The sequence below is a fragment of the Dyadobacter diqingensis genome, from assembly GCF_024220585.1.
GTDB lineage: Bacteria > Bacteroidota > Bacteroidia > Cytophagales > Spirosomataceae > Dyadobacter > Dyadobacter diqingensis.
On sequence record NZ_JAMXKF010000017.1, the window covers coordinates 1 to 57,671 of the forward strand.

The window sequence follows — 57,671 nt, forward strand, 5'->3', positions numbered from 1 at the left end:
TCATTTATATTAGTACGCATTGTTCCGGGAACACTACGAGCAACTGATAATTTGCGGCGGTCAGAGACCGCGTGGCACACAGATGTAGTCTGGAGACTACGCCTAACGGCCCTGCGTTATTCATAGTTTTCAAACTACGAATTTTAATAATTTACCGTTTGTAACGGTATTCTGTTGTAAGACTTACCGGCAAAAAAAGACCGCCTCATTGTGATTTGAGACGGTCTTTTTTACTTTCCTGGTTCCTCAGCCGTTATTTTGAAATAACGATCTTGCTCACTGTGAAATTTCCATCCGCTTTTCGGATCTCGACCAGATACATGCCTTGCGATAGCGACCGGACATCAATGGTTTTATGTAGACCGGCCGACAAGGATGAATAAACGGTTCTTCCGTTCATGTCAATCATTTTGACTGCTGCTACTTTATTCCATTCTTTGATGTTGATCTGCAATAAGTCTGTGGCCGGGTTTGGATAAAACGATATGGATCCATCCCCTCCGAAGTTTAAGCTGACGATCCGGCTGTATGCGAAGGTTTCGTCCAGATCAATTATTTTTAGACGATACAGGTTTTCTCCGTTAACCGGATCCACATGGCTGAACGAGTACGATGAAAGTGATTTGCTCTCGCCTTTCGCTGCTACTGTGCCGATGTTTATCCAGTTTTTGCCATTGATACTATGCTCAATATCAAAATGGCTGCTGTTTGTTTCGGCGGTTGTTGACCAGCTTAGCAAGGTTGTCTGCTCATTTTTAGTAGCACTGAAAGCCGTCAATGTGACAGGAAGCGGATTCGAGGCACTACTGAAAGTCCACGGAGAAAATTCCGCGATATCAAAGGCGGATGTCGTGTAAAGTCCCGCCGATAAGCTGGCCGTCAGGACAACGCTTTTCTTTTCCCAAGCCGATCCGTTGTACCGATAGGCATATAGTGACGAAGGAATCTGGCCATTCAGGAAGTTGCTCAGAAAGCTGAAACTTGCTCCGGTTCTGCCAGCCGATACATTCGTTGGCGTGATAATCCACCTTGCATTGATGGAACCCGTGGATACCGAAGGCGAAATAGCGGTAGTAGCCGTAATTCTTTCAATACCCAGACTTCCCAGATCACCTCCCGCCGGCAGGTTTACGCCAAGGAAATTGATGGCACCGGCATTGACCGGTCTGGCCGCCATGATCGCTTTGCCAAGAATATAACTAGTCGTTTTTTCGGGTTTTGTACCCGTTACGATATCACTGGCATTGGTGGTAAAGAACACCGGGCCGTTTTCCGCATTCAGGATTCCGTTTTCAAATAACAGTTTTCCCTGAATAATAAACGGATAAGTAGGTCCACCCGAAGGTATAGCCCAATTACTTCCGATTTCGATAATGCCATCGATATCGGTGTTTAATACCGGAGCAGTGGTGTTACCATTTCTGTCAATCGCAAAACCGGTGTTCAGGATAACGTTCGGAGCTGTTGTGCCCGTAGTTCCCGTCACATTGACGGCATAGGGTGTAGCAGCGCCCAGTTTTATGGTTGAAGGGCCGGTAACAAGCTGCGCATCTTTTCCGGAAACCAGACTTCCCTGCGTGCTTGCTTCGTTGATAGCTGTGTTTCCGGCGAGCGTCACTTTCACGGTAGCGTTATTGGTGTTTAAAGTATTGTCCTTTACCAATATTCCCGTAGCCGTATTATTGATTGTGACACCATCCACCAGATACGCACTGGATTCTGCATTGGAGCCTGCATCGGGATAACCATCAAAATTGTTGGCAAAAATACCATTCAGCGCCGTGGTGACGGTTCCGCCTTTGATGGTCACTTTGTTCGATGGGTTATTCCATAACTGGTAGGCATTGGTCACACTGGCAAGACCGTTGATAATGTTGTTTTCTACCATTACACCGACATTTCCCTGTAAGGAACTGATCATAATTCCATCGTGACGGGTCGTTCCTGCATAAGCGGTTATGGTATTTCCCTTGATGGTCAGGTCGGACGCGTTGGAATAGGCCAGGTTATGGAAAATCCCTCTGCGACTTGCTTCAATCGTGTTTGCCTCAAAAGTACGTGAATTCCCCGGATCGGCTTTTTCAAAATTACCGGTTTGGATACCTACGCGGACTCTCGTCATGACGTTGTTGGTAATGCTGGTATAAGCATTGTTGTAAATCAAAACCCCAATACCATAAACTGATGGCATCAGGTTATCAAACTTGTTTTGATCAACCAAATTACCACTGGTAGCCGCACCGCTGTTGGAATCATTGTAAAAGTCAACACCGGCATAATTGAGATTGGTGATGATGTTGTTTTTAACCAGCGTGTTGCTGACACCGTCATAGGCAGAAATGGCTTCGGCTGTATTGACATCCGCACCATTGATATCGACACCACCGGCAAGGCCTGCATTATCTCCGTCGATCCTGAAACCGTCGATTTCTACTCCGCTCAAAGCACCCTGAAGAAGGAATATGGAACCGTCCGAAGTATTGTTTACGGCGGGAACCACGATGGTTTCCGCAACACGGCTTCCACTGTTTGGGTTAACTCCATAGTTGGCTCCGTAAATTTTCAAAGCCTTGTTGACAACAACATTTTCGGCATAAGTTCCAGCCTTTACGTTTTCTGTCCAGCCGGCAGAGGCCGCATCAACACCCCTCTGGATTTTAGGCGTCAGCGTTGCAGGTGTAAAACTGATCGGGGTTACAAATGTATTGGCAGCTTTTACGGTTACAAAACCGAGGACACCATCGTCAATTTTGTGCGTTATTTTGTCTTCAACATTGTACAGAGAAGCCAATGTCATCACTGCAGGTGATTGTAATCCTGCCCCGGCATCGAAGTTGTTACCCGTAGCATCCAGGTTGACTGCCCATGGTGCCATGGTTGTGGCGGGCGCAGGGGTGGCGCCTGTTTGTGCATCCAGATAAATAAATGTGCCGAGACCAGCTGCGAAATTATTCTCATTACCTGCGCCACCGAGCGTAAATGTGCCAAATACAGGACTGTCGTTATCGTGATTATAAAATGCCAATCCCGTTCCACCCGTTGTGCCCGAGCCATTAAAGGTATTTTTAATAAGCGTCATACCAAGTACCGGCGCATAGAAACCACTTGAAGAACTCAGTTCTTTCGTATTCACCGTGATGTGACGGAAAATGGTTGAGTTCGCCAGCGGGGTCATGGTGTTGTTATCAATGGTCACATTCTGATAGTTTTCCAGGCTGATACCCCACTGATGTGCCGTAAACGTATTGTTGTTTACAAATACCGGCTTGTTGTTGGTATTGTTTTTCAGACGCAGCATCGCAGCGCCGACAGGATTTGCAGCAATGCCGTTAAAGGTATTGTTGCTGACCGTCAATGTGCCGGCCGAGCCGTTCATTTCAGGGAGTTCCACACCACCGCCGTTGAAATTATTGTTACTGATCGTTACCGGCCCGTTGCTTGCAAAACGCACGATGATATCGTGGTTGATGGTTTGCAGTATATTACCAGTAAAAGTACCGGCTGCTTCATCGGCCGCGATACCAGAGCGGAACGCATTGGCGCCTTCATTGGTAACGGTGTTGCCTGTAAACGTGATATTGTTTACGCCACCAGTTGCCACACGATAATTAGTAGGGCCGCCGTAATTAACACTCACTGCGTTCCTGTCACCATAATTGCCGGCTACGGGAACATTGTAAGCATTGATCAGGTTGTCTTTGACCGTAATCTGGTCAATGGCTGCGCCGGTTGCCAAAACTGCACTTTTCAGTTTGGCCAGGTCGACTTTGATATTCAGGTTTTCAATGGTAACCGCGTCGGCCGATATATCAAATATTGTCAGCTTTCCTGCTGGTGTTCCTGTGAAATTAATTACGGGCTGTGTAGCTGTTGCGCTTTTAATTACAACCGATTTGTTGACAACAACCTGCTCATTAAACGTTCCGGCTCCAACTTTAATCGTATGTCCGTTTGCGGTGTTGTTATCAGCAACCGCAGTCTGGATGGAACAGAAAGTTTCAGCAGTATTGGTGTTAACCACGACGCCAACGATATCGGTGTAAAAAACATCTCTAACGACCGCGCCACCATTGGCATCTACTTCAATACCACAGGAGTAGGGAGCATTGCCGCGTCCGAAGAAGTTATCGGCTGCATCGTCCTGATTTCCGTCGGTGGTTGAGTTTGCAGTATAAGGCATGTGGCCTGCCTGGCGCTGAATAGCGACTTCATTTCCTGTCAGTGTATTATTGAGGACTTTATGGTTGGTACCTTCCACGACGATCCCAAAACCTTCACTGGTTCCCGGTTGTGTAAATCCGGTAATCGTGTTGGTGGTGATCACGACGCCCGTTGGTACATCCACATTTCCGTTGGCTGTAATCACACCACGACGAAATACGGCGATACCCGCGAGGTCTCTGACATCTCCTCCGCTACCGACAAGGTTAACCGTATTGCCTTTGACAATGATAGAACCGTCCAGCGTTTCATCCGTACTTCCCGTACCGTTAGGGTTTTTAATCTCAATCCCGAAACGACCTGTGACCTGGATATTGTTATTCTGGATCAGGTTGGGGCCTGCGCCGGAAGTTAACCCAACCACACCGATACCGTTGTCTTTGGCATTGATCGTATTCCCTTTAATCAAAACGCCTGAGGCAGTACCATCCTGCAATTCGATACCACAGCAGTTATTGTTGGAAATTGTGGAGTTGGTTATCGAAATGTTTTTCTTGAAACCATTCCAGATCACAATACCGCGCGCGCCGGGACTGTTGTTTTCTGCCGTCACAAGGTCGATTGTAACATTTTCGATAGGCCCGTTGGCATAAATTCCTGATGCCGTCGGGTTATCTTTACTGGTTACATTTTTAATTGTCAGATCGTTGTTGCCACCGTTGGCATAAATTCCTGCGTTGCTATTTCCGCTGGCACCGGTAAAGTTCCGGATGGTCAGGTTTTGAATGCTCACTTTGGTTTTACCGCTTTCAATGAAAATTCCTGAACCTGTACCGGCTAGACCAGTACCTTCCAGGATGGTACCCGCCTGCGATTCGCCCGTCAGTTTCACCTCTTTCGAAACGGTCACACGTTCGTTGTAAACCCCGTTTCCAATAAAAATTTCATGGGTATTAAGCGTTTCATTATCGTTGATAGCCTCCTGGATAGTCGGGAAGGTTTCAGATGTCGCCAGGTTTTTAACGGAATATTCACACGCTGCCGTGGTTTGAAATCCGATAGCACCAAGGTCGTTGTCTGTTCCGTTAATCAGCTTAGGACTGGATGAAATCGCTCCGGTCGCCAGAATGGCACCGTCAAACCAGTTACAGGAAGCGTCGGCTGTTCCGGATGCTTCGTTGGCGATATCCGATGTAAGCGAGTTGACAAAGCTGTTGCTGTTTATTTTGGCAGGAGAATTGGCATTGGTACTTCCCACCGATTTACGAATGACCACGGCTTTGTTTACCGCATCAAATTTGTTGTTAAGAATCTGCACAGGTAAAGCGCCCGTGTTGAAATCGGGTGGCGTGTTTCCTGTATACAATCCCCCAAGCCAGGCTATCCCTTCTGAATAGTTGCTGATCTCGTTGTCTTTGTATACCACGTTTTTAGCTGCGCCTGATCTGGAAGTTACCCAGAACGCGGTCTGACGGTTGAGCGTGGCAGTATTTCCAGGCGTATCGTTGGTGAATTTGTTCCCGCTGATCTCGATGGAAGCATTCTCATTATGCCCGTTTTCCCATATTCCTTTAATCACCGCTGGTGTAGAACTGGGTGCGCCTACCACGGTAAACTGGTTATTTATGATTTTTAGACCGTCGTATGCCGTGCCGCCGCTCGTTGCCGACTGGATGGCATAGGTCGTAGCATATTTCGCACCAGCGTCATCACTTATCCCTGTTCCGTTTATAAAGAACTGGTTTTGGCTGATTTCGATATTCTTTCCGTAATTATAGTGAATACCGATATTCTGAAAGTTGTCAGCAGCTGCTGCGGTCGCATTCAGATCCGCGGGGATGTGAAACTGATTCCCGGAAATTTTCAGGTTATCATTGACATCAACAGGTCCTCCGTTATGATCGGCGATAATAGAAACGTCAAACCCTTTTAAGATCAGGTTACTGATCGTCCAGTTTTTGTAGCTGCTGTTTGCCTTGCTATTCAGGAATAAAAAAGTTTCCAGGGAAGTGGCCGGCAAATCGCCCGGTCCCTGTATCGTTGCCGATCCTGATGATGTGATTGTGACACCATTAACAGCCAGGGGAGGTGTTATCGAGTAGTTATCGCCCGAGCCGGTTATGGTCCCTACACCGTCAGAGGCTTTTGCATTTGTACCTTTGGCCCATTCTGCCTGTGCTTCGGCCGTTGTCCAGTCGAATGTTCCCGAGAGACTGACCGTCTGGTTTTCTTGCACGCAGCCGATGGCATTGGCAAGGATGCGGTAATCATTATTGGCTGCCGATAAAGCACCCAAAACCGGAGAAACGTTTAGTGTACCTGCCGTTGGAATAAAGCTGATTGCCGTCGGGGCTGGTACCGGAATGTTAACAAGCCATGGTGCCGTGGTCAGATCTGCAATTTTATCTCCCGCGAAAGAGGCGAAAAACGCGGGCGGGGTACCACCGAACTGAACGGGTACTTGTGTAAGATAACCGGGTTCGCCGGCGGCTCCGGAATTGGTTGCTGCTGCGTTGTTGCCAAAAGTGTTGCAGGTCAGGTCGGCGTTGGTATAAATGCTTGTCGCTCCTGAACCGTGGGCGTAAATATCCGTGTACCAATTACCACTGAAACTGTTATTTTTCACTTTCAGATTATTCGCAGTAATACCGGTTCCGAAGGCATAATTGAAAATAATCCCGTGGGTCAGGTTATCACGGATGATGTTATTGGTGATGATGCCGTTGCTGATATCAACACCGAGAGAAAGACCGGTGCGGTTTTTTTCCAGGACACTGTTCATAAGTTTAAAACCCTGTTGGTTATAAACGTAAATGGCACTGCGTTGATTTTGAACGGTGATGTCGTTCAGGCTCACATTCGAGGCGTTGACACTGATTCCGGAATCGCGTAATCCCGCCTGCCACACATCCACCGAGTTTCCATAGTCACGGGTGATGGTCAGGTTTTCGATTTTTGCATCGGCGGTGTTGACGGCAATAACCGCACTCTGAATGCCGAAATCATAAGTTCCGCGGATGATGGTCAGGCTGCGGGAGTTTCCTTTGACGGTCAGTTTTTTGTTCAGGATCACATTGTCGCTGTACACACCATTTGGTAGTGTAACGGTCGCGTCGGTATTGGAAGCACTGATGGCGTCCTGAATTGAAGGGAAATAGTTAAAAGCGGTATGTCCGGCAATCGTCGTGTTGTTCGAACTTACGTAGTTAACCGTCGCCGGCCTTGTGTTTGCGCTCGAAGCATAAATAAAACCAGCTTGAATGGCAGCTGTATTGGTTCCTGAAATCTGGTTGGGGTAAGTCGCTCCGGGAACAGCGTTGTTGTTGGTCAGTACGGCGCTTCCGGGATTAGTATCGTGATCCGGAACATTGAAGCCGCCATTGGTCAGACCGTTGAAAATAGTAGGGACGGGTGTTCCAAACCAGTTGTTCCGAAGGATTATTTTGGTCCCTGAGGCGGTATTGTCGTTTTCCAAGCCACCGGCAAGGTTACCGGTAATATTGTTTCCGGATAAATACATTTCGACAGGCGACAGATTATTGTCCGTTAGAATGAGTCCGTAAGATCTGTTGTTGACCAGCTCATTGTCGATCAGATAAATTTTGGACAGGGGCGTTGCCGCAGCAGAATTTGGAAAAATAATACCTGTCCGGTTATCGTCAAAACGGTTTCGTTTCAGGACAATATCCGTGGAACCCGGTTCCAGATAAATGGCTGTGCGGTTTTTAAAGAACAGGCAGTTTTCAATTAACACATTGGTTGCGCCGGGAGCAGTAGCCACCGATATACTTGGATAACCCGGCCCCAATGGCAAAACCCGTTGGATTTTGAGGTTCCAGAGTTCGGTATTGGATTGTAAAGATATTGCGGACGTCTGTGCGGTTATGACAGTGTTGTCCGACGGAGTACCGATAATTTTAACCCCGCTTTTCACGGTGATGGAGGTAGCCAGATAAGTACCGGCATCCAGCAGAATCCGGTCACCGGCGGAGGCTTCCTGCATGGCCTTGGTCAGTGTTGCAAAGGGTGTGGATGGATCGGATCCCGGGTTGGCATCATTACCGATGGTAGTCGTAAAAACACTGTTCGTGTTTGAATTGTCGTTGACATAAATGATCTTTTGGGCTGTCGCTGCTTTAATGGAAAACATGACAACAGCCAGAAACAGCAGGCGGGGTCGTAATTGTTTCATAAAAGTGATACCATTAAGTTGAGAGAAATGAGTACGTGGAATTATCTTAACCGTTTAGAACGGGCACAAGAAGTCCTGAACCAAAAAAGAAGTGAAACTTTTCTTGGCAGGCATTGGCACAAAGCATCACTGAACAGAAATTAATTTTCTGTTTTGACGTTCATGCGGTCAATATGTAGCTGGCAGATCTACGTCGGCGCGCAACACAGAATTGGTTTCTGCAATTGGTACCAATGAAGCAGGGATAGAACGAGGTCGTAAGTCCGGTTTACTTGATTCAGCATAAAGTGTGAAACAGGGGCATGGCGTGCGTGCAGGACTGAGTCACCGGATAAAAAGGTTTTAGGCGAAAAAATTACCATAACGAGAACAAATGGGTTGATATAAATTCATCAAAGGTGCTGGAATCAGCCTCTTTCTTCCCGGCATCGATCAGTAGAAAACACTGATTGATTGTTGCATGAAAATGCGTTAATCATGACGGAAAGGTTATTAACCCGTTGAGTAGCATCGAAAACCTGGCAGTAGAGTCACTGACCTGAAAAAATATTCCCGTAACGTTGTAGTGAGGCCTGGTTATTGTAAAATAACGGTGCCGGAAGAAGTATCATGGGTGTTGAGTAACCAGGGAGCTGGCAGAAAATCCTGCCGTTGTATCTGTAACCGCGAACAATTACAAATACTTGTATTGCGTGAAGTAAATAGAATATGTTAAATCATAGGCGCGGGTTAGGTTAATTAATTCAGCTCAGATGTAACACAACCGCGGCACGTTAATGTCGGGTTAGTTACTTACGCAATTAAGTATTTGTTTTTATTTGTTATAGAAAATTTTCTATAAATCATACAATAAACTTATTTAACGGTAAATGTTTGATTGTCAACAAAAGTGACAAGTTGAAATGTATCTTTTTTGGGGTATGTAAACGATGAAAGCCGCTGAAATGAATCCAGCGGCTTTCGTCGTTAATTATAAATTTCGAACCGGATTATCCTTATATAAAACGATTGATAAGGTTTTCAAGATATTCTTGTCTTCCTGAAATGGTAGCTGGTTCGCCTTTGGCTGCTGCCAGTTCAAAAAGATCTGTTAAAGCAAGTTTACCTGTTTCGAATTCGGCACCTTTACCGGAATCAAAGCTTGCATAACGGTCTGTACGGATTTTGTCATATTCTCCGTTTTGGATAATTTTATCAGCAATCACAAGCGCTCTTGCTACTACGTCGATACCACCGATGTGTGCATGGAAAACGTCTGCAACGTCAGTTGAGTTACGACGACGTTTTGCATCAAAGTTGATACCACCGCCCTGCAATCCGCCTGATTGCAAAATCACAAGCAATGCTTTTGTCCACTCAGCGATATCGTTCGGGAACTGATCTGTATCCCATCCGTTTTGGTAATCTCCACGGTTGGCATCGATAGAACCCAAAATACCTGCATCGGCTGCAACCTGCAATTCATGCTCGAATGTGTGGCCGGCCAAAGTAGCGTGGTTCACTTCAAGGTTCAAAGAGAAATCTGCAAGCAGGTCATGCTGACGAAGGAAACCAATTACGGTTGCTGCATCGTAGTCATACTGGTGTTTTGTTGGCTCGCAAGGTTTTGGTTCGATGAAGAATTTACCTTTGAAACCATTGGCGCGTGCATATGCCACAGACATTTTAAGGATCTGTGCGAAGTGCTCCTGCTCACGTTTCATATCCGTGTTCAGAAGTGTCATATAACCTTCACGACCTCCCCAGAATACATAATTTTCGCCACCCAAAGCGATTGTTGCATCCAAAGCAATTTTGATCTGCGCTGCTGCATGAGAAACTACATCAAAATCAGGGTTGGTTGAGGCACCATTCATGTAACGGTGGTGGCTGAACAAATTGGCAGTTCCCCAAAGTAATTTAACACCTGAATCTTTTTGCTTTTGCGCAAGATATTGTGTCAAAGTCTGAAGGCGTTTTTCATTGCTGCGAACGTCGTCGGTATAATCCACCACGTCAACATCGTGAAAACAGTAATAAGGCAATCCAAGTTTTGTAATCAATTCAAATGCTGCATCGGCTTTGTCTTTTGCGCGGTCAACAGCGTCTGCTTTTTTATCCCATGGGTAAAACAATGTCTGTCCTCCGAAAGGATCACCACCATTTCCACAGAAGGTGTGCCAGTAAGCAATAGCAAAACGAAGATGTTCCTTCATGCTTTTGCCGGCGATGATACGATTTTCGTCATACCAGCGATATGCTAACGGATTTGTTGATTCAGGCCCTTCGTACGCGATTTTCCCGATTCCTTTAAAATACTCCTCTTCTCCAAGTAGTATGCTCATTGTGGTTATTGTTAATGGTTTTTTTGAATAATAAGGTTTAGGCAAATGGTGTTGCAGATTACAAAAAGCAAAGCATTTATAGTCTGTTTCATACTTTTTCCGACCTCCTTCTTTATTAAGTGTACTATTGACAATTTTTACTGCAATACTATCATTTTTTTTTGAAAAAATTGATTGGGTACAAAAAAAAGGAGAGCGAAAATTAATTCGCCCCCCTTTTAGAGTATTCTAACCGGCTTTTTCTTATCAGAAGAATTTAGCGCGACGGTCAACAATTTTGGCATTTTCACGAATTGCTTCGTTTACCAGGTATGATGAACGGCTTTCCAAAGACTGGGTAAGCTGTGTTTTGTTCTGTGTGAAATCTGCAATTTTAGGAGCATCCGTCTTGTTGATCAGCTCCATGATGAACACACCGTTTTCGCCAGTGAATACACCTGTTTTCTGACCAGCTTTCAAACCGAATACTTTTCCAAGCGCGATCGGATCAAAACCTGCACTTGTCAGGAATCCTGTTGCCAGGGAAATATCATTAGCTGTTTCGATCAAAGCACCTGCACCGTATTTTTTAGCAATGCTTTCAAGGTCACCTGTTGCACCTTTAAGTTTCGCAGTAATTTGCTCAGCTTTCAGTTCGTTGCGAACTTTTGTAGTCAATTCGTCACGGAAATCATCCACTTTCACGTTATCCTGATCTGATTTTCCAGTCAGAACCGCTACGATATACTGTTCTTCGGTTTCGAAAACCTGAGAAACTCCACCGATTTTTGAATCGTCTTTAAATGCCCAGCGAACAATTTCACGGCCATTTTGAATGGCATTGATGTTGGTAGCGCTTTCAGGGATACGGTTTGCAGTAGCAACCACAAGTGCCTTATCCTTTTTCACAGCCTCGTTAAACTGCTCTTTGGTTTTTACCGAGTTAGCAAATTCGTCAGCCTTGCGGTAAGCTTCGTCACGTGTTGCCTGGCTTGGAGCAATCGTTTTTCCGATCGCAGCGATACGGTAAAGCGTGTTGTTTTTAGTTGCCGTTACTTTAATGATGTGGAAACCAAACTGGCTTTCTACCAATCTTGGGATAAGTCCCGTAGCGCTTGCAGAGAAAACAGCTTCCTCAAATGGCTTAACCATTGCACCGTTGTTCTGGAAATAACCCAAATCACCACCGCGTTGTGCTGAACCCGGATCTGCACTTGATGTTGCAGCCAAAGCCTCAAAGTTAGCACCTGCACGGATCTGAGAAAGGATGCCTTCTGCACGAACACGTGCTGCCGCCTTAGCCGAATCCGACTGGTTTTCCGCTCTGATCAAAATGTGGCTTGCTTTTGCAGAAGAAACCGTGTCAGTACGTGTACCATCATATTTGTAGATGAAGTAAGTATTTCCTTCGCGGTATGGTCCGTAAACACCACCCGGAACGAATGTCTTAACAGCTTCTTTCAATTGGTCAGACATGTTGGCCAGCGACATATTCATTGGCAAAGGAATATCTGAGTTCATTTTTGCGTAAGAAGAATCGCTCTGAGCTGTTGCCAGTCCGCGTGCCAATTCTTTAATCTCGTTGTAAAGCGCAGTACTGTCATCCTTTGCAGGCTGAACTGCGAAGCTTACATATTCGATCGAACGTGTATCAGTTCCTTTGTACTCTGAACGGTGAGCACTCAAATAGCTTTCCAGCTGAGAATCCGTTACTTTAATTGTAGTATCTACAATAGAGAAGTAAGGAACATATAAATAACGTGTTGTTGCTTTTGTGTTTTGAGCCACATATTCTTTTTCAGCCTGCGCCTTAGGAATGTAAGTAGACAATTTCAAAAGGTTTTCGTATTTGCTGCGGATACGCTCTTCACGAAGACTTGTTTCGAAATTAGCCCATGATTTTTGTTGCTCAACAGGTAATGTCTTTAAGTTTTTCAGATAGTTAATCACTGCGTTTTTGTCAAAACGACCTGATGTTGGATCAGAAAAAGCCTGAAGAATAGAAGGACTGATGTGGTTTCCCTGAACCATGTCAACCAATTCTTCGTCAGTAACAGATAGTCCAAGTTTGTCAAATTGCTTCTTGTAAGCAATGTCAACGATGAACTGGTTCCATGCCTGGTCGCGTAATGACGCAAGTTCATTTTCATTCAAACTACGGCCTGACTGAGCCTCATAATTCTGACGAAATCCATCTACCCGACTCTGAAAGTCCTTGATATTGATTTCTTTACCAGCAATCTCTCCAACCACCTGGTTGCTGTTTCCTCCTAAAATAGAGTTAGGTCCCAAAAGGTCACCACCCACCATAAATAAGATCAAACTGATTGCAATTACTGTGACAGCAACTCCGGATTTCTCTCTGATTTTGTTAATTAAAGCCATTTCTATTTTTGAATTAGACCCGCAAAATAAAATCTTTTCTGCGTGGAATGCAAGGGGGATTTATAATTGACAATTGATATTTACAAACGAATCACTGAATTTTTTGTCACAATCGCACTATTTTATTGCAAATACTTCAAATTGAATGCATAAATAATGCACATGATCGAACTGAAAAATATGCCGGCAATGGCAGTTACAATGCCCATCCAGCCTCCGATTACAAGGATCGAGCCGAAGAAAGCTACGGCTATGCCACTCATATATAGGTAGAAACCGAGTTTTCTGAGGTTCCACATCAGATAGGCTGCATACAAAGTCAGCGATTCAAAAATAATCATGATCATCGCGCTGTGTTTTATTGTTTCCGGCGTCGTTCTTTTAATGACGGATTCAAATAAACGGTCTACCGTTTTGGTGTCGGCGCTTGAAGGTTGCTCTTCAAGCTTTTCACGTAGTCCTTCAAAAATTTCCTTGGTTTGTTCGGCTACCATGCCGGGGTTCCAGAGTCTTTCGGACTGTGTCCATAAACCAGAAATGGAACTTAAAAAGGTAAGCATGCAAAGTACAGTCAGTACTGTTGGGCGTATCACTGGAGAATTCATTGGCAATTAAAAAAATATACGTTCTGACAAGTGCCAAAACAGAGTGTAAAATTTGTCCTTTTAGATGAAAACACCAAAACCATTTGAATATTCTTCTTAGGGTACATACTTTTACAATTTTAATAGCATAAAGTAAATTTTACATCAAACAGTAAGCCAAAGAAATATGAGTCTTCAAATTCTGACTGACCGCGTTACCAGCATGCTGGGTACTGATAGTGGATTGGATGCGACAGTTAAATTCAAAACTGACGAGGGGAATGTTTTTATAAATAGTAAAGTGGTGCCTAATACGGTTTCAAACGAAGATCTGGAAGCGGATTGTACATTTGAGATTTCTACGAAAAATGCACTGAAACTATTGGATGGAGACCTGAACGCCATGATGGCTTACATGATGGGCAAACTGAAAATTGACGGCGATATGGGTGTGGCGATGAAAATTGCCGAGACCTTTGGCGGGAAATAAGAAATTTCGAAATTCAGAGAAGGCTGTAAGGAGAAGAAGCGGAGGAGAAAAAAGAGAAGTCAAGTTTTGAAAAGGGGGACGCCCAGTCTTGACTTCTCTAAAGCCTGTCAAATTGTTACAAAGCCAATTCCCGCAAATACATCTGGATTGTATTTTCCAGACCGAGATACAGGGCATCAGAAATCAGGGCATGGCCTATCGATACTTCGTCCATCCACGGTATGCACTGTTTCAGGAAATGAAGGTTATCAAGGCTCAGGTCATGGCCCGCGTTTAAGCCCAAGCCAACTTCCCGTGCTTTTTCTGCTGCTTTTACAAAAGGAATAACCGCTTTCTGCCTGTTCTCAAAATAATAGGCGGCATAGGGTTCTGTATATAACTCCACACGATCGGCACCGCAGATTTTTGCTCCTTCCACCATTTGTGGGTCAGGATCTACGAAAACCGAAACACGTATACTTGCTCGCTTAAATTCCTGAATCAGTTCTGTTAGCAGTTGCTTATTGGTGATAGTATCCCAGCCGGCATTGGACGTGATCGCTCCAAGCGCATCTGGTACGAGTGTAACCTGATCAGGTTTGGTTGCCAGTACCAGATCAATAAATTTTCTTTCCGAAGGATTCCCTTCAATATTAAATTCTGTGGTTACAACTTCTTTTAAATCGTAAACATCCTGATAACGGATATGGCGTTCATCCGGTCGTGGATGCACAGTAATGCCTTGTGCACCAAACCGTTCACAATCCAGAGCCACTTTAAGAACATTGGGGTTGTCGCCTCCACGCGAATTCCGAAGTGTAGCTATTTTGTTAATGTTGACGCTGAGACGGGTCATGGTGTAATTTTAAATGATAGAATTTTGAATAATCGAATGATAGATTTTTGAATCATAGAATTTTGAATCATAGCGTGATAGAATGTGGAGTAATGCCATTTGTTGTTTATTCTGTCATTCACGCATTCAAAATTCTATCATTCATTCCATCATTCGTGTAACTTTGTCCCTTTAATGACAAATTTAACATTTGCTCATTCTAAATTTACTTATTCATTCATTAATATTCTATCATTCACTCATTCAAAATTCATTCATTAAACATATGGCACTAAAAACTCAGGTTGAATCAGGCATAAAGGATGCCATGCGGGCAAAGGATCAGGATCAGTTACGTGCTTTACGTGCCATCAAATCGCTGATCCTGCTGGAAGAAACCAAAGGTGGTGCATCGGGAGAACTGTCTGCTGATGACGAGTTGAAATTGTTAACGAAGGCAGCGAAACAACGCAGGGAATCGGCTGATATTTACAAGGCACAGAACCGTCCTGACCTGTTGGAAAAGGAAGAAGCAGAGCTTGCCATTATAGAGCAATTCCTGCCGAAACAACTGACAGAGGAAGAGGTTACAGCGAAATTGAAAGAAATTATTGCCCGCGTTGGTGCGACTGGTCCGTCTGATATGGGCAAGGTAATGGGCGCAGCTACCAAAGAACTGGCCGGACAAGCAGATGGCCGCGTCGTATCTACGTTGGTTAAGAGTTTGCTCGCATGAAGTTATTGGATATTCTTATCCTGATTCCATTACTTTGGGGGGCATTGCATGGTTACCGGAAAGGACTGCTGATCGAAATCATCGGGATAGCGGGTCTTGTGGTAGCCATGATCCTCGGTTTTAAATTTCTGGGTTTGGGGATGGAAATCCTTACTCCTTATTTCAGTGATCATACGGCCAAAAGAATACTGCCTTACATCGGTTTTTCGGCTGTTTTTTTTCCAACTGTTTTTTTGTTAAACCAATTCGGGTACAGGATCCGGCGCTCGTTACGGTATTCTATTTTAGGTACTTTTGACAGTTTTGCCGGGGCAATGGTCGGGATTTTTACCTGGGTTTTCGGGATCAGCGTTTTCTTCTGGCTGGTCAATATGATCGGTGTGAAAATTCCCGAGCACCGCACAAAGGATACCTGGGTTTATCCGTTGGTTATCCCTGTTGCGCCCAATGTTATTACCAAGGCCCTGACATTAATGCCCGAAGGCAGTGAACTGATCAAGGATTGGAAATCAGAATATCTTGACAAGGATAAAGATGCTGATAAGGGGGGGGAAGATCAGGCTGAGGAAGATTCTGATGGGGGAAAGAAGAAAACAGATAAGCAAGACGAATGATTTTTTCTGAATCGGTGTTAATTTTTTCATCTGAGTAACATTGAATCAATGAACTGAAAATTAATTTAGTGATTGATATTCAGTACCTTTGCAAAAATATAGGTTGCCAGCAAACAATCCGGTAACAATAGTTATAGAAATAATGGTTGAAGTACAAGAAAAGCAGGATATAAGGAAATTAAGTGTTGATCAGCTGAAAGGCTGGATGGCGGAGCACGGAGAAAAAGCTTTCCGAGCGAAACAGATTTATGAATGGATCTGGAAAAAATCGGCATCATCTTTTGCCGAAATGACCAACCTTTCATTGGCCACAAGACAGTTAATCGACGAGCATTTCGTGATCAATTCCATGACTGTTGCCAAGCAGCAGCAGAGCAATGACGGTACCATAAAATCAGCTTTTAAGCTATTTGACGGACATTTGGTGGAAGGGGTGTTAATTCCCGCTGCCGACCGTATGACCGCCTGCGTGAGCAGCCAGGTAGGTTGTTCACTGACTTGCAAATTCTGTGCGACGGGTTATATGGATCGTAAACGGAATCTGGATGCTGCCGAAATTTACGACCAGGTGGTAGCGATTGCGCGTCAGGCCGAAGGAAGTTTTAAGGCACCGCTTACCAATATCGTATACATGGGAATGGGGGAGCCCTTGCTGAATTATGCAGCGGTTCTGAAATCGATTGAGCATATAACTTCTCCGGAAGGGCTGAATATGTCGCCGAAACGTATTACCGTTTCTACGGCTGGTATTGCTAAAATGATTAAAAAACTGGGTGACGATGAAGTCCGCTTCCGTCTCGCCCTTTCGTTGCATGCGGCCAATGATGAAAAGCGTAACCGTATTATGCCGATCAATGAATCGAATTCTCTGGATAATCTGGCCGAAGCGTTAAATTATTTTTACAAAAAGACCGGCAACCGGATCACCTTCGAATATATTGTTTTCAAAAACTTCAATGACACTTTACAGGATGCGAAGGAGCTTTGGGAATTCACCAAAAGAGTGCCTGCGCGGGTAAATATTATCGAATACAATCCAATCGCAGAGGCAGATTTCAAGAATACAGAGTCTGATCGTCTGGATAAATTTGCGGCTTTCCTGGAAGACAGAGGCGTTTCCGTGCATGTGCGCCGTAGCCGTGGGAAAGACATTGACGCAGCCTGCGGACAACTTGCCAATAAGGAAGGAAATTAAAAATATAAAATAACTGACATCGGATCGCTGATATTTCATATCGGCTGTTCCGCTGTGTCTTTTATTTTTTTAACTTAATTGATTTGAAGCGCTTTATTAATGCCAATATGAATTTAGTTAACAATTTCTTAACATTGCATCTGTAAAGAATCAGTAGTTTTGCCTCGAAATTTTGTTCTTACCTACTGGTAGGCTAGCTGAAACCATTTATTCTGCGGCAACCATTAAAGTGAGTTTTATAAAGTAAACTTATACGCTACTTATGTTTGGTCTTGAAACCGACATTTTCCTCCTACTCGCTTTTAGTCTCTTAGCGGCATGTGCATTTGAATTTGTAAACGGTTTCCACGATACGGCCAATGCCGTAGCAACCGTTATTTACACCAATTCTCTTAAACCGAATATCGCTGTAATGTGGTCCGGTTTCTGTAACTTTTTAGGTGTGTTCTTTGGTGGTATCGCTGTTGCGATGGGTATTGTAAACTTGCTGCCCGTTGAATTGCTGATTGACCAAAACGTTTATCATAGTGTTGCCATGGTGTTTTCGCTGCTTTTCAGCGCGATTATCTGGAACCTCGGTACATGGTGGTTCGGACTTCCAAGTTCCAGCTCGCATACCCTTATCGGGTCTATTCTGGGTGTGGGTCTTGCCTTTACCTTTATGCCTGAAAATACCCACGGTGCGGGTGTAAACTGGGCGAAAGCACAAGAACTCTTTACTTCCCTGCTGACCTCGCCGATCTTCGGTTTTGCTTTGGCTATTATCATCATGTTCATTCTTCGTCGTGCATTATCGAAGCCGTTGCGTGATGTTGTGTTCAGCGAACCACAGAAAAATACGGCGCCTCCAATCTGGATCCGTGTAATCCTGATCACAACCTGTACGCTGGTAAGCTTTTTCCATGGCTCTAACGACGGACAAAAGGGTGTTGGTTTAGTGATGCTTATTCTGATCGGTATTGTGCCGGCACATTTTGCACTGGATAACAGCATTAATCCAAGTGATATGAAAGCTGATCTGGTAAAAATCGATCAGACCATTAGCCGCATCGATACGTTGGGACTTTCTGCATCGGACCGGGTTAACTGGCATACAATTAAAAAAGAAATCGCCTTGCTGAACGTTCAGCTTGACAAGCCTTTGGTTGATAATAAATTGCCAAAAGAAGTACGTATGAATGCCCGTAAATCTTTGCTTTTAATCAGCCGTAACACAAAAACGATTCTTGAAAACGGTGATGCCAATCTGAATTCTGCTGACACTGCATTTCTGAAAGGACAGGCAGGCGGAGAAAAAGGAATCAGAAGATTTACAGATTATGCGCCTGACTGGGTTATCCTGATGATCTCGCTTTCCCTTGGTTTGGGTACAATGGTAGGCTGGAAAAGAATTGTGGTGACGATCGGTGAGAAAATCGGTAAGCAGCATTTGACTTATGCTCAGGGTGCCTCGGCTGAATTGGTTGCTGCAAGTACGATCGGGGTATCATCTTATCTGGGACTTCCGGTAAGTACAACGCACGTGCTTTCCTCCGGTATTGCCGGGTCGATGGTGGCCAGCAAAGGGGTTAAAAACCTTCAGGCCGGAACGATTCGTAACATTGTTATTGCCTGGGTATTAACTTTGCCTGTGACGATGTTCCTGTCAGGTACGCTTTACGCATTCTTCCGCTGGATACTTTAACGGATTTCAATTCGCTGGCTTTTTAGAAGACTCAGAATATTTGAAATGATATAGCCGCCTCACATGTTTGTGGGGCGGTTTTTGTTTGTCGCCGCTAAAACAAAAGCTCCTTCTGTAAATTAGGAAGAAGTTTTTTGTTTTTGACTAAACCAGATAGGCCAAAAACGTGTTTCTTTGCTGACGACCCGGCAGCCCCTTACAGATATTATTTCATGATGAAAATCCCTGCAGATGGATTCTTTGGTTTTGAAAAGTATATTATCGTAATTCGGCTCGGATTTTTAATAATCAACAAAAAGCCAATTATTCACCATAATGACAACCATTGAAGAGCAAGTAGCACGTTACGGTTATGTGACCGAAACGGTAGCAGATAATATTGATTTGATTGCTGAGATTAACCGCTTGAAAAAGGAAAAGAATGCAGTCATTTTAGCCCATTATTATGTAGATGCAGAAATTCAGGATTTAGCAGATTATATCGGAGACAGTTTGGGGTTATCCCAGCAAGCTGCTGCAACAGAAGCGGATATGATCGTTTTCTGTGGTGTACATTTCATGGGAGAAACTGCCAAGGTTTTAAGCCCAAACAAAAAGGTTGTTATTCCGGATCTTAATGCGGGCTGTTCGCTGGCTGACTCTGCACCTGCTGATAAATTCGCCACTTTCAAGGCACAGTATCCTGATCATATTGTGATCAGTTATATCAACTGTTCTGCGGAAATAAAAGCGTTGACCGATATCGTTTGTACTTCTTCAAATGCTCTGCAAATCGTGAACAGTTTACCGAAGGACCAGAAAATTATTTTTGCGCCTGATGCAAATCTCGGCAGATATGTGGCGCATAAAACCGGTCGTGATATGGTCTTATGGGATGGTGCCTGCATCGTTCACATCGATATTTCCCGTGAAAAGCTGAAACAGTTACGCGAGGAAAATCCGGATGCGTTGTTGATCGCCCACCCGGAATGCAAGGAAGATATTTTGCTTCAGTCTGATTTTGTAAGCTCTACAACGGGCTTGTTGAAATTCGTTCAGGAATCTGATCACGATAAATTTATTGTGGCAACCGAGGCTGGTATTCTGCATAAAATGAAGCAGGCAGTACCACATAAAAAACTGATTCCGGCACCGGGTTCGGATAATAACACCTGTGCCTGCTCGGAGTGTCCTTACATGAAAATGAACACGCTTGAAAAAGTGTATAATGCGCTTAAATACGAGCAGCCGGAAATTTTTGTTCCGGAGGATATCCGTTTGAAAGCGTATGAATCGGTAGCACGAATGTTGGAATTGAGTAAAGGAATTTAATTCTTTTCTTATAGATATTAGGATATGAGATTTTCGGATGCGGCTCGTCTTCATTTGAGAATCTCATATTTTGTCATCAAATAAATGATACACGTTTATATTTAGCCTATGCCCCAGTTCGATTTCCTGATCATTGGTTCCGGTATTGCCGGACTTAGTTATGCCGCCAAACTGGCACGACACTTTGAAAATACTCAGGAACATGTTTCCATTGCTGTGATTACCAAGGTGCAAGCCGATGAAACGAATACCAAGTATGCTCAGGGCGGTATTGCCGTTGTTTGGGCAGAATCGGACTCGTTCGAAAAGCATATCCACGATACGATGGATGCAGGCGACGGGGTTAATAAACCAAATATTGTTGAAATTGTAGTAAAGGAAGCTCCGGAGCGTATCCAGGAATTGATCGATTACGGGACACGTTTTGATAAGGAGCCGGAAGGGAATTATGATCTGGCAAAAGAAGGCGGACATTCCGACCACCGGATCTTACACTTCAAGGATATAACGGGTGCGGAAATTGAGCGCGCGCTTCTGGAAGAAGTAAAACGTCATAAAAATATTGAAGTTTTCACGCATTATTATGCGGTAGAGCTAATCACACAACACCATCTGGGCGAAACAGTATATCGCTACCGTGAAGATATCAAGTGTTTTGGTGCCTATGTTTTAAACCGTCGTTCGGGCAAAGTTGAAAAATTCCTGGCCAAAACAACGATGCTGGCAACGGGCGGAATTGGTAATATTTATCAAAGCACGACCAATCCAACCATCGCGACTGGCGACGGAATAGCCATGGCTTATCGCGCGAAGGGTATTTGTGACAACATGGAATTTATCCAGTTTCACCCGACGAGTTTATACCAGCCTGGGAAAAAACCTTCGTTCTTGATCTCGGAAGCGGTTCGCGGTTTTGGCGGAATTCTGAAACATGCAGACGGAACCACTTTTATGGAACAATACGATAGCAGGTTATCGCTGGCACCTCGTGATATCGTTGCCCGCGCTATTGACTCCGAAATGAAGAAAAATGGGGTAGATCATGTCTATCTGGATGTCCGTCATTGTGATTACGAAAAGTTTTTGGAGCATTTCCCAAATATTACCCAGTATTGTCTTGACGCAGGTATTGACGTCAGGACCGAGATGATTCCGGTTGTACCCGCCCAGCATTATATGTGTGGCGGAATCCGGGTTAATGAATGGGGGAAGACCAACATCAATTTCCTTTATGGTGTGGGCGAATGTGCCTGTACAGGCTTGCATGGAGCTAATCGGTTGGCGTCGAATTCTTTGCTGGAAGCAGTGGTTTTCGGGCATCGTGCCTATGAAAGCACCCTAGAGGGTTTTGATCAGGCCGTTATTCCAGACAACATTCCGGAATGGGATGATTCAGGAACGACGCATCCCGAGGAAAATGTATTGGTGACGGAAATGACCAGGGAGCTTAACAGCATTATGTCAAATTACGTGGGCATTGTCCGTACCGACCGCCGTATGAAACGTGCTTACGACCGTCTTGAACTGCTTCACCAGGAACATGAAGAATTGTACCGGCAATCAAAGGTGTCTGTTGCCATTTGCGAGCTGAGAAATATGATATCGGTTTCGTATCTGATCATTAAAATGGCGATGGCGAGACGTGAAAATATAGGGCTGCATTTTAATGCGGATCATGTGAAGGTTTAATTTGATGATCTTGTACTGATACATGCCGGCCTACCCAAATTTGGAACAGACTACTTAGGCCAAGGCTTCAGCCTTGGAGGTCTGGCCCGTGATCTTCTCCGGCTTTAGCCATAACAGCCAGGTGTCGGAGATATATCCAATGGCTAAAGCCGTACTAAATTAGCAGCCTGGTGGAGTGCCCAAGGCTAAATCCTTGGGTTAATACTGTTTTCTGGTCTTCGGCTTCTGCGATTTCGGGAGTGTAGATTTAACCCAAGGCTTCAGCCTTGGGGGCCTGGCTGGTGATCTTCTCCGGCTTAAGCCATAGCAGCCAGCTGTTGGAGATATATCCAATGGCTAAAGCCGTACTAAATTAGAAGCCTGGTCGAGTGCCCAAGGCTAAAGCCTTGGGTTAATACTGTTTTCTGGTCTTCTGCTTCTGCGATCTCGGGAGTGTAGATTTAATCCAAGGCTTCAGCCTTGGCCCGTGATCTTCTCCGGCTTTAGCCATAGCAGCCAGCTGTCGGAGATATATCCAATGGCTAAAGCCCGTACTAAATTAGAAGCCTGGTGTGCCCAAGGCTAAAGCCTTGGGTTAATACTGTTTTCTGGTCTTCTGCTTATGCGATTTCGGGGGTGTAGATTTAACCCAATGCCTCAGCCTTGGGGGCCTGGCCCGTGATCTTCTCGGGCTTTTAGCCATAGCAGCCAGCTGTTGGAGATATATCCAATGGCTAAAGTCCGTACTAAATTAGAAGCCTGGTGTGCCCAAGGCTAAAGCCTTGGGTTAATACTGTTTTCTGGTCTTCTGCTTATGCGATTTCGGGGGTGTAGATTTAACCCAATGCCTCAGCCTTGGGGGCCTGGCCCGTGATCTTCTCGGGCTTTTAGCCATAGCAGCCAGCTGTTGGAGATATATCCAATGGCTAAAGTCCGTACTAAATTAGAAGCCTGGTGTGCCCAAGGCTAAAGCCTTGGGTTAATACTGTTTTCTGGTCTTCTGCTTATGCGATTTCGGGAGTGTAGATTTAATCCAAGGCTTCAGCCTTGGGGCTTGGCCCGTGATCTTCTCCGGCCTTAGCGATAGCAGCCAGCTGTTGGAGATATATCCAATGGCTAAAGCCCGTACTAAATTAGAAGCCTGGTGTGCCCAAGGCTAAAGCCTTGGGTTAATACTGTTTTCTGGTCTTCTGCTTATGCGATTTCGGGAGTGTAGATTTAATCCAAGGCTTCAGCCTTGGGGCTTGGCCCGTGATCTTCTCCGGCCTTAGCGATAGCAGCCAGCTGTTGGAGATATATCCAATGGCTAAAGCCCGTACTAAATTAGAAGCCTGGTCGAGTAGCCAAGGCTAAAGCCTTGGGTTAATACTGTTTTCTGGTCTTCTGCTTATGCGATTTCGGGAGTGTAGATTTAACCCAAGGTTTCAGCGTTGGGCGGGATGCCTTGGATCCTCCGTTTAGCCCTAAACATTTGTTGAACAGCTTCCTATTCGGCCGTTGCCAAAACCTTCCCATCTTTTCTGGTGATGATCTTGTTTAACACATTCGCGCCGATTTTCTCACCGAGTTTTGTTCCCTCTTCCACACCGTCACGGTAGTGTATTCCGCCGTAGACACGACTGATGGATGCATCCCAATAAGCCTCTTTAAATGATTTGAAGGACTTTACACCATGGCCATATTTTTTCTCTGTCGTATCAGTGAAGGCTACATTTTCTCCAACCAGTTTTCCAAGTACTGTTCCACAGGCCGCTGATATGGTGCTGTGTCCGCTGACATATTCAGGGAAGGCGGGCGTTTCCAGAAACGGTCTCCAGTTCGGGTCCCAGTTATTATTGATCACGGTTTCCGGACGGATACGGACGCTGCGGTATTTCTCATCCCAGCATGAAACAAAGGCATCGAAGAGTGATAATGCGCCAAGTGTGTATGCTTCATTCACCTTCATAAGGTCGAATTTTTTCTCAGTCGTTACGTAACGTATAATAGCCAGCCAATGACCGGCCGGTGTCATTTTTTTGTTGGCGAACATGGCATGTCCTACCACGTTGGTTACAAAGGCATTATCATCCCAGAAAAATGCTGTGGCTTTTTGCTCCTCGGTAAGGTTCTTCCCCGTGTTATAAACCTCCATAGCCAGTTTCATAAACGGACTGTTTTTGTTCAGATCATACTTGGCAGGCGGTGGGCAGCGAAACTGAGTTACCGAGTCCAGCGAGAAAGTCCTGACGGTATTCCACATAGGTTCGCAGGCATCCGCGTAGGCAGGAGGTGTTGGTACCCAGGTACCCGGTTCGTTCGTAACCGTGTAACGGAAACCGCGAATCTCCTTGTAATGATCTTTGGAAGCATAAGCCAGCACATGTTTTGCAATCGTGTCCCCATACTGGATCGACCGGTCATACACGTCTTTGGGTATACCCATTTCCTGATACTTTTTGAACAACCCTTTTTCATAGTCATCCCACATATTCCCCGAAAATGTAAGCGTCCGGCCTACAACCGTAAATGCTTTTACACTGGCTAAGGGATAACAATAGGCTGCCCCGGCTTCTGGTTTTGGCGTTGGTGTAAACTTATTGATTTGCCCGGCCAGAGACCGATACTCCGCAGACGATGGCACCAAGGCCTCGTAAGCTGCCAGAAACGAATAACTGTAAATACGGCTTGCAACCGGCGGTTTGAATATATCGTGAATGATGACATCGGTAAGTTGTGTCGCCGTTTCATGAAAAAGTTTTGGGTCCGATGCTTTGGCGTTGTACTCTTCCGGAGATGAGGTTTTTTGGCAGGAGTAGTAAAAAACCGAGGTAATAGCCAGTATGCTGAATTTCAGAAATCTCATTGTATTAATAGTAAAAGCTTCCAGTCGGGTTATGGACTCAATGTAGTTTTAATTCATCTTATCCCAAAATAAAGGGGCAAATGATTTTATCACGAATATAGGCAAGATATAGAGAACGACGGGTAATTAATTCATCGAATAAATATAAATAACATTGGAATTGTTAAAACTGAAAACTTGATGCGTTAAATAGGATTGATTAGTGTTATACAGGTTACAAATTCTAATTTACTCGAATATTTGTGTAATACTTATTTGATATATCCAGGGTTACAATTGAAAATAAAGCAAAAATCGCCGTGGTATTATTGTTATTTTTTAAGAATGCATATGGATATAGGAAGATCATTTTTTTTTGTGAACAATTTAATATCTTTTTGTACATCCTTATGAGTAGAAATGAATATTTGGTACTTATTCGATATGTAAATGAAGTATATAAATCTAATTGTGTTGATATAACACCTATCGTTAGTCAGTAAGCCAATTTTGTCTGCTTTAATTGTACAATAATTCAACCTAACAATTATAAAATTTGAAAAAAATTTTCCGCTTCTATAAGTTATTAACTACGGAATTCACTTCTACATTTTGATGTAGAATATTCCTCTATTTGTCTACTGTACGTGTATTGATCACGGAAACGACTATAAGCTTTTACCCAATTTTTATCTACTCATCCTAATTATTAATCTATGAGAATTTCTACTAGATGGACATGTCGTGAATCAGCACGGTATGTTTTTTCTCTCTTGCTAATCCTGTTGACAGTCGTCGGGGCATTCGCTCAAAATACTGTCAAGGGTAAAGTGAAAGATGACCAGGGGCAAGGCCTGCCCGGTGTAAGCGTTGTTGTAAAGGGTACGACGGCGGGTACCGTTACCGATAATGACGGAGGTTATACTGTGAACGCAGCAGGTAGTAATACGCTTGTTTTCTCGTTCATTGGTTACCTTACGCAGGAAATCGAAGTTGGAAAAAAATCCACTGTCGATGTGACGCTGGCGACGGATATTAAATCTTTGGGAGAGGTTGTTGTTGTTGGTTATGGTACAGCAAAAAAAGCTACATTAACAGGTTCGGTTACAGCAGTTAAAGGTACAGAACTTGAGAAGGCACCAGCTGCTAACCTTTCAAACACTTTGGGTGGTCGTTTACCTGGTATTTCCGCTGTACAGTCAAGTGGAGAACCTGGCTACGATGGATCTGCGATCCGTATCCGTGGTACTAACTCTCTGGGTAACAGTAATGCTTTGATCGTTGTGGATGGTGTTCCTAACCGTAGTGGTGGTTTGGATCGTATCAATCCGGCTGATATTGAAAGTATCTCGGTTCTTAAGGATGCTGCTGCTGCAATTTATGGATCACGTGCTGGTAATGGGGTAATTCTGATTACTACAAAACGTGGGAAATCAGGGAAACCACAGTTGTCTTATGATATGAATTTTGGGATGAGTCAGCCGACACGTACGCCGAAAATGTCGAATGCATCCGAATATGCAACAATCAGAAATGAGTTGCAGATTTATGATAACCTCCCGGTTGGACAGTGGTCAGGCGCTTTGCAGGGTTTCAATACAACGGGTGCATATACAAGAACGGATAATGGAAACGTGCTGAATGCTGTTTTTAAACCTGAAGATATGCAGAAGTTTAATGACGGAAGTGATCCATTGCTACATCCAAATACTGACTGGTATGGTGCGGTACTTCGTAACTGGGCTCCACAACAGCGTCATAATGTGCAATTGACTGGTGGTAGCGAAAACATAAAATATCTTGCTTCTCTGGGACACATCAATCAGGATGGATATTATGTCAATTCTGCAACAGGATATAAGCAGTATGATATGCGTATTAATCTTGATACAAAGATTAACAAATATGTTACGGCTAATCTTGGTGTAACTTTAAGAGAGGAATTCCGTCATTTTCCAAGTGGTGGTAATGGTGCTGGTGCGATCTTCCGTATGTTAATGCGTGGAAAACCAACAGAAATTGCAATCTGGCCGAATGGAAAACCTGGTCCTGATATTGAAAATGGTCAGAACCCGGCTGTTATTACCACAAATACAACTGGTTATAACAATGACAAAAGAGACTATATTCAAACCAATGGTGGTCTGGAGATTCAGGTGCCTGGTATTAAAGGTTTGAAAGTAAATGTAATGGCAGCTTTGGATAAGCAGCTTCGCAGAATTAAAAACTGGGAGACGCCATGGACTTTGTATTTCTGGGACAAAAAGACGTTTGAAGCTGATGGAGTTAGCCCTTTGCTAACGGGAACAGTACGTTCTACTTTCAGTGATCCTCGTTTGACCGAAACATCGGCTCAGGAACTTTCTGTTCAGCTGACAGGGCAAGTTTCTTATGATAAGTCATTCGGACTACACAATTTCAATGTAATGGCCGGTGCTCAGAGAGAGAAAGTAGATGCTGATGGATTCTTTGCTTACCGCCGTTATTTTATCTCTCCGGTAGTTGACCAATTATTTGCCGGTGGAACAGCGGAGCAAAACATTGGAAATACAGGTGACTTGTACAAACGTGCACGTTTAAGTTATTTCGGTCGTGCAGGTTATAACTATAAAGAAAAATATCTTGCAGAGTTCCTTTGGCGCGTTGATCAGTCATATATCTTCCCGAAAGAAGGTCGTGTTGGATTTTTCCCAGGTGTTTCGGCAGGATGGCGTATGTCTGAAGAAGGTTTCTGGAAAAATAATATCCATTTCATGAACAACGTAAAAATCCGTGGTTCATGGGGACAAATGGGTGCTGAACCTTACTTCCTTGGTACTGAAACACTTGCTGAATATCAATATCTTTCGACAATGGGTTTTGGAAACTACGTGTTGAACGATCAGGTTGCTAAAACGCTATTGGAAACTCGTATAGCTAACAAAAGCTTTACCTGGGAAGTAGCCAACAACAGTAACTTCGGTATTGAAGGAACATTGTTCAATGATAAAGTGGCATTTGAATTTGACTATTTTGTGAACAACCGTTCTAAAATGCTTATTCCAAAAGCAGGTTCTACACCTTCATCTGTCGGAATCGATAACCGTCTTCCACCTCAAAACCTTGGAAAGCTACAAAATAAAGGATGGGAGTTTAAAGTTAGCTACGACGGAAATGCAGGCGACTTTACTTATTCTGTAAGTGTTAACGGAGGTTTTGCTAAAAATAAAATCAAGTATTGGGATGAGGTACCTGGTGCACCTTCATATCAAAGAACAACCGGTATGCCTTATCAGTCGTTCCTAGTTTATCAATTCGACGGTGTCTTCAAAGACCAGGCTGAGATTGATGGAAACAAACTGGATTACAGCCCAATCACAGGTAATTTGAGACCTGGTGATATGAAATTCAAGGATATCGGAGGTGGCCCTGATGGGAAACCAGATGGAAAAATTAATGGTGATGACCGTTTACGCACTGAAAAAGTTCAACGTCCATGGTTTACAGGTGGCGCGTCGATCAACCTTGGTTACAAAGCATTTGATCTTGCCGTACTTTTCCAGGGAGCAACAGGAGGCCTTCAAATCGTTGGTTTGACGGAGTCAGGTGATATCGGAAACTATCTTAAATACGATTTCGATCACCGTTGGACTATCGACAACCCAACTGATAAATATCCTCGTCTTACAAACCGTAACAACCGTTATTACACCAACACAGGACAGGCTGGTATCAACAACTACTTCCTGAAAAGCAACAACTATCTGCGTTTGAAAAACATTGAACTTGGATATAACCTGCCTTCTGAACTAGGCTCGAAACTTGGACTAAGCAAATTCCGGGTTTACGTGAACGGATTGAACCTTCTTACTTTTGATAAAATCAAAGTATGGGATCCGGAATCTACTAACAACAGCGGACAGTACTATCCACAGTCTCGTGTTATCAATGCCGGTGTACGTGTAGCATTTTAATGATCTATAATTATGAAATTGAAATATAAAAATATAATGCTTATTACGTTGTTGACCTCTGCCGGGTTGACATCGTGTAAAACAGATTTTCTTGACGTTACTCCGCCTACCGAAATCCCGACTGAGGAGGTATGGAAGGATGGGGCTTTGGCTGAGGGTTTTGTAACTGGTATTTATTCCGGACTTCAGCAGGGTGGTTTCAGTGAACAAATGCTTGCTTCGTTGGCTGATGAAGCGGTATTTACCCACACAGGACGTAACATCAATACGATCAATGAAGGTAGTTTGAGCCCTTCGAACCTGGGATGGGTAGATGATACCTATGGCTGGGGACCGATGTATACACGTATTCGTGCGACAAACCTTGCCATTCAGAGTTTGGCGACGGCTACTTTCAGTGGCGACGCTCTGAAGAGCCGTCTGAAGGGGGAATCTTACTTTTTAAGAGCTTATTACTATCAGCAGCTTCTTCGCTACTACGGTTCTGCTCCGCTTATCAAAAAGGTGTATGCACTGAATGAAGATTATTCTATTCCTCGTAACACTTATGATGAATGTGTGAAATCGATCGTGAGTGACCTGGATAGCGCTGCAATACTTTTGGATGGGAAAACGTTGGTAAAAGGACGTGCTACAAAGGCAGCAGCGCTTTCTTTGAAATCACGTGTATTACTTTATGCGGCGAGTGACTTGCATGATATTCCAACTGCCAAAGCAAAGTCGTCAGTGATTGCTGCCTATGCAAATCCTGAATTTTTAGGATATCTTTCAGGAGATCGTACGGCTCGCTGGACAGCTGCTCTTAATGCATCAAAAGCTGCTTTGGATGCTGGCAACGGAGGTTATAAACTAAATCTTACAGCACCTGAAACAGCCGATCAAGGTAAAATTAACTATATCTCGATTGCAATGTCTGGTGCGAGTGCTGATAAAACGCTGGATCCATCGGCAGCGAGCGAGATTATTTTCGGTCGTTATTTTACGCCAAGTTTAAGTGAAGGTGCTCGTCAGACAGGTTTGAACAACGGTCCTAACGGATACCATAACTGGGCTGGTAACACGCCAATCGGTCTGCTTGTTGACGACTATGAAATGATGGATGGTACTGCGTTTAAATGGACAAACCCAACGCATAGTGCGGCACCTTATACAAACCGTGATCCTCGTTTCTACGCAACGGTGATGTATGACGGTGCAACCTGGAAACCTCGTCCATCGGATGCGAAAGATCCTGCGAACCAAATCCAGACAGGTGCATATGACCTTTTGGATGAAAAAGGCGCTTTGATCAACCGCAAAGGATTGGATACCCGCAGCAGCTCTATCGAAGACTGGAACGGAAGCCGCTCAGGATACTACATGCGTAAGTTTATAGATCCAAATCCGGCATTGTATGATAACACGGATCGTCAGAATATTCCATGGCCTTTCATCCGCTTTACTGAAGTTGTTTTCAACTACATTGAGGCAAACATTGAACTTGGAAAAGACGCAGAAGCACTTTTATGGCTAAACAAAATTCGTTTCCGTGCAGGTATGCCGGCTTTGAAAGCAACCGGTGCAGAACTTAAAGAAGCTTACCGCCATGAAAGAAGAATTGAAATGGCATACGAAGAGCAGCGTTACCACGATGCCCGCCGTTGGATGATCGCTCAGACGACTTTGGGAAGACCGTTGACATATATCAATGTTGTGGGTAAATTCAAAGCAGGTCAGTCAATGAAAGAGCCTTACCACTATGATACTTCGGTTTATACTTATACTTACACGCCGGTTGAAGAGAAATCTCATGAAAACCGTACGTGGGTGGATAAAATGTATTTCCGTCCGTTTAGTCGTGACGAGATCAACAGAAACGCGAAACTTGTTCAGAACCCAGGTTATGATAAATAGTTAATTGTTTCTTATCTTCATTACCCGAAACTATGCTTGCTTGATGCAGGCATAGTTTCTTTTTTCCTTCACCATCAAATATTTTCTGTTTCAAATCATGAAACTAAAAAGCGGCTTATCTCTGGCCACCTTCCTGTTCGTTATCATTACCACTTTTACGGGTTGCAGCAAGTCTGAAAAATCTGATGAGAAGGAAAATGCAGAAACCGGACCTCCACTTTTTACACTGCTTTCCGCCGAAAAAACCAAAATCGATTTTAACAATACTTTGACCGAAGGATTAAATACCAACGTGTTGATGTACGAATATTTTTATAACGGCGGTGGTGTTGCGGTTGGGGATATCAATGGGGATGGACTGGATGATATTTATTTTACCGGAAATATGGTTTCGAATAAACTGTACCTGAATAAGGGGAAAATGCAGTTTGAAGATATTACCGCCACAGCCAATGTTGCTGGCAGAGAAGGCCCCTGGAAAACCGGTGTGACCATGGCCGATGTCAACGGCGATGGGCTGCTGGATATTTATGTTTGTTATTCGGGGAGTGTTTCTGCCGATAAACTGAAAAACCAATTATTTGTTAACAAAGGAGCCAATGCGCAGGGTATTCCGCAGTTTGAAGAAAAAGCGGAGCAATACGGACTGGCCAATTCTTCCACTAGCACACAAGCAGCTTTTTTTGATTATGACCGGGACGGCGATCTCGATATGTTTTTACTAAACCATAATCACAAAGCATTACCGATATTAGATGAATCTTCCACTGCCGAAATCCTGAAAAAGGAAGATACTTCGGCGGGGTCCAGGTTGTTCCGTAATAACATGGCCAATGGGGGGGAGCCCATTTTTGAAGATGTTACCGTGAAAGCCGGCATCCGCAGTTCTGCCCTGAGTTATGGACTTGGTATCGGGGTAGCAGACATTAACCTGGATGGATGGCCTGATTTTTACGTTTCCAACGACTATTCAGTTCCTGATTTTTTATACATCAATAATAAAAACGGCACTTTCACCGATGTGATCGAGGCCGGAATAGGGCATACTTCTCACTCTTCTATGGGAAATGAAATTGCCGATTTTAACAATGACGGGCTACCCGATATTTTTACACTGGACATGCTGCCGGAGGATAACCGGCGCCAGAAACTTTTGGTGGGGCTCGACAACTATGAGCTATTCGATTTCAATGTGAAAATGGGATTTCACCACCAGTATATGCGCAATATGCTGCAATTGAACAAAGGGGTTGTTGGCGCTGCTTCCGGAAAATCGGCATCACCTGTTTTCTCTGAAATCGGGCAGTTGTCGGGTGTATCCAACACGGACTGGAGTTGGGCGCCTCTTTTTGCTGACTATGACAACGACGGCTGGAAGGACCTTTTCATAACCAATGGAAATCTCCGGGATTTTACCAACATGGATTTCGTGAAATATATGGGCGATCATTTGAAACGAAAAGAAGGGCAGGTGCGCCGGGAAGATATTCTGGAACTGGTGTATCAGATGCCATCGTCTAACATGACCAATTATCTTTTTAAAAATAACAAGGACTTAACCTTTAAAAACGTAGCCACAAACTGGGGACTTGGACAGGTTTCGAACAGTGGTGGGGCGGCTTACGCAGACCTCGATAATGACGGAGATCTTGACCTCGTGGTGAATAATATCAACTTGCCGGCATTTGTTTACCAGAATGACGGCGACAAACAATTGAAAAATCATTATCTGAAAGTGAAGTTGCAGGGAGAAGGAAAAAACACGCTCGGTACAGGCGCAAAAGTGACGATTTATCAAAAAGGAGAACAGCAGTATATTGAACAAATGCCAACACGGGGATATCAGTCAAGTGTGTCGCCAACGCTGCATTTCGGTTTGGGGGCTTCCGCTTCTGTTGATTCTTTGAAAATTGTTTGGCTGAGTGGAAAGGAGCAGAAACTTGTTAATCCCAAAGCGGATCAATTGCTGACCTTGTCGGAAAAAAATGCAACAGGTAATGCGATTACGCCGGCTTGGGAGGCACCCGTATTTAATCCCGTTCAGTCACCGGTTGTTTATACCAATCCGGTGAACAAAACGAATGATTTTAAACGCCAGCCTCTGATGGTCAATGCACTTTCATTTTCCGGGCCGTGTATGGTAAAAGGTGATGTCAATGGCGACAAGCTGGAAGATCTGTACATTGGTGGCGGACCTGGCGAACCCGGGAAATTATATATACAGCAGAAGAATGGGGCATTTACTTTGAAATCTGTTCCGGCTTTTGAGGCTGACAAACAGAGCGTGGATACCGATGCGGCAATTTTTGATGCCAATGCCGACGGCTTTACGGATATTTATGTGACCAGCGGAGGTTATGCCAATTTTACCCCGGAAGATATATTGCTTCAGGACAGATTATACCTGAACGACGGCAAAGGGAATTTTACAAAAAAGACGGATGCTTTACCCAAAATGCTTTTTAGTAAAAGCTGCGTTCGTGTTGCAGATTTGAACTCGGACGGAAGACCGGATTTGTTTGTGGGAGGCCGGGTTATTCCCGGTCGATATCCCGAAGCACCAAGAAGTTATATCCTGATCAATAACGGAAAGGGGCAGTTTACGGATCAAACGGCTGCGCTTGCACCGGAACTTGAAAGAATCGGGTTGGTAACGGATGCTGCCTGGACGGATATGAACGGTGATAAAAAGCCGGATCTGGTTGTGGTGGGAGAATGGATGCCGGTGACGGTGTTGGTAAATAACGGCGGAAAACTGACGAATAAGACAACCGACTATTTTGACAAACCATATAGCGGCTGGTGGAACAGGATTCTGGCGGAAGATTTTAACGGTGACGGGAAAACAGATCTTGTGGTCGGCAATATTGGCTTGAACACACAATGCAAAGCCAGCGACGCGGAGCCTGTGGAAATGGTTTATAAAGATTTTGATGATAACGGTTCGGTAGATCCAATCCTTTCATTTTACATCCAGGGCAAAAGTTACCCCTACGTGACGCGCGACGAAATGCTGGATCAGATGAGTATCATGCGGACGCGCTTTCAGGATTACAAAAGTTATGCAGAGGCCACGCTGACCGACATTTTTTCGAAGGAAGAACTGGAAGGAGCTTCCCATTTGAAATCAAACTTTTTGAAAACAGCTTATTTTGAAAGCCATGCCTCCGGTAAGTTGACTGAAAAAATGTTGCCGCTTGAAGTGCAGTCATCGCCCGTATTTACGATTACCGCTTTGGATTACGATCAGGATGGAAAGAAGGATTTGCTGTTTTGCGGCAATAGCAATAAAGCACGGTTAAGGTTCGGGAAATATGACGCCAATTACGGAATTCTGTTGAAGGGCGATGGTAAAGGGGATTTTAGCTACATCCCTCAAAGTAGATCAGGGTTTGCCCTCAAAGGTGACGTGCGCAGTGTGGTTTCGCTTGGAAACACACTTCTATTTGGGATAAATCAACAAGAAATTAAAGCATACAAAACAAACAAAAAATGAAAATTCAATTAATTCTGCCTCTTCTGCTTGTTGTTTGTTTGGTTGGATGCGGCAAAAAAGATGAAAAATCACCGGAATTGGCTCCGGCGATCATTGGACAGGTAACGAGCCAAATGACCGATGTGATGGTTCATGATGTAACCAATCCGCCGTTGGGAGCCAGGTTTTATTCTTACGCCTGCCTCGCCGGCTATGAAGTGGTAGCACAAAACGATTCTGTTACCAAAACGATGCATGGCCGGTTGAACGACTTTCCGGAAATAAAAAAGCCCGAAGGATTGACGCATTATTCATATCAGTTAAGTGCTGTTTTGGCGATGCTGGAAACTGCGAAAAAAATGCAGCCTTCCGGTGGGGTGATGTTACAAAAGTTTCAGGATCGTTTGTTGGATTCCTGTAAAACAATCGGTTTTAGTGAACAAACGATCAATGAATCCAAGGAATATGCCCTGGGTATCAGCAAGCAGATTTTAAAATATGCGAAAGCGGATAAGTACAATAAGATAAGCAATTTTCCACGTTACGAACCCAAGGAGGTTAACGGCAGCTGGTATCCGACACCTCCGGGTTATTTCCCGCCTGTGGAGCCCTATTTCAAAACGGTTCGTCCGTTTACCCTTGATTCCGCATCGCAGTTTAAACCTGCCCGGCCGGTTCAGTTTTCAGAAGATAAAAATTCTGAATTTTATAAAATGATGGTTGCCAATTATAACGTGAAACCCGAAGGTGATGCCAAAGTAACCGCTGCATTTTGGGATTGTAATCCGTTTGCGCTTGAAAATAAGGGACATTTACTCGTTGGGATGAAGAAAATATCGCCGGGTGCGCACTGGATCGGGATTACGGATATTGCCTGTCAGCAGGCGAAAGAGGATTTTTCGAAAACGATGCTTATCACGACTTCCGTCGCGATCGGTCTGATGGATGGTTTTATGGCCTGCTGGGATGAAAAATACAGAAGTAATCGTATCCGTCCTGAAACGGTGATCCGGAAATACATTGATCCGAACTGGAAACCATTTTTGCAGACACCGCCATTTCCCGAATATCTCAGTGGTCATTCCGTGGTTTCGTCTGCATCGGCAGTGATCCTGACACACTATCTGGGCGATAATTTTGCCTACACCGACACCGTTGAAGAACGTTTTGGATTGAAAGCCCGGAAATTCAAATCCTTTAACGATGCTGCAAAGGAATCCGGTTTATCCCGTTTTTACGGCGGAATCCATTTTATGGATGCTGTGGAGAATGGATGGATTCAGGGTAAAGAGGTGGGGAACTGGGTTATCGGAAAGCTGGCCGACACTAAACCTCAGGGTGTAGTGGCAAGCAATAATTAGGTAGAAAGAAATAGCTAAACTTCAAATTTCTTTTCCTTCAAAAGCGTGTGGGTGTACTGATATCCAATGTCAAACAACTTCCGCGCTTTTGTAAAATCGAATGTGTTGAAAGTACTTAACTCCGGCGCTTCGATGAGCAGGTCGCAGCGATCCAGGCTTGCTTTTGCCTTTTGGCGCATCGCCATGCGGATGCTCCGATAGGTGATCTGATGCATATGGGCAGAAGGTTTGTCGAAAAGAAGCGGGTTGCAATGGATGCCGATGATATAGTCGGTCTCCTTTTCGATGGGGGCTACGGGTAAATTATTGAAGATGGCGCCGTCAATGAGGTCGCGACCATTGAGCCGTAATGGTTTAAAAACACCAGGCAGACAGCATGAGGCGAGCACAATTTTTGCAAGCTCTCCCGTGCGAAAGGATAATTCTTCGCCAGCGTTAATATCGGTGGCTGTGACAACCAGCGGAATTTTTAATGCTTCAAAAGAATTTTCGGGAATGTATTTTTTCAGAATTTCTTCTGCACGGTCAATTTTCAGCAGCCCTCCAAGGCTGAACCCGAATCTCAGATAATTGCTGAAACGCGTGTTGAGAATTATTTCAAACATTTCATCGGCCGGGTATCCGTATGCAAGCAATGCTCCTACAAACGCGCCTGCGCTTGTTCCGCTGATCACATCGGGTTTCAGGCCATATTCTTCAAGTGCCTTTATGGCGCCAATATGTGATATACCGCGGGCACCACCACCAGATAAGACGAGTCCGATTTTCTTCATGGTTTATAAACACAGCGTAAAAAAAAATCCCGCCAGTCGTTGATGTGTTTTTTTGAAATATAGCTAAAATTGAGTTATCCTATATTTCGATTCAATCATACAGGATTTTAATAATGGTATAGCAGACTCTGGTTAAATTGGTCAAAATGAGTAAATTTGAAATACACATCACTATATAAAATCATTTAACAGGAGAAATGAGTAAATTTGATAAGCTCATGCTGAAATTACTTTCCGGTGCATCCGACAATAATATCAGCTTCGAAGAATTAAGAATGATATTATTAAGCCTTGGATTTACAGAAAAGTTAACAGGAGGTAGTCATCGCATTTTTCATAAAGATGGTGTCTCAGAAATAATTAATATTCAGCCTGATGGAAGCAAAGCTAAATCCTATCAGGTTAAACAAGTAAGAAATTTGGTTTTAAAATACAAACTTTCAAAACTATGAACGCCAAATACGAGATAATAATGTACTGGAGTGATGAGGATAACGCTTTTATCGTCGAGGTTCCTGAGTTACCTGGTTGTATGGCTGACGGAAATACCCAAAATGAAGCACTGGCTAATATTCAATTTGTAATAGACCAATGGATCGAAACAGCCAAAGAGCTGGGGCGTGAAATTCCAAGCCCCAAAGGAAAGTTGATTTATGCATAAACTTTGTTCTCAAATAAAATTCCTCAAATCTCCACGCTCCATAATTTTCACCCCTTTTTCGGTTTGCTCTACAACGGCGGCTTCGTAGGCAGGGTCGTGTTCAAACAGTAAAATACATTTTTCTTCTGCGGCCTGTTTCAATACGTTTTCTTTTTCCTGCATCGTCAGCAAAGGTCTTACGTCGTAGCTCATGACCCATGGTAGCGGGAGGTGAAAGGATGACGGAATTAAGTCAGCGGCGTAAATGATTTTCTGATTTTTGTAATGGATAACCGGCAGCATCATTTGCTCGGTATGTCCGTCGACGTGGATAAAATCAATATTGGCAAAGGGTGATTTTTCATTTTCAATAAATTTCAGCTGTCCGGATTCCTTGATCGGTAAAATGTTTTCTTTCAGAAATGATGCCCTTTCCCTTGGATTCGGATTCGTGGCCCATGCCCAGTGCGAGGAGTTGGACCAATAGGTGGCGTTGGGGAAGGTAGGTAAAAGAACAGATTTGTCTGTATTATATTTTACCGCACCACCTACATGGTCAAAATGCAAATGCGTAAGAATCACGTCCGTGACGTCCTCCGCACTAAATCCGGCTTTTTTAATAGATCCGATTAATGTTGCGTCGCCATGCAGATCATAAAATCCGAAGAATTTATCATCCTGCTTATCGCCCAGGCCGGTATCAACCAGAATCAGGCGATCTCCGTCTTCGATCAAAAGACAACGCATTGCCCAGCTGCACAGATTTTTTTCATCGGCCGGATTGTGTTTATTCCAAAGCGTTTTTGGTACAACACCGAACATCGCACCACCATCAAGTTTAAAATAACCGGTATCGATAATATGTAGGTTCATAAGGGCAATAATCTAATTATTCGTCTTAGTAGTAGCTTTGCCAGTAAAGTTAGTTATTAATACAGAAGTTGGTAATTCATCTTTAATAACCAATATTAAAGACCGAATGCCGGCAGTCATAACATTATTCTATTTATATGTCTCTTTTTTTACGTTTTCAAAAATTATCAGGTTGTTTCAGTGCGTTATTGCTGATGATTTTTAACGTTTCCCAGGCTCAGAAATTACCCATTCAATATGTAGAAACGAGAATTGGTACGGCTCCGGCGGCTACACAGAGTGCTAAAATGCATAGCGAAGCGGGCAGTGAATTAAAAGGACAAACCATGCCCGCTGTCGGAACGCCTTACGGGATGACGCAATGGACGCCGCAAACCAGAGCGACCGAGACAAAATGTATAGCGCCCTACTATTATGCGGACACCCGTTTTCAGGGTTTTCGGGGAACACACTGGCTTAATGGCTCCTGTGTTCAGGATTATGGAACGCTTACGGTGATGCCTCTTTCGGGAGAACTTATTGTAGATGCCGAAAAACGTGCTTCCGCATTCCGCCATGAAACAGAGGTGGCGACACCTGCTTATTATAGTTTGCTGCTCGACGATTATAAGATCAATGCCGAAGTGACTTCCCTGGCGCGTTCGGCGATGCTGCGTTTTTCGTATGAAGCAGGAAAGGAGAATTTTATCGTAGTAGAGCCTAATAGCGACGAGGGTGAGGGTTTTGTCGAAGTGTATCCTGAAAGGGGAGAGATCGTCGGCTATAATCCCGTTCACCGTATTTATCAGGGATCAGGCCAGTCGGCGGGATTCAGCGGTTATTTTGTTTTGAAATTTGACACGCCTTTTACGCAATATGGTGTTTGGGAATCTGATACGATTGTGCCCATGGGGAGGACGAGAACCGGAAAAGGAAAACGTGAAAAGCTGGGTGCTTATGTGGGTTTTGGCACCAAACAGCAGTCTGTAATTGTTCAGATCGGCACCTCGTTTACAAGTCTGGAGGGTGCGAGGCATAACCTGAAAAAGGAGCAGGCCGGTAAAAGTTTTGATGCCGTACGCAGAGCAACGGAGAAAAACTGGAACGATGCTCTGGGCAAAATGAAGGTGAAAGGTACTGAAAAAGACAAGGTTTTATTTTACAGTGCTCTCTACCGTTCGAAACTGTCACCAAGATTGTATTCTGATGTAGACGGCCAGTATCCTTCTTTTGCCGGCGGAACCCCGCTTCAAAAAACAGACGGATTTGATTATTACTGTGATTACAGCATGTGGGATACCTTCCGCGCTTCGATGCCGCTGAATGCACTTTTAGAACCTAAAAAATCCGGCGATATGATGCAGTCGCTGGTTAAAAAAGCAGAACAAGGCGGATGGATGCCCATTTTTCCGATCTGGAATCACTATACGGCTGCCATGATCGGCGACCATGTGATGTCGGTGATGGCGGATGCCTATGTTAAAAATGTAAGGAATTTTGATGTGCAAACGGGGTATAAGTATTTGCGCAAAAATGCTTTTGACGTTAACACAGATCAGAAAAGTTATGAAGCCGGCAAAGGACGACGGGGATTAACATCGTATCTGAAATACAATTATGTCCCGTTGGAAGATAGCGTATGGCAGGCATTTCACAAACGGGAGCAGGTTTCACGGACATTGGAATATGCCTATGACGATTTCTGTCTTTTTGTGCTGGCAGAGGAGCTCGGGTTTACCGAGGATGCGGCAGCGCTTAGAAAAAGAGCGATGAATTATCAGTATGTGATTGATCCTTCGACGGGTTATGCACGTGGGAGGTATGCGGATGGCAGCTGGATTAAGCCTTTTGACCCATTTGCAAAACGGTCCAGTTTTATCACTGAGGGCTCGCCTGCGCAATACACCTGGTTTGTTCCACAGGATATTGCCGGCTTTAAAAAGGCCGTTGGCGGGGAGAAATATTTTGTTGCCAAGCTCGATTCGATGTTTGAAAAAGGATATTACTGGCATGGTAACGAACCGAACCACCAGATTCCATACCTGTTTGCATACGCCGGGCAACCGTGGAAAACGCAGAAATGGGTTCGTAAAATCATCAGTGAAGAGTATGATATCACGCCCGGCGGACTGAGTGGTAATGAAGACGGGGGGCAAATGTCGGGATGGCTGGCGTTTAGTATGGCCGGTCTGTATCCGGTAACACCCGGAACACCGTATTATGTTTTGGGAACGCCAGCTTTTGAAGAAGTGGTTTTTGAGCTTTCAAAAAATAAGAAATTTAAAATCAAGGCAAACAACGTATCTGATAAAGGTTTATACATCCAGTCGGCAAAGCTGAATGGCAAACCATTCACAAAAACCTATTTGTCGCATCAGGAAATTACCAATGGAGGCGAGCTGCTGCTGGAAATGGGAGAAACACCCAATGAGAAGTGGGGCAATGCAGCCTCGGATGCACCGCCGTCGTTGACGAAAGAGTAGTCATCTGAGCCATTGTTAAGTCAATGTCTTGCATATGTAGTATTATGCTGTGTTATTATTGTATTAAAGTGAATATTGGTAAAATATAATTTCGATAATTAAGTTTTTTGCGATATTAAATTTGTAATCGAGTAATGGGTTGACTAATTTTCGTTTGAATCGTCGTCCTATTACTCCCTTTCAAATGAATCGTAGAAACTTTTTCCAAAAAGCTGTTCCGGCCAGTCTGGCACTTGGTGCTGTTGCAACATCCTGCGCACCGAAAACACAGTTACAATATCCCGACAAACATTTTCATATCAGTCGCGGTTATCATCAGATTCCTAAATTGCGGCTTTCGATGGACCGTATCGTGAAGGAAACCGTGGGATTGCGTCCTTTCCGCCCGTCAGGTCCGCGTATTGAAACGGAGGCCCTGGGAAATAAAACGATCGTGCATAATTATGGCCACGGTGGCAGCGGGTGGTCATTGTCGTGGGGAACGGGTGACATGGCGAGGAAAATGGTTTTGGCGACCAATGAGAAAAAGATCGCATTGCTGGGCTGTGGGACGGTTGGTATTGCCACCGCGCGATTGTTGCAGGAAAGTGGCTGTGAGGTAACGATATATACGAAGGATGTTCCCCCTAATATCACCAGCAATCTGGCAACGGGTACCTGGTCGCCGGCTTCCCGGGTTTGCGATGTAAAAGTTGCCAAACCAGAATTTAAGGCGATCTGGGAGGACGCAACACGGTTTTCTTTCCGACGTTTTCAGTTCCTTTTAGGGATGAACGATATAGCCTGCTGGGCTGAGGAGTATGGCGTTTTTGAAAAAGAACCTGTATATATCCCCGGAGCCGGCGGTGAAGATTTTGAAATTCATGGTCTAATTCCCGAGCGCGTAAAACTGACCGAAAAAGAGCATCCGTTCAAAGCCGGCCATGTGACCAGACGTTCCAATCTGATGTTCAACATCCCGACGTACCTGAGACACCACTTGAATGATTTTCTCATGTTTGGCGGAAAAGTAAAAATCCAGGAGATCAAAAAACTGGAAGATATTGATGCACTGCCGGAACGTGTGGTTGTCAATTGTATGGGATTAGGCGCCAAACCCGTTTTCAATGATCAGGAATTAACGCCGGTATCCGGGCAGCTTTCGTGCCTGATTCCTCAAAGCGAGGTTAATTACAAATTGTATACCCAGGGCGCAAATTTCATTTCACGTAAAGACGGAATTTATATCGGTAGCAACGGCATCCTGGGAAACTGGGACACAACCCCAAGCAGAGAACAAACCGAAAAAACCGTAGGGATCATTCAAAAACTGATGGAAAACATGAGAGGGTGATTGGCATGACGAATTGAGAATGAAAAATGAAAAATAACGAAACACTCCAACCACCAAAACCCTGAAAGGGTTAATATCTTAGCCCGGGGCAACGCCCCGGGGTTATTAGTGGGATTCGGCCATCAATCGTTCTCCCACACATCCATCATTTCCCCCATCGTCATTCGTCACCCCGGTCAATTGCCTCCTCGCCATCAACCATTCTCCCGCCCATCGTCAATCGTCATCATTCCCCAAAACATCACCCGCACTCACCCCGGTTTTTTGTTTTCCCCCCGCTAACTCCTAAATTCACGTTTTAATTTATTCCCGAAAGGATAACGAATATTTTTCTTTCGACTAAAATCATCAATAAAAACATGAATAAAATTTGGTATGCGGCTGGGTTAGTCCTGATTTCATTCGGGTCGCAAGCTCAGAATTTACTCTCTCCTGAACAGCTTTGGAACCTTGGCCGCGTTTCAGGCCTGGGATTGTCTCTTGATAAGAAAAACGTTATTTATTCGGTAAGCACGCCCAATGCAGAGGAAAATAAAAGTGCCAGAAAGTTGTACAGTATACCTGTTAGCGGTGGTACGGCGGTTGAAATTACAAGTACGGAAGGCGTGTTGGCAAATGATAAAATTTCACCTGACGGCAAACATATCATCAGTAGTGACGCTGTAAAGGTAAAAGATATCATCGGTTCGGATAAGTATCCGGATTTGAAAAAATCCAATGCCTATGTGTTTACATCGCTGAATTACCGTCACTGGGATACCTGGGAGGATGGGAAATTTGATCACGTTTTCGTTGCCCCTTTTACAAACGGAGCTGCGGGTGAAGCAAAGGATATTATGGCTGGTGAAGCATTTGATTGTCCTCAGAAACCTTTCGGCGGAGACGAAGACTTTATCTGGAATCCGGATAGCAAGCGTGTTTTATACGTAACAAAAAAGAAATTCGGTACAGACTACACCGTTAGCACCAACACCGATTTGTACGAATATGATATCGAAAAAGGAACTACCAAAAACCTTACGGAAGAAAATAAAGGTTACGACATAGCGCCTGCTTACAACACAAAAGGCCAGCTTGCATGGCTGCAAATGAAAAGGGATGGTTATGAGGCGGATAAGCAGGATATCATTGTTTCTAACGGAAATGTCAAAATTAACCTGACCGGCCAACGTGACGATATCCATGTAGAAGGGTTCAAGTGGGCGGAAGATGACCGGACCATTTTTTTCTGGGCTCCGATTGACGGAACGATTCAGTTGTTCAGAGTGAATTATCCCGGACTGACGAAAATTGCCGTAACCATTACGCAGATCACAAAAGGAGATTTTGATGTTACCGGCGTGGTTGGACAGGTTGGCAATACGCTGATTGTTTCCAGAAATGACATGAACAATGCGGCGGAGTTATTTACGGTTGACATTACCAACGGAACGATGAAACCGTTGACACATGTCAATGACGATATCAACGCATCACTTGCAAAATGTAAAACGGAACGCAAGTTCGTGACTACGACAGATAACAAGAAAATGCTGGTTTGGGTAGTTTATCCACCAAATTTTGATCCTGCCAAAAAATATCCAACCCTGCTTTATTGCCAGGGAGGTCCGCAGGCACCATTGACACAGTTTTATTCCTACCGCTGGAATTTTCAATTAATGGCTTCCCAGGGATATATTGTCGTTGCACCTAATCGCAGAGGAATGCCGGGGCACGGAACGCAATGGAACGAGCAGGTAAGCAAGGACTGGGGAGGTCAGGTTATTAAAGATTATCTGAGCGCCATTGATGCGGTTTCAAAAGAATCTTATGTCGACAAAAGTCGGCTGGGATGCGTTGGGGCAAGTTTTGGCGGATTTTCAGTATTTGCCTTGGAAGGAGAACACGCAGGTCGTTTCAAAACTTTTGTCTCGCATGACGGTGTTTTTGATTTCAGAAGCATGTACGGCACAACAGACGAAATGTTTTTTGAAAACTGGGAAAAAGGCGGTCCTTACTGGGACAAAAAGAATACGGTTGCGCAGCGGTCATTCAGCCAGTCGCCAAGTAATTTCGTGGACAAATGGAATACACCGATTTTCATAATTCAGGGTGGAAAAGACTACCGCGTGCCGATTGAGCAGGGCTTACAGGCATTTCAGGCGGCACAATTAAAGGGGATCAAAAGTAAGTTATTGTACCTGCCGGATGAAAACCACTGGGTACTCAGCGCGCAAAATGCGTTGGTATGGCAGCGTGAATTTTTCGGTTGGTTAAAAGAGACATTATAGGATTGGTTGGTTCAATCCGGGTTGAGTAAATATGGTAAGTTTTTGATCACCAGGTGTATAACATGCCTGGTGTTTTTTTATAAGCTTATTTTAAACTCAAGTTACCTTCCCAATCCGCAAAAGTGTTGGAAAGCAAACTTCTTTCTTTTCGTCCTCTCGCCAAATGTCTTGCAGTTTTTGCCGTACCTCTTCAACCGGATTAACGCCATTGGCTTTAATATAATGCTGCACGGCAGACCAGGTATTAAGATATCCCGTTAATTCATCCAGCGTCCAGTTAACTTTTTGAGCGAACTCAGGTGCTGGAATTTCGCGGAAGGGAAAAGGAATCGTTTGATATTTTTCGTCGAGGTATTTCCGCTCCTTATCCCAATATTGATCTCCCAGAATATCTTTATAAAAGTGCAGAATCACACGGTCGCAGGCTTCGTCGATCTGCATCAGATTGTAACCGATCACGGCAAGTACGCCGTCCGGCTTTAATGTAGTCCTGACTTTTGCATAAAATTTGTCGAAATCAAACCAGTGGATCGCCTGCGCAACCGTGATCAGATCGAAGGAATTTTCCCGGAAAGGTGCTTCTTCGGCGCTTACAACCTGATAGGTTATGTTGTCTTTTTTTACCGCATTGGCAATCTGATTTTCGCTGATATCCGTGGCATCTACATGTAAAAACGGATCCGCGAGTTTAGCAGCCAGTTGTCCATTCCCCGTCCCACAATCCCATACTGCCGTTTTATCGGGGACCTGAGACAAGATAAAAGCTATTGCTTCGTCCGGATAAGTGGGCCTGAAAACCGAATATTCTTTCGATTGTTTTGAAAAATTATCTTTCATCACTCATTTGTTTTACTCCGTTTTTAATGACAATTTATCTCCGGAAACTCTGGCCCGTAAATTTCAGAACTTCTGGTAAAGCGGTACGCCAATAGGTCCAGGTATGCGCGCCATCCCTCACCCGAAATTCATGTGGAATACCCTTGTCCATCAGACTGGCATGCAACACCATATTTCCTTTCACCAGGGCATCATCGTCACCGCAATCTATATAATAACGAACGGTTTTAAGTTTTTCAGGATTTACGGTTTCAATAATTTTCAGAATGGAGTTTTTGTAGTAAAAATCGGTAAGCCTGGCTTTGCCTTTCAGATTCGGTCCGTAAATCGTGGTATACCGGCTTTCCCATCTTTCATCCGGCATAGCCATCATCTCTTCGTCGGTCCTCACGGCCGCACTGAGCGCGGATGCTGCGGCGAATAAATCCGGATGTTTTGTCGCATAAAGCAAAGTTCCAAAACCGCCCATTGACAGCCCTGCTACCGCTCTGAACTCCTTTTTTGCCCGGGTACGATAGGTGGCATCGATGTATGGAATAAATTCTTCCGTAAAGAAATCTTCGTATCGCCCCTTGTTATCGTACGTATTCATGTACCAGGTCACTTCTGCATCCGGCATTACGATGATCATGGGCGGAGCGTCACCGCTGTTAATGGTTTTATCTGCTATTTCCTGCGCCTGACCAAATTGTGTCCAACCCGTTTCATCGTCGGAGTAACCGTGAAGAAGGTACAAGACCGGATAATTTCTATTGGTTTTATCATAGTCAGCCGGAAGATAAATGTTGTACTTTACTTCTTTTCCAAGCAATTTACTTTTTACTTTCAGGCTTTCCCGGATAACGCCCTGTTGTGCGAAAGCGCTCGTGGAAGTTAACAGAATAAGGAACAGCAATACTTTTTTCATCGGAACGGGCAGAATTAAAGGTTATCGACTTTTACTAAAAGTTGGATTTTTTAAAATACTACCCAAAGATATTGTAGCGGCGGGTCCGGGTTGGTTTTAGTCCGCATTGTTTTTATTAAATTTTACGCAAAAGTTCTTTTTAAGCGGAATATTAAGTTAGTTCGCGGTATGACTACGCGTGATTTATGAACAACAAATTTGTAATGCTGACCTTCGATCTGGAAGAATTTGATATTCCGGAAGAATATGGTCAGAAAGTATCCGATTCGGACCAGATGACCGTCACCAGAACCGGAACCGACAGACTGCTCAGCCTTTTGGATAAACACCAGATCCGTGCGACTTTTTTTACCACAGGAAACTATGCGCAGCTCAACCCTGAATTAATCAAATCGATTTCACAAAAACATGAAATAGCTTCCCACTCGTTGTATCATTCGCCGTTTCATGCATTTGAAGAAAAAGATATTCTGGAATCAAAACGGATTCTGGAAGGTATTACTTTGCAAAAGGTTACGGGGTTCAGGATGCCCCGGTTAAAACCGTTTAATGCAGCCGTATTGGCGGACTGGGGATTTGAGTACGACTCGTCCATCAACCCGACTTATCTGCCGGGGCGGTATAATTTGTTACACAAAAGCCCGCTTCCGTATACAGAAAACGGTCTGCTGGAATTGCCTTGTTCAACAACACCGTTGATCCGTTTTCCTTTGTTCTGGCTTGCATTCAAAAACCTGCCGATCGGTTTGTACGCTTATCTATGCCGCGTCACCCTGAGGAAACGCAAAAACCTGATGCTCTATTTTCACCCCTGGGAATTTGCAGAAATTGCCGGTTATCAATTGCCAGGTTATGTGAAAGGCCCTGATGGTGAAGTGCTGGTGAATAAACTCGATAGGCTGATTGTAAATTTGTTAAAACAAAAAGCAAGATTCGTGACCTGTCAGGAATTTTGTAAAACGTTATAGTCTGAGCTCGTTCAGTAGTTTTGTTGCGATAGAGTTCAAATTGTCCAGTGATTTTGAAAAAATGGAATATAAATGTTAATAGATCTTCGTAGTGATACGGTAACACGGCCGACCAAAGCCATGCAGGAAGCCATGTGGTCCGCGCCGGTGGGGGACGATGTCATGGGCGACGACCCGACTGTCAATGCTTTACAGGAAAAATCGGCGGCATTGTTTGGTATGGAAGCTGCTTTATTTTGTGCGTCAGGAACGATGACCAACCAGCTGGCAATTCGTGTGCACACGCAGCCCGGAAGTGATGTGATCTGTGATAAAAATTCGCATATCTATCTTTACGAAGGAGGCGGGATCATGCTGAATTCATTTTCATCAGTGAAATTGCTCGATGGTGACCGCGGCAGGATCAATGCCGAACAGGTTGCTGATGCGATAAGCCCGGAAGGAGATATTCATGCGACCATAAGCCGGATGGTTTCTCTGGAAAATACGATGAACAAAGGCGGAGGCTGTTATTATGATTTTGAGGAGATAAAAGCGATTCGTGCGGTATGTGATCAAAATGATCTCGTTTTGCATCTCGACGGTGCGCGTCTTTTTAACGCTCTGGTGGAGACTGGCGAAACGCCTCAACAATTTGGAAAGGTTTTTGACAGCATCAGTATTTGTTTGTCCAAAGGGCTGGGATGTCCCGTGGGCTCATTATTGTTGGGGACAAAAGAAATGATTACCAAAGCCAAACGTTTCCGTAAGGTTATGGGAGGAGGCTGGCGACAGGCGGGTTTTTTGGCCGCGGCAGGCATTTATGCGCTTGATCATCAGGTTGACCGTTTAAAGGAAGACCATGTGGGAGCCCGTGCGATTGCCGAAATTTTCAGGCAAAAACCGGAGGTAGAGGACATTTATCCGGTGGATACCAACATTGTTATTATTCGGGTCGCTTCGCATATTTCAGCGCCGGAATATGTCCGTACTTTGGCTGAATCGGGAATTCAGGCAGTAACTTTTGGGAAAAACCTGGTCCGTTTTGTTACGCACCACGACTTTTCAGATGACCATCTTACAGAAATGCGTAAGCGATTATTAAGATAGAAATCGAGCGGGCAGGTCATTGCTGAAAATAGAACGATCTGTCTTTATCTATTTTTTAACAGCAGTTTTTCCAAAAACAGACCTACGCCAATACCGATGGAGTAAGCCAGAATATCACTCCACAGGAAGCCATAACCCAGTACAAGCGCGCCTGGTGTGGTTGCCCGAATGGCATCAATCCATGGCGCATGGTATAACTGGCTGATCTCGATCAGATAACAAAATACTGCCGAATACAGCGTAGTACGCAGTGTTGAATGTTTGTTAAAAAGAAATCCGGCAATAAGGAAAATCATTAACGCCCACAGTGCATCGCCAAGATATAAATTAACTAACTTCGGAAATTGATCAGCCATTTTTCTGGATGTTAATCCAAGCGCAATGGTCAGTATCGTGAGGAAAAAATAGGTAATTCTGTTACGTCCACTGGTTTTGGCATCAGGACGAAGCAAATTTTTTTCTTTTGAAAAAGTGTCTTTTTGCATTCTTTACCGTCAATAGTACATCACATAAAAAAACACAAGTTATGAAGAATTACATGTTATCCCTGACAACTGCTTTTTGCCTGTTATTTTTAACACATGTTTCATTCGCACAGGATATGTCTGTGGAAGGCCTGCTCGACAAGGCGGTTGCACTTTCCCAAAAAGGAGACGATGCTGGTACGGCTGAGGCGTTAACAAAAGGAACTGCGGCTCTGGAAAGTGAAGCAAAGGGATCGACAGGCACATTGAAAGACAAATTGTTAAGCAAAGCGGGCGATCTTAAATCGCTCATTCCTTTGGCTTCCGGTGGAAAATTACAATCGGGGATTTTGGGAAAAGCGGTGAGCGCAGTTAAAATGCTTGTTGGTGCTAACAGGATCAGCAGCTTATTAGGAAAAGGCGAATCCGGCCTGCTTGGCAATGCATCTAGTTTAACGAGCAATTTGGGATTAATCAAAGCGGGTTCATCAATCCTGGGTTCGGATTCACAAAGCAAGCTTGGTGGGTTACTCGGCGAGGCTACAAAAGCTGTGGGAGGACTTGACAAAAAAGGCATGGCCGGAAAGCTGGCTGCAACAGCTTCCAGCAAATCTCTGGGAAGTATTGTAAGCCTTGTTGGCTCTGCTATTTAGGATCAGTAAATTACGGTTCAATAAATATATTTTTAAGCCACTTCCGTTTGGGAGTGGCTTTTTTAATGTGAGCAAAAGCAGATTATTGGCGCAGGTCAAAAGCGATTCCTTTGATTGCCCTTTCGCCTTTGATATCCTGAACGGGCGCCTCAATGTGATAAATGCTGAGTGTTTTTCTTTCTTTATCCTTCTTAAAAGCAAAAGTTAGAGCCTCATTTTTGTCATTACTTAATGTGATGCTGTTGGATATCGGATAAATTTCTCCCATACAATCACCGCTGTAACAAATCGTGTAACGGGTAAAGTTTTCAAGACCTTTAACTGCTCCGTCTGCACTGAAAACAACCTTTTGCGGTGCGATTTTACCCGAACTGAACAGATTATATTCTCCTGCGATTATTTGTTGATTTAGTGAATGTATAAAGTCTGTATCACCTTTGGCCGCTTTAAATTGTGAATTTTTGGTAGCGCCGTTCCATGCACTATCGATTAATGTGATGGTATGATCGTCGTTCAGCGTAAATACCATATCCTTATCTTTGAGCGCTTTTACAAGCAAATATTTGTCTCCACTCTTTTTATAAGCAAGTTTGGCCTGCTCAAAACCATACAAAATATCCACACTATCAGCATCCGAAAAATTCATTTCATAACAATAAACAGGGATTAATCCGGGTATTGAATCGGATACGCTGCCAAGAAAAGTCTCATTGATATATCGTCCCGTAATTTTGGTGTTTTCATTATCATTGTTCTGGCTACATCCGGCGGCAACCATTGAAAAGAGAAACAATGAAAACAGGGATTCAGGTATTTTTGTGAAAGGTGTTATTGGTGTTTTTTTCATAACGATTTATTTAAATAGTGGGGTTACGGTCAGAATTGTAAATATACGTAAACCCTTAAAGCACAGTCAATAAAAAAGCTATTGGTATGGAGGCGACAAATGGCTGAATTTGAGTCTTGTTAACAAAAAAAGGACGTTACCAGCTTTTTTGGCTGGCAACATCCGTGTTATGATGATGAAGTGTTAAGGTTTTATACAGACCGGAATCTAGTTGTATCTGATTCGGAGTGTTATAATGATTCAGTTTACTGGTGTAATATGCAATTGTTATAAGTCCGATTTATAACACTATCGAAAAAACTGTGCCTTATGAATTACCGTAAACTTGTGCAGGAGAAATTTTGACCAAAAGAAAAGGAAAGGGGTAAAGTGAATATACAGAATAGGATTATTGTTCGGTATTTATATTGCTTATAATCAATATATTATAATATTATCCGATTTTAGGGAGATTATCTTATCTGGTTTTTTAGAAAGTGTCTGACGACGAGAGTTACTATGAGGTGCTTTGACCTCAATCTGGAAATTGTTGTAGAAAAATGTAGTTGAGGGGAAATGATCTTATTTGATGTATTTCAATTTAAAAAGATCAGAAACGGCTTGTTGTGCTTTTTCGACCGGCCATTGACTTTTAAATAGCTGACTTTCCGTGATAGCACTTTCGAAAAGCATGTAAACAATGTCGGAGATATCATTTTTTTGATCTTCAAGAATATCGGCAAAAAATTGTCTCAGCTCCTGTTTGTGCGTTTGTATAGAGGCGAGAAGTACGAAGTTGTCAGGTTGTATCTCGGATAATAAATTGAGGAAGCTGCACCCGCGAAAATTTTCATTCTCATTGATGTGCGTAAGGAAATCAAAGGCCGCGAGAATCTTTTTACGGGGTTTCTTTTCTGCGTCTGTAAATAGTCTGAGCTGCGTAAACCACAGATCGTGACGGGCATTCAGATATTCGATGCCCAGCTCTTCCTTGGATTTGAAATGCAAATACAAACTGGCTTTGGCAACGCCGGCCTCGCTGATAATCTGATTAATTCCTGTTGCATTGTAGCCCTGTGCATGAAACAGACGCAGCGCGGTGTCCAGAATCCTTTCTCTTGGTACAATCGGATGGTGTTTCATAAGTAAATCGGATTAATTAAACATACAGATCAGTCTATTTACGGAAATGTTGAGGATAATATAGAATGGAAGTTATAAAGCAAATAGCGATAATAAAAGTGTTTTGACAGATTTCTGATCAGGGCCGGTAAATCAGCTGCTTGTTGTTATAGGCTGCAAAACAACCGAGTCCGCCTTCGATATTATTAAAAACAAGAACCGGCTCAGCGAAAGGGTTGTCGGTACGGTCATTTAGCCTGAGTGACTGATGGTAATCGTAATACGATTTTTCGGTGTTGTTCACTTCCATCACGAGCGCGATTAATTTGAGTTTCTGTTTTGCATAATACTTGGTGCCGTCGCTCGAAGTATACAACAGCGATGAAGGCAGAAATCCCCTTCCCAACGGCGAGGTGAACGAAGTTCCATCCAGATTTACGTCATTCTGAAAATCACTTCTGCCGCTGTTGTCGTCCCAGTTGATACTGAACCGGTTTCGAACCCGTTTTTCCTCAAAGTTATCCGGATTGGTACCTTCCAGAATAGAATATTCAACATCCATATTGGCCCGCACACGGTAGTAGTTGCTTTCTCCGGGAATATCCTGCCAGATCATTTTTACCGTCAGGGCTGTGTCCGGGCCATTGCGCCGGCTCAGATAAGCAGTGTCCAGTACGTAAGATTTTATGGTGACCTGATTGGCCGGGACGGTGCACGTGGAAGTCACCGAGCGTTTTCCATCCGAAACAGACAGCTTGTATGTTTCCGATGCAACGATCGGAAATTTGGTTTTTTCTATGGTGTAAAGCTGGCTGGTTGAATCATAAAGTAATGTTACTTCTTTACCTCCCCCCGACATTTTCACGACAGCATTTTTGATAACCGAAGTGCTTGAACTCGATTCGCCAAACAAAGGAATCGACTCGGTGACAACCACGTTGATACGGGTCGCCTGGGGGGAAATAAACGACTGGACGACAAGCTTTGACGTCGTTTCGGGTAGGTCGTCGGGCGAGATTTCCGTGATCAGGGTATCACAGGAAAACAGCCCGGTCAGCACTATCAGCAGAATAAAAATCTTTGCTTTCATATCTTAAAACTTGAAATTATAACTTACGGAAGGTAATACCGGGAACAGGGAGTAACGTTTCAGCGTGCTTTTGGTGTTGCCATTAGCCAGTTTCTCTTCCGAAATGTCGTAGAAAAACGGATTTCTGCGATTGTAGGCATTGTAGAGCCCAAATTCCCAGGTCCGTTCGTGTCGTTTCTTTTTTCGGTGCAGCTGTACCGCCAGATCCAGCCTGTGAAAGGGCTCCGCACGAAAACTGTTTTTCTCGCCATACTCATTGACCCGGTCGCCATTCCAGGTTATGGTAGATTTTCCACCCGAAGAAAAGCGGCTGAAAAAATTGTCTGTGACGCCGGTGAAACTGGCCATTGGTAAGGTGAGCGCATTGCCCGTACCATAAACCCAGGTGGCAGAAAGCGTGATGCGTTTGCTCAGCTCATAAATCCCAACCACGGATAAGTCGTGCCGGCGATCATAACGGGGGTAAAATGTCTTGCCAAAATTGAGCTCAGGAAATTGCCATTTGGTCCAGGAAAGCGTATACCCAACCCACCCCGAAAACCGCCCGGTTTTTTTGTGCACCAGAAATTCTGCTCCGTATGACCAGCCTTTCCCGGCCGTTACGTTGTCTTCCCAGCTTAGCTCATTGGCGTTTTCACCATTAATACTCAAAAATGACGCACCTTCCTTGTAATTAAGAATGTGGTTCATTTTCTTGTAATAACCTTCCAGTGTCAAGGTCAGCACGGGTTTTTCAAGATCTTTTGCCAGACCAATCGCAACCTGCTGCGACTGCTGTGGTGCGACGCGATCTGTGGTCGGTACCCACAAATCTGTCGGCAGGCCAAGCCCGGTGTTCGATAACAAATGGACATACTGGTTCATTTGGGCATACGATGCCTTGAATGAAAAATCCTGAGCCAGGCGCAAGGCTGCCGAGAAACGAGGTTCCGGCCTGATGTATGTTTTTGAGGCAGTCTGGAAGGAACTTATCCTTAACCCAGCATTCATTTTCAGCGCATCGGCCGCCTGCCAGGTATCTTCAATATAAATCCCGCTTTCGAGTGTATTGACCGGCTTAACCGACCTTTCTATGGATTCGTCAATGAAAGAACCCTGAATAGCAAGGGCGGAGGGAATAAAGCGGTGAAACGTGGCCTGGGCTCCGAATTTTACAGCATGTTTGGGTGAGGGATAAAAATCCAGATCTGTTTTGATGCCCCAGTCGCGGATTTTGGATGTGTAACGCAGGCTGAATTCATCCTGAACACTGCCATCTGTGTTGAGGTCTTTGCTATAATTGGAGACTCCGAAATTGAAATTGCTGTAAATGAACGAGGTATTGACAAATAGCTTCTGATTTAGCAAATGATTCCATCGGAGCGTTGCCGTTTTGTTTCCCCAGTCGAGGCCTGCGCGGGATTCGTCATTGTTGCCGGTTTCATTGGCGTAAAACTTGTCGTGGCCAAAATATCCGCTTAAATACACCTTGTCTCTCGCGCCCAGATCGTAATTGATTTTTGCATTGAGATCGTAAAAGTAATAGCCGGGTTTTACCTGTTCATCCGCGCCGCGCTGGTTTCGGGCGATCAGCGGAGCCGCCAGGATGTCAATATAAGTGCGTCTCCCTGATATTAAAAATGATGATTTTCCTTTGGAAATAGGCCCTTCAAGCGTCAGTCTTGATGAAATAACGCCAATACCTCCTTCGCCGTGTAAGGCATCTTTACTTCCTTCTTTCATATTCATTTCTAACACAGAGGATAACCGTCCGCCATATCTTGCCGGAAACCCGCCCTTGGTGAGTTCCACACTTTTGAGCGCATCACTGTTAAAAATGGAGAAAAAGCCGAAAAGGTGGTTCGCATTGTACACCACAGCATCGTCCAGAATGATGAGGTTCTGGTCCGGGCCACCGCCGCGCACATACAACCCCGTTTGCCCTTCTGTGCCTTTTTGCACTCCCGGCATCAGCTGTAAAACTTTCAGGACATCCTTTTCGCCAAAAAAGGCAGGTATTTTCTTGATCTGCTGAATGGGGATCTCAATCTGGCTCATCTGCGCTGAACGGCTGACATAGTCCTCCTGCCGGCGGGAGGAAACCACTACTTCGTCCAACTGATTGATGGTCGTCAGTAAAATGTTGAGTTCCGCATTTTTCCTCAGACTGATCTTTCGCTCCGTCTTCTCGTAACCTACAAAAGAGTAAACGATCAAAGCAGAATCTGCAACGGGAAGTGTCAGTGAATAGAAGCCATAGGTATTGGTAACTGTGCCATAAGGCGTATCGGGAATGTACACATTCACACCCGGAAGCTGCTCCTGGCTGCCCTGTTCTTTGACAAAGCCGCTGATGGTTATACGTTCCTGCGCGCTAACTGTAAGTGTGTATAATATGAAAAATAGGGTAAAAATTATACGCATAGTTAGCGAGCTGGTTGACTTTTGTAACGTCCTATTGCTGAATATAGTATAAAAATTTCATAGCTAAATATAAGCCTTGAAGAAAGTCGTTTTTGGTATTATGCGGAGGTGTTCCGGTGAGGAAAAGGTATTCCGAAGGCAGGAGATTTTGGCAGAAGTAAAGGTTCTGAGTGTATTTTAAGCAAGTTATCCGCACGGACTTGAACGGAGAGGACAAGTCCATGCGGATTGTATTTTATTCATAAATAGCTCTTACCAGGCACGGATTCCCGTTTTGTGAAAAGTTCCTGATAGGCAGGCTCGTATATCTCTGAAATAATGTAAGTACCGCTGGTTTGCCATTTCCCGTCAATCCATTGTCCGGACTCATCCAATTGTTTTTCTATGGTTTGCGACTGTATCAATGCCTTGCCCCAGATCAGCCACTTCCCGTTGATACTCTGGACTAAAAATACGCGTACAGGGTCCAGGTGAAATATTCTTGCGCTGTCTTTTTTATAGAAATGGAAAACTTTCCCTTTCACATCATCCAGTGTTACCGGCGTTTTCAAGTGTTTTTCAAGGTTGAGTATGTCGGCTGGAAACCCCTGTTCTGCTGTGATTTGTAGTGTATCGTTAATTTCGATAAAACTTCCCATTATTATTTCGAATCAAATTGTAAAACTGTGATTGAATTTGTCATCCCAAAACGGTCAAATTTTTGAGTGCTTTTTTTGCTAAGTTAAGAGATGGTTTCAATACTTTCTTTTTTTAATTTCTTGGTTTTGCCACTCAGTGGCTGACTCATTTTGCAGTTATCCCGATATAAAGCACATGCTTTGGTCCCTAGCTGCCAACTGAGAAAATAGCTTTCTTTCACTTCTTCCATTGTTGCCTCGTGGGGCAGATTAACCGTTTTTGAAATTGCACCACTGACAAAAGGCTGCGCTGCGGCCATCATGCGGATATGTCCATGTGCATGTATATACCGCGTTCCTTTGCTGCCACATTTGTTAGCACAGTCAAAAATTGGCAAATGTTCAGCTTTCAGGTATGGAGCTCCTTCGAGTGTCATTGTTCCACATGCGTGATCGTTGGCTAAATCAATCTCCATCTCTTTAAAACCTAATTTTTCCAGTAAATTGAAATCTTTGTCAAAATATTCGTTTGGCGAAAAACCAAGTCTTTTCATGCAATCTTCACCAAGTGTATAAGCGTTAAATGCAAAACCGATTTCAAATGCGGAAGTCACTGCCTTGCCCAGCGTTATTAAATCAGTTTTGTTAAATCCTTTATCTAACAAAGTGGTATGGTTGATGAATGGAGCATCGGAAAGGCTGCCATAGCCTTTGGTATAATTTATGATAGAATTAATTTCATGTTTGGCGTAACCTAAGTTTTTTAATGCCGAGGGTATAGACTGATTAATAATTTTGAAGTAACCGCCAGTCGATAATTTTTTGAATTTAACCAAAGCAAAATCAGGTTCTATGCCCGTTGTGTCACAATCCATTACAAGGCCAATGGTGCCGGTTGGCGCAATAACGGAAACCTGTGCATTACGGTAACCATATTTTTCTCCCATAGCAAGGGCTGCATCCCAGGCATTGGTGGCGGCTGATAAGAGATAATCCGGGCAATGTTCCGGATTGATGCCCATCGGAAGTATTTCCAGATTTTCGTAGGCAGTTCCTGCGTTATATGCTGCCGCACGGTGATTTCGTATGACCCTTAGCATTGCTGATTTATTTGCATAATATTTTGCGAACGGCCCCAGGTGCCTAGCCATCTCCGCAGATGTTTTGTAAGCGATGCCACTCATGATGGCGGTAATGGAAGCGGTGATGGAACGTCCCTTTTCACTGTCGTAAGCAATCCCGTTCACCATAAGCAATGAACCCAGATTGGCGTACCCCAAACCAAGCGTACGGTAATCAAAACTCAATTGGGCTACTTTTGAAGACGGGTATTGTCCCATTAAGACGGATATTTCTAACACAATCGTCCATAGCCGCGACATGTATTCGAAGCCTTTTACATCAAATTTACCTGTTTCCTCATCATGGAAATGTAGTAAATTAAGTGACGCAAGGTTGCAGGCGGTATTATCCAGAAACATAAATTCGCTGCATGAATTTGATCCCCTTATCGGTCCGCCATTCGGACAGGTATGCCACTCATTGATTGTCGTGTTGAATTGTATTCCGGGATCTGCACAATGCCAGGCAGCGTAGGCAATTTTGTCCCAGATATCTTTTGCCGGAAGGCTGTTCATGATCCGCCCGTCGGTTCTGGCAGTAAGGTCCCAATTCTGGTTGTTTAATAATCTGTTAAAAAATTCATTGGGTATCCTGACAGAGTTATTTGAGCTTTGGCCAGACACTGTTTTATAGGCCTCACCATTGTAATCCGCTGGATAACCCGCCGCTATCAACACAGCCGCCTTTTGTTCCTCTTTAACCTTCCAGTCTATAAAGTCCAACACCTCAGGGTGATCTATATCAAGACAAACCATTTTGGCTGCCCTGCGGGTGGTACCGCCGCTTTTAATTGCTTCAACTGCGCGGTCGCCGATTTTTAAAAAACTCAGTAAGCCACTTGTATTCCCGCCTCCGTTTATTGTTTCGCCTTTGGCTCTTATATTGGAGTAATTGGTGCCTACACCGCCGCCGTATTTAAAAAGCCTGGCCTCTTTTATCCAGAGATCCATGATGCCACCTTCATTGACAAGGTCATCGTCAACGCTCAAAATGAAACAAGCGTGTGGCTGAGGATGCTCATATGCGTTTTGAGATTTTTCCAGTTTTTCTGTACCAGGATCAACAAAAAAATGGCCTTGCGGTTCTCCGGTTATCCCGTAGCTTTGATACAGGCCGGTGTTATACCATTGTGGGGAATTGGGAACACAGCATTGTTTAAGTATACTGTAAACTATTTCGTCGTAAAAAATCTGTGCATCTTTTTTACCTGCAAAATAATGGTGTTTCAAACCCCAGAAACGCCAGCAATCAGCCAGTCGGTGTGCTACCTGCCGGATGGATGTTTCACCTCCCAGTGTACCATTGGGTTGCGGTACTCCCGTCTTTCTAAAATATTGTTGAGCGAGAATATCCGTTGCAATTTGTGACCAATGACAAGGAACCTCTACATCACGCATTTCAAATATCAATTCTCCATTTGGATTGCGTATCACTGATCTTCTGCGTTCGTAATCAAATAAATCAAAGACACTGGCGTCATCAACGGTGTAGTAACGTTCAAAAGATAGTCCGGTGGTTTTTGAGGTGCGGTCAGTTGTGTTCATACGGTGGGCTTCTAAAACGTGAGTAATGAAATAAT

Annotated in this window: 36 protein-coding genes; 19 read left to right on the forward strand and 17 right to left on the reverse strand. The window is 44.1% G+C overall.

Translation table 11 applies throughout. From position 1 onward, the window contains the following. Positions 1-253: 253 nt before the first annotated feature. The 4 genes from M1L62_RS28695 to M1L62_RS28710 all read right to left on the reverse strand — a co-directional run bounded on the left by M1L62_RS28695 (position 254) and on the right by M1L62_RS28710 (position 13,601). Entirely contained in the window at positions 254-8,353 is an 8,100-nt protein-coding gene (locus M1L62_RS28695; protein ID WP_254563084.1) for a right-handed parallel beta-helix repeat-containing protein, read from the reverse strand. Between the two features lie 995 nt (positions 8,354-9,348). Then, a complete protein-coding gene (xylA, locus tag M1L62_RS28700; protein WP_254563085.1) occupies positions 9,349-10,677 on the reverse strand; it encodes a xylose isomerase in 1,329 nt (442 codons plus the stop codon). 246 nt (positions 10,678-10,923) lie between these two features. Next, positions 10,924-13,041, reverse strand: coding sequence for a peptidylprolyl isomerase (locus M1L62_RS28705; protein WP_254563086.1), 2,118 nt, complete (start codon positions 13,039-13,041; stop codon positions 10,924-10,926). A 122-nt stretch (positions 13,042-13,163) separates the two neighbouring features. Next, the gene (locus tag M1L62_RS28710) at positions 13,164-13,601 is read right to left on the reverse strand and encodes a hypothetical protein (protein ID WP_254563087.1); all 438 of its coding nucleotides are present in this window, start codon (positions 13,599-13,601) and stop codon (positions 13,164-13,166) included. Positions 13,602-13,812: 211 nt separating this feature from the next. On the opposite strand from M1L62_RS28710, the gene M1L62_RS28715 reads away from it, so the two are divergent. Continuing rightward, a complete protein-coding gene (locus M1L62_RS28715) occupies positions 13,813-14,115 on the forward strand; it encodes an SCP2 sterol-binding domain-containing protein (RefSeq protein ID WP_254563088.1) in 303 nt (100 codons plus the stop codon). Between the two features lie 115 nt (positions 14,116-14,230). Here the strand turns inward: M1L62_RS28715 and M1L62_RS28720 are convergent, their stop codons facing one another. Next, a complete protein-coding gene (locus M1L62_RS28720) occupies positions 14,231-14,950 on the reverse strand; it encodes a pyridoxine 5'-phosphate synthase (protein WP_254563089.1) in 720 nt (239 codons plus the stop codon). 265 nt (positions 14,951-15,215) lie between these two features. Here M1L62_RS28720 and M1L62_RS28725 point away from each other — a divergent pair, with 265 nt between their 5' ends. The 6 genes from M1L62_RS28725 to nadB all read left to right on the forward strand — a co-directional run bounded on the left by M1L62_RS28725 (position 15,216) and on the right by nadB (position 22,158). Next, on the forward strand, positions 15,216-15,665 hold the full coding sequence (locus M1L62_RS28725) for a GatB/YqeY domain-containing protein (RefSeq protein ID WP_254563090.1): 450 nt from the start codon (positions 15,216-15,218) through the stop codon (positions 15,663-15,665). Then, the gene (locus tag M1L62_RS28730) at positions 15,662-16,279 is read left to right on the forward strand and encodes a CvpA family protein (protein ID WP_310590003.1); all 618 of its coding nucleotides are present in this window, start codon (positions 15,662-15,664) and stop codon (positions 16,277-16,279) included. Before M1L62_RS28725 ends, M1L62_RS28730 begins: the two co-directional genes overlap by 4 nt. 142 nt (positions 16,280-16,421) lie before the next feature. Then, complete coding sequence (gene rlmN / locus M1L62_RS28735) at positions 16,422-17,474, forward strand: dual-specificity RNA methyltransferase RlmN (RefSeq protein WP_254563091.1); 1,053 nt, start codon at positions 16,422-16,424, stop codon at positions 17,472-17,474. A gap of 262 nt (positions 17,475-17,736) precedes the next feature. Beyond that, the gene (locus tag M1L62_RS28740; protein WP_254563092.1) at positions 17,737-19,158 is read left to right on the forward strand and encodes an inorganic phosphate transporter; all 1,422 of its coding nucleotides are present in this window, start codon (positions 17,737-17,739) and stop codon (positions 19,156-19,158) included. A 315-nt stretch (positions 19,159-19,473) separates the two neighbouring features. Continuing rightward, a complete protein-coding gene (gene nadA, locus M1L62_RS28745) occupies positions 19,474-20,469 on the forward strand; it encodes a quinolinate synthase NadA (protein ID WP_254563093.1) in 996 nt (331 codons plus the stop codon). A gap of 108 nt (positions 20,470-20,577) precedes the next feature. Next, positions 20,578-22,158: an L-aspartate oxidase gene (nadB, locus tag M1L62_RS28750; RefSeq protein WP_254563094.1), complete on the forward strand. Its 1,581-nt coding sequence runs from the start codon at positions 20,578-20,580 to the stop codon at positions 22,156-22,158. A 1,465-nt stretch (positions 22,159-23,623) separates the two neighbouring features. On the opposite strand, the gene M1L62_RS28755 is transcribed toward nadB, so the two are convergent. Next, complete coding sequence (locus M1L62_RS28755; RefSeq protein WP_254563095.1) at positions 23,624-24,982, reverse strand: vanadium-dependent haloperoxidase; 1,359 nt, start codon at positions 24,980-24,982, stop codon at positions 23,624-23,626. A gap of 695 nt (positions 24,983-25,677) precedes the next feature. Between M1L62_RS28755 and M1L62_RS28760 the strand changes: the two genes are divergently transcribed. From M1L62_RS28760 to M1L62_RS28775, 4 genes are all read left to right on the forward strand, one after another. Next, positions 25,678-28,914: a SusC/RagA family TonB-linked outer membrane protein gene (locus M1L62_RS28760; protein WP_254563096.1), complete on the forward strand. Its 3,237-nt coding sequence runs from the start codon at positions 25,678-25,680 to the stop codon at positions 28,912-28,914. Between the two features lie 12 nt (positions 28,915-28,926). Continuing rightward, on the forward strand, positions 28,927-30,807 hold the full coding sequence (locus M1L62_RS28765; RefSeq protein ID WP_254563097.1) for a RagB/SusD family nutrient uptake outer membrane protein: 1,881 nt from the start codon (positions 28,927-28,929) through the stop codon (positions 30,805-30,807). A gap of 97 nt (positions 30,808-30,904) precedes the next feature. Continuing rightward, on the forward strand, positions 30,905-34,303 hold the full coding sequence (locus M1L62_RS28770; RefSeq protein WP_254563098.1) for a VCBS repeat-containing protein: 3,399 nt from the start codon (positions 30,905-30,907) through the stop codon (positions 34,301-34,303). After that, positions 34,300-35,643: a vanadium-dependent haloperoxidase gene (locus tag M1L62_RS28775; protein ID WP_254563099.1), complete on the forward strand. Its 1,344-nt coding sequence runs from the start codon at positions 34,300-34,302 to the stop codon at positions 35,641-35,643. The genes M1L62_RS28770 and M1L62_RS28775 overlap by 4 nt, the downstream gene beginning before the upstream one ends. Positions 35,644-35,657: 14 nt before the next feature. On the opposite strand, the gene M1L62_RS28780 is transcribed toward M1L62_RS28775, so the two are convergent. Continuing rightward, the gene (locus tag M1L62_RS28780; RefSeq protein WP_254563100.1) at positions 35,658-36,416 is read right to left on the reverse strand and encodes a patatin-like phospholipase family protein; all 759 of its coding nucleotides are present in this window, start codon (positions 36,414-36,416) and stop codon (positions 35,658-35,660) included. 197 nt (positions 36,417-36,613) lie between these two features. Between M1L62_RS28780 and M1L62_RS28785 the strand changes: the two genes are divergently transcribed. Together M1L62_RS28785 and M1L62_RS28790 are read left to right on the forward strand one after the other, a co-directional pair. Further along, positions 36,614-36,868, forward strand: coding sequence for a type II toxin-antitoxin system HicA family toxin (locus M1L62_RS28785; protein ID WP_254563101.1), 255 nt, complete (start codon positions 36,614-36,616; stop codon positions 36,866-36,868). Further along, on the forward strand, positions 36,865-37,077 hold the full coding sequence (locus M1L62_RS28790) for a type II toxin-antitoxin system HicB family antitoxin (RefSeq protein WP_254563102.1): 213 nt from the start codon (positions 36,865-36,867) through the stop codon (positions 37,075-37,077). Before M1L62_RS28785 ends, M1L62_RS28790 begins: the two co-directional genes overlap by 4 nt. Positions 37,078-37,086: 9 nt before the next feature. On the opposite strand, the gene M1L62_RS28795 is transcribed toward M1L62_RS28790, so the two are convergent. After that, on the reverse strand, positions 37,087-37,929 hold the full coding sequence (locus tag M1L62_RS28795) for an MBL fold metallo-hydrolase (protein ID WP_254563103.1): 843 nt from the start codon (positions 37,927-37,929) through the stop codon (positions 37,087-37,089). Between the two features lie 137 nt (positions 37,930-38,066). Between M1L62_RS28795 and M1L62_RS28800 the strand changes: the two genes are divergently transcribed. The 3 genes from M1L62_RS28800 (at position 38,067) to M1L62_RS28810 (ending at position 43,994) form a co-directional block, all read left to right on the forward strand. Continuing rightward, positions 38,067-40,391, forward strand: a complete 2,325-nt coding sequence (locus M1L62_RS28800) for a GH92 family glycosyl hydrolase (RefSeq protein WP_254563104.1) — start codon at positions 38,067-38,069, stop codon at positions 40,389-40,391. Between the two features lie 184 nt (positions 40,392-40,575). Next, positions 40,576-41,724, forward strand: coding sequence for an FAD-dependent oxidoreductase (locus tag M1L62_RS28805; RefSeq protein ID WP_254563105.1), 1,149 nt, complete (start codon positions 40,576-40,578; stop codon positions 41,722-41,724). A 359-nt stretch (positions 41,725-42,083) separates the two neighbouring features. Continuing rightward, positions 42,084-43,994: a S9 family peptidase gene (locus M1L62_RS28810; RefSeq protein WP_254563106.1), complete on the forward strand. Its 1,911-nt coding sequence runs from the start codon at positions 42,084-42,086 to the stop codon at positions 43,992-43,994. Positions 43,995-44,090: 96 nt separating this feature from the next. Here the strand turns inward: M1L62_RS28810 and M1L62_RS28815 are convergent, their stop codons facing one another. Then, positions 44,091-44,831, reverse strand: coding sequence for a class I SAM-dependent methyltransferase (locus M1L62_RS28815; protein ID WP_254563107.1), 741 nt, complete (start codon positions 44,829-44,831; stop codon positions 44,091-44,093). A 34-nt stretch (positions 44,832-44,865) separates the two neighbouring features. Continuing rightward, the gene (locus tag M1L62_RS28820; RefSeq protein ID WP_254563108.1) at positions 44,866-45,738 is read right to left on the reverse strand and encodes an alpha/beta hydrolase; all 873 of its coding nucleotides are present in this window, start codon (positions 45,736-45,738) and stop codon (positions 44,866-44,868) included. Between the two features lie 185 nt (positions 45,739-45,923). Here M1L62_RS28820 and M1L62_RS28825 point away from each other — a divergent pair, with 185 nt between their 5' ends. Both M1L62_RS28825 and M1L62_RS28830 read left to right on the forward strand, forming a co-directional pair. Beyond that, positions 45,924-46,706, forward strand: a complete 783-nt coding sequence (locus tag M1L62_RS28825; RefSeq protein WP_254563109.1) for a polysaccharide deacetylase family protein — start codon at positions 45,924-45,926, stop codon at positions 46,704-46,706. Between the two features lie 72 nt (positions 46,707-46,778). After that, positions 46,779-47,795 carry a threonine aldolase family protein gene (locus M1L62_RS28830; protein WP_254563110.1) on the forward strand — a complete coding sequence of 339 codons (1,017 nt, stop codon included), beginning with the start codon at positions 46,779-46,781 and terminating at the stop codon, positions 47,793-47,795. A gap of 44 nt (positions 47,796-47,839) precedes the next feature. Here M1L62_RS28830 and M1L62_RS28835 read toward each other — a convergent pair whose 3' ends face one another. Beyond that, positions 47,840-48,280 carry a ribosomal maturation YjgA family protein gene (locus M1L62_RS28835; protein WP_254563111.1) on the reverse strand — a complete coding sequence of 147 codons (441 nt, stop codon included), beginning with the start codon at positions 48,278-48,280 and terminating at the stop codon, positions 47,840-47,842. A gap of 41 nt (positions 48,281-48,321) precedes the next feature. Between M1L62_RS28835 and M1L62_RS28840 the strand changes: the two genes are divergently transcribed. After that, entirely contained in the window at positions 48,322-48,912 is a 591-nt protein-coding gene (locus M1L62_RS28840; protein ID WP_254563112.1) for a hypothetical protein, read from the forward strand. An 82-nt stretch (positions 48,913-48,994) separates the two neighbouring features. On the opposite strand, the gene M1L62_RS28845 is transcribed toward M1L62_RS28840, so the two are convergent. The 6 genes from M1L62_RS28845 to M1L62_RS28870 form a co-directional block, all read right to left on the reverse strand. Continuing rightward, complete coding sequence (locus M1L62_RS28845; protein WP_254563113.1) at positions 48,995-49,759, reverse strand: hypothetical protein; 765 nt, start codon at positions 49,757-49,759, stop codon at positions 48,995-48,997. 561 nt (positions 49,760-50,320) lie between these two features. Continuing rightward, positions 50,321-50,881 (reverse strand): TetR/AcrR family transcriptional regulator, encoded by a 561-nt coding sequence (locus M1L62_RS28850; protein WP_254563114.1) that lies wholly within the window; start codon positions 50,879-50,881, stop codon positions 50,321-50,323. Positions 50,882-50,999: 118 nt separating this feature from the next. Then, positions 51,000-51,950, reverse strand: a complete 951-nt coding sequence (locus tag M1L62_RS28855; RefSeq protein ID WP_254563115.1) for a DUF4249 domain-containing protein — start codon at positions 51,948-51,950, stop codon at positions 51,000-51,002. 3 nt (positions 51,951-51,953) lie between these two features. Further along, a complete protein-coding gene (locus tag M1L62_RS28860; protein ID WP_254563116.1) occupies positions 51,954-54,353 on the reverse strand; it encodes a TonB-dependent receptor in 2,400 nt (799 codons plus the stop codon). 239 nt (positions 54,354-54,592) lie between these two features. Continuing rightward, positions 54,593-54,991: a hypothetical protein gene (locus tag M1L62_RS28865; RefSeq protein WP_254563117.1), complete on the reverse strand. Its 399-nt coding sequence runs from the start codon at positions 54,989-54,991 to the stop codon at positions 54,593-54,595. A gap of 83 nt (positions 54,992-55,074) precedes the next feature. Then, positions 55,075-57,636 (reverse strand): adenosylcobalamin-dependent ribonucleoside-diphosphate reductase, encoded by a 2,562-nt coding sequence (locus M1L62_RS28870; protein ID WP_254563118.1) that lies wholly within the window; start codon positions 57,634-57,636, stop codon positions 55,075-55,077. Positions 57,637-57,671 lie beyond the last annotated feature (35 nt).

Bases quoted from the DNA above. Each gene is read 5' to 3' on its own strand.
- M1L62_RS28695 (WP_254563084.1), bottom strand. From the start codon at position 8,353: ATGAAACAATTACGACCCCGCCTGCTGTTTCTGGCTGTTGTCATGTTT.
- M1L62_RS28710 (WP_254563087.1), bottom strand. From the start codon at position 13,601: ATGCTTACCTTTTTAAGTTCCATTTCTGGTTTATGGACACAGTCCGAA.
- M1L62_RS28855 (WP_254563115.1), bottom strand. From the start codon at position 51,950: ATGAAAGCAAAGATTTTTATTCTGCTGATAGTGCTGACCGGGCTGTTT.
- M1L62_RS28770 (WP_254563098.1), top strand. From the start codon at position 30,905: ATGAAACTAAAAAGCGGCTTATCTCTGGCCACCTTCCTGTTCGTTATC.
- M1L62_RS28810 (WP_254563106.1), top strand. From the start codon at position 42,084: ATGAATAAAATTTGGTATGCGGCTGGGTTAGTCCTGATTTCATTCGGG.
- M1L62_RS28825 (WP_254563109.1), top strand. From the start codon at position 45,924: ATGAACAACAAATTTGTAATGCTGACCTTCGATCTGGAAGAATTTGAT.
- M1L62_RS28850 (WP_254563114.1), bottom strand. From the start codon at position 50,881: ATGAAACACCATCCGATTGTACCAAGAGAAAGGATTCTGGACACCGCG.
- M1L62_RS28835 (WP_254563111.1), bottom strand. From the start codon at position 48,280: ATGCAAAAAGACACTTTTTCAAAAGAAAAAAATTTGCTTCGTCCTGAT.
- nadA (WP_254563093.1), top strand. From the start codon at position 19,474: ATGACAACCATTGAAGAGCAAGTAGCACGTTACGGTTATGTGACCGAA.
- M1L62_RS28715 (WP_254563088.1), top strand. From the start codon at position 13,813: ATGAGTCTTCAAATTCTGACTGACCGCGTTACCAGCATGCTGGGTACT.
- M1L62_RS28720 (WP_254563089.1), bottom strand. From the start codon at position 14,950: ATGACCCGTCTCAGCGTCAACATTAACAAAATAGCTACACTTCGGAAT.
- M1L62_RS28800 (WP_254563104.1), top strand. From the start codon at position 38,067: ATGTCTCTTTTTTTACGTTTTCAAAAATTATCAGGTTGTTTCAGTGCG.
- M1L62_RS28785 (WP_254563101.1), top strand. From the start codon at position 36,614: ATGAGTAAATTTGATAAGCTCATGCTGAAATTACTTTCCGGTGCATCC.
- M1L62_RS28780 (WP_254563100.1), bottom strand. From the start codon at position 36,416: ATGAAGAAAATCGGACTCGTCTTATCTGGTGGTGGTGCCCGCGGTATA.
- rlmN (WP_254563091.1), top strand. From the start codon at position 16,422: ATGGTTGAAGTACAAGAAAAGCAGGATATAAGGAAATTAAGTGTTGAT.
- M1L62_RS28755 (WP_254563095.1), bottom strand. From the start codon at position 24,982: ATGAGATTTCTGAAATTCAGCATACTGGCTATTACCTCGGTTTTTTAC.
- M1L62_RS28760 (WP_254563096.1), top strand. From the start codon at position 25,678: ATGAGAATTTCTACTAGATGGACATGTCGTGAATCAGCACGGTATGTT.
- M1L62_RS28845 (WP_254563113.1), bottom strand. From the start codon at position 49,759: ATGAAAAAAACACCAATAACACCTTTCACAAAAATACCTGAATCCCTG.
- M1L62_RS28730 (WP_310590003.1), top strand. From the start codon at position 15,662: ATGAAGTTATTGGATATTCTTATCCTGATTCCATTACTTTGGGGGGCA.
- nadB (WP_254563094.1), top strand. From the start codon at position 20,578: ATGCCCCAGTTCGATTTCCTGATCATTGGTTCCGGTATTGCCGGACTT.
- M1L62_RS28805 (WP_254563105.1), top strand. From the start codon at position 40,576: ATGAATCGTAGAAACTTTTTCCAAAAAGCTGTTCCGGCCAGTCTGGCA.
- M1L62_RS28765 (WP_254563097.1), top strand. From the start codon at position 28,927: ATGAAATTGAAATATAAAAATATAATGCTTATTACGTTGTTGACCTCT.
- M1L62_RS28705 (WP_254563086.1), bottom strand. From the start codon at position 13,041: ATGGCTTTAATTAACAAAATCAGAGAGAAATCCGGAGTTGCTGTCACA.
- M1L62_RS28840 (WP_254563112.1), top strand. From the start codon at position 48,322: ATGAAGAATTACATGTTATCCCTGACAACTGCTTTTTGCCTGTTATTT.
- M1L62_RS28725 (WP_254563090.1), top strand. From the start codon at position 15,216: ATGGCACTAAAAACTCAGGTTGAATCAGGCATAAAGGATGCCATGCGG.
- M1L62_RS28795 (WP_254563103.1), bottom strand. From the start codon at position 37,929: ATGAACCTACATATTATCGATACCGGTTATTTTAAACTTGATGGTGGT.
- M1L62_RS28775 (WP_254563099.1), top strand. From the start codon at position 34,300: ATGAAAATTCAATTAATTCTGCCTCTTCTGCTTGTTGTTTGTTTGGTT.
- M1L62_RS28860 (WP_254563116.1), bottom strand. From the start codon at position 54,353: ATGCGTATAATTTTTACCCTATTTTTCATATTATACACACTTACAGTT.
- M1L62_RS28820 (WP_254563108.1), bottom strand. From the start codon at position 45,738: ATGAAAAAAGTATTGCTGTTCCTTATTCTGTTAACTTCCACGAGCGCT.
- M1L62_RS28815 (WP_254563107.1), bottom strand. From the start codon at position 44,831: ATGAAAGATAATTTTTCAAAACAATCGAAAGAATATTCGGTTTTCAGG.
- M1L62_RS28830 (WP_254563110.1), top strand. From the start codon at position 46,779: ATGTTAATAGATCTTCGTAGTGATACGGTAACACGGCCGACCAAAGCC.
- M1L62_RS28790 (WP_254563102.1), top strand. From the start codon at position 36,865: ATGAACGCCAAATACGAGATAATAATGTACTGGAGTGATGAGGATAAC.
- M1L62_RS28740 (WP_254563092.1), top strand. From the start codon at position 17,737: ATGTTTGGTCTTGAAACCGACATTTTCCTCCTACTCGCTTTTAGTCTC.
- M1L62_RS28870 (WP_254563118.1), bottom strand. From the start codon at position 57,636: ATGAACACAACTGACCGCACCTCAAAAACCACCGGACTATCTTTTGAA.
- xylA (WP_254563085.1), bottom strand. From the start codon at position 10,677: ATGAGCATACTACTTGGAGAAGAGGAGTATTTTAAAGGAATCGGGAAA.
- M1L62_RS28865 (WP_254563117.1), bottom strand. From the start codon at position 54,991: ATGGGAAGTTTTATCGAAATTAACGATACACTACAAATCACAGCAGAA.